General features: G+C 68.1%; 49 protein-coding genes (1 of these 49 running past the window's edge). 21 read left to right on the top strand and 28 right to left on the bottom strand.

What is annotated here, in order from left to right; genetic code table 11:
• The 4 genes from glmS to hsdR form a co-directional block, all read left to right on the top strand.
• Positions 1 to 1,349: the 3' portion of a glutamine--fructose-6-phosphate transaminase (isomerizing) gene (gene glmS / locus AC07OQ_RS16480; RefSeq protein WP_495054211.1), read on the top strand. The gene continues 514 nt to the left of window position 1, outside the view; only the last 1,349 of its 1,863 coding nucleotides appear in the window; the start codon falls outside the window, past its left edge; the stop codon is at positions 1,347 to 1,349.
• A gap of 267 nt (positions 1,350 to 1,616) precedes the next feature.
• Positions 1,617 to 3,068, top strand: a complete 1,452-nt coding sequence (locus AC07OQ_RS16475; RefSeq protein ID WP_495054210.1) for a class I SAM-dependent DNA methyltransferase — start codon at positions 1,617 to 1,619, stop codon at positions 3,066 to 3,068.
• On the top strand, positions 3,065 to 4,885 hold the full coding sequence (locus AC07OQ_RS16470; RefSeq protein ID WP_495054209.1) for a restriction endonuclease subunit S: 1,821 nt from the start codon (positions 3,065 to 3,067) through the stop codon (positions 4,883 to 4,885). The genes AC07OQ_RS16475 and AC07OQ_RS16470 overlap by 4 nt, the downstream gene beginning before the upstream one ends.
• A 54-nt stretch (positions 4,886 to 4,939) precedes the next feature.
• The gene (gene hsdR, locus AC07OQ_RS16465) at positions 4,940 to 7,285 is read left to right on the top strand and encodes an EcoAI/FtnUII family type I restriction enzme subunit R (protein ID WP_495054208.1); all 2,346 of its coding nucleotides are present in this window, start codon (positions 4,940 to 4,942) and stop codon (positions 7,283 to 7,285) included.
• Between the two features lie 483 nt (positions 7,286 to 7,768).
• Here hsdR and AC07OQ_RS16460 read toward each other — a convergent pair whose 3' ends face one another.
• From AC07OQ_RS16460 to AC07OQ_RS16440, 5 genes are all read right to left on the bottom strand, one after another.
• The gene (locus tag AC07OQ_RS16460) at positions 7,769 to 8,749 is read right to left on the bottom strand and encodes an NADPH:quinone reductase (protein ID WP_495054207.1); all 981 of its coding nucleotides are present in this window, start codon (positions 8,747 to 8,749) and stop codon (positions 7,769 to 7,771) included.
• Between the two features lie 268 nt (positions 8,750 to 9,017).
• Positions 9,018 to 9,782 (bottom strand): slipin family protein, encoded by a 765-nt coding sequence (locus AC07OQ_RS16455; protein ID WP_495054206.1) that lies wholly within the window; start codon positions 9,780 to 9,782, stop codon positions 9,018 to 9,020.
• A complete protein-coding gene (locus tag AC07OQ_RS16450) occupies positions 9,779 to 11,176 on the bottom strand; it encodes an NfeD family protein (protein WP_495054205.1) in 1,398 nt (465 codons plus the stop codon). The genes AC07OQ_RS16455 and AC07OQ_RS16450 overlap by 4 nt, the downstream gene beginning before the upstream one ends.
• A 19-nt stretch (positions 11,177 to 11,195) precedes the next feature.
• Entirely contained in the window at positions 11,196 to 11,405 is a 210-nt protein-coding gene (locus AC07OQ_RS16445; protein ID WP_495054204.1) for a dodecin, read from the bottom strand.
• Between the two features lie 144 nt (positions 11,406 to 11,549).
• Complete coding sequence (locus AC07OQ_RS16440) at positions 11,550 to 12,527, bottom strand: LysR family transcriptional regulator (RefSeq protein ID WP_495054203.1); 978 nt, start codon at positions 12,525 to 12,527, stop codon at positions 11,550 to 11,552.
• Between the two features lie 291 nt (positions 12,528 to 12,818).
• Between AC07OQ_RS16440 and AC07OQ_RS16435 the strand changes: the two genes are divergently transcribed.
• The 5 genes from AC07OQ_RS16435 to AC07OQ_RS16415 all read left to right on the top strand — a co-directional run bounded on the left by AC07OQ_RS16435 (position 12,819) and on the right by AC07OQ_RS16415 (position 17,687).
• Entirely contained in the window at positions 12,819 to 13,673 is an 855-nt protein-coding gene (locus tag AC07OQ_RS16435) for a (R)-mandelonitrile lyase (protein ID WP_495054202.1), read from the top strand.
• 43 nt (positions 13,674 to 13,716) lie between these two features.
• Positions 13,717 to 14,190, top strand: a complete 474-nt coding sequence (locus AC07OQ_RS16430) for a (2Fe-2S)-binding protein (protein ID WP_495054201.1) — start codon at positions 13,717 to 13,719, stop codon at positions 14,188 to 14,190.
• Positions 14,191 to 14,203: 13 nt separating this feature from the next.
• Complete coding sequence (locus AC07OQ_RS16425) at positions 14,204 to 16,441, top strand: xanthine dehydrogenase family protein molybdopterin-binding subunit (protein WP_495054200.1); 2,238 nt, start codon at positions 14,204 to 14,206, stop codon at positions 16,439 to 16,441.
• Positions 16,442 to 16,503: 62 nt separating this feature from the next.
• Positions 16,504 to 17,037, top strand: coding sequence for a gamma carbonic anhydrase family protein (locus AC07OQ_RS16420; protein WP_495054199.1), 534 nt, complete (start codon positions 16,504 to 16,506; stop codon positions 17,035 to 17,037).
• Between the two features lie 197 nt (positions 17,038 to 17,234).
• Positions 17,235 to 17,687 carry a universal stress protein gene (locus AC07OQ_RS16415; protein ID WP_495054198.1) on the top strand — a complete coding sequence of 151 codons (453 nt, stop codon included), beginning with the start codon at positions 17,235 to 17,237 and terminating at the stop codon, positions 17,685 to 17,687.
• 46 nt (positions 17,688 to 17,733) lie between these two features.
• On the opposite strand, the gene AC07OQ_RS16410 is transcribed toward AC07OQ_RS16415, so the two are convergent.
• The 9 genes from AC07OQ_RS16410 to AC07OQ_RS16370 are packed head-to-tail and all read right to left on the bottom strand — an operon-like array spanning position 17,734 to position 26,752.
• The gene (locus tag AC07OQ_RS16410) at positions 17,734 to 18,444 is read right to left on the bottom strand and encodes an ABC transporter ATP-binding protein (protein WP_495054197.1); all 711 of its coding nucleotides are present in this window, start codon (positions 18,442 to 18,444) and stop codon (positions 17,734 to 17,736) included.
• Positions 18,444 to 19,196 (bottom strand): ABC transporter ATP-binding protein, encoded by a 753-nt coding sequence (locus AC07OQ_RS16405; RefSeq protein WP_495054196.1) that lies wholly within the window; start codon positions 19,194 to 19,196, stop codon positions 18,444 to 18,446. The genes AC07OQ_RS16410 and AC07OQ_RS16405 overlap by 1 nt, the downstream gene beginning before the upstream one ends.
• Positions 19,193 to 20,209 (bottom strand): branched-chain amino acid ABC transporter permease, encoded by a 1,017-nt coding sequence (locus tag AC07OQ_RS16400; RefSeq protein ID WP_495054195.1) that lies wholly within the window; start codon positions 20,207 to 20,209, stop codon positions 19,193 to 19,195. The genes AC07OQ_RS16405 and AC07OQ_RS16400 overlap by 4 nt, the downstream gene beginning before the upstream one ends.
• A 13-nt stretch (positions 20,210 to 20,222) precedes the next feature.
• On the bottom strand, positions 20,223 to 21,101 hold the full coding sequence (locus AC07OQ_RS16395) for a branched-chain amino acid ABC transporter permease (RefSeq protein ID WP_495054194.1): 879 nt from the start codon (positions 21,099 to 21,101) through the stop codon (positions 20,223 to 20,225).
• 45 nt (positions 21,102 to 21,146) lie between these two features.
• Positions 21,147 to 22,301 (bottom strand): ABC transporter substrate-binding protein, encoded by a 1,155-nt coding sequence (locus AC07OQ_RS16390; RefSeq protein ID WP_495054193.1) that lies wholly within the window; start codon positions 22,299 to 22,301, stop codon positions 21,147 to 21,149.
• A gap of 20 nt (positions 22,302 to 22,321) precedes the next feature.
• Positions 22,322 to 23,116, bottom strand: coding sequence for an alpha/beta fold hydrolase (locus AC07OQ_RS16385; protein ID WP_495054192.1), 795 nt, complete (start codon positions 23,114 to 23,116; stop codon positions 22,322 to 22,324).
• Positions 23,113 to 24,714, bottom strand: a complete 1,602-nt coding sequence (locus AC07OQ_RS16380; RefSeq protein WP_495054191.1) for a benzoate-CoA ligase family protein — start codon at positions 24,712 to 24,714, stop codon at positions 23,113 to 23,115. Before AC07OQ_RS16380 ends, AC07OQ_RS16385 begins: the two co-directional genes overlap by 4 nt.
• A gap of 8 nt (positions 24,715 to 24,722) precedes the next feature.
• On the bottom strand, positions 24,723 to 26,279 hold the full coding sequence (locus AC07OQ_RS16375) for a 3,4-dehydroadipyl-CoA semialdehyde dehydrogenase (RefSeq protein ID WP_495054190.1): 1,557 nt from the start codon (positions 26,277 to 26,279) through the stop codon (positions 24,723 to 24,725).
• Positions 26,276 to 26,752, bottom strand: a complete 477-nt coding sequence (locus AC07OQ_RS16370; protein ID WP_495054249.1) for a 4-hydroxylaminobenzoate lyase — start codon at positions 26,750 to 26,752, stop codon at positions 26,276 to 26,278. Before AC07OQ_RS16370 ends, AC07OQ_RS16375 begins: the two co-directional genes overlap by 4 nt.
• Positions 26,753 to 26,857: 105 nt before the next feature.
• Here AC07OQ_RS16370 and AC07OQ_RS16365 point away from each other — a divergent pair, with 105 nt between their 5' ends.
• From AC07OQ_RS16365 to boxA, 4 genes are all read left to right on the top strand, one after another.
• Positions 26,858 to 27,811 (top strand): helix-turn-helix transcriptional regulator, encoded by a 954-nt coding sequence (locus tag AC07OQ_RS16365; protein ID WP_495054189.1) that lies wholly within the window; start codon positions 26,858 to 26,860, stop codon positions 27,809 to 27,811.
• 186 nt (positions 27,812 to 27,997) lie between these two features.
• Positions 27,998 to 29,671: a 2,3-epoxybenzoyl-CoA dihydrolase gene (gene boxC, locus AC07OQ_RS16360; protein WP_495054188.1), complete on the top strand. Its 1,674-nt coding sequence runs from the start codon at positions 27,998 to 28,000 to the stop codon at positions 29,669 to 29,671.
• Between the two features lie 38 nt (positions 29,672 to 29,709).
• The gene (gene boxB, locus AC07OQ_RS16355) at positions 29,710 to 31,137 is read left to right on the top strand and encodes a benzoyl-CoA 2,3-epoxidase subunit BoxB (protein ID WP_495054187.1); all 1,428 of its coding nucleotides are present in this window, start codon (positions 29,710 to 29,712) and stop codon (positions 31,135 to 31,137) included.
• A gap of 52 nt (positions 31,138 to 31,189) precedes the next feature.
• Positions 31,190 to 32,458 (top strand): benzoyl-CoA 2,3-epoxidase subunit BoxA, encoded by a 1,269-nt coding sequence (gene boxA, locus AC07OQ_RS16350; protein ID WP_495054186.1) that lies wholly within the window; start codon positions 31,190 to 31,192, stop codon positions 32,456 to 32,458.
• A 20-nt stretch (positions 32,459 to 32,478) separates the two neighbouring features.
• On the opposite strand, the gene AC07OQ_RS16345 is transcribed toward boxA, so the two are convergent.
• Positions 32,479 to 33,201 carry a FadR/GntR family transcriptional regulator gene (locus tag AC07OQ_RS16345; protein ID WP_495054185.1) on the bottom strand — a complete coding sequence of 241 codons (723 nt, stop codon included), beginning with the start codon at positions 33,199 to 33,201 and terminating at the stop codon, positions 32,479 to 32,481.
• A gap of 163 nt (positions 33,202 to 33,364) precedes the next feature.
• On the opposite strand from AC07OQ_RS16345, the gene AC07OQ_RS16340 reads away from it, so the two are divergent.
• The 3 genes from AC07OQ_RS16340 to AC07OQ_RS16330 all read left to right on the top strand — a co-directional run bounded on the left by AC07OQ_RS16340 (position 33,365) and on the right by AC07OQ_RS16330 (position 36,528).
• Positions 33,365 to 34,237 (top strand): fumarylacetoacetate hydrolase family protein, encoded by an 873-nt coding sequence (locus AC07OQ_RS16340; RefSeq protein WP_495054184.1) that lies wholly within the window; start codon positions 33,365 to 33,367, stop codon positions 34,235 to 34,237.
• 34 nt (positions 34,238 to 34,271) lie between these two features.
• Positions 34,272 to 35,234 carry a tripartite tricarboxylate transporter substrate binding protein gene (locus AC07OQ_RS16335; RefSeq protein WP_495054183.1) on the top strand — a complete coding sequence of 321 codons (963 nt, stop codon included), beginning with the start codon at positions 34,272 to 34,274 and terminating at the stop codon, positions 35,232 to 35,234.
• 181 nt (positions 35,235 to 35,415) lie between these two features.
• Complete coding sequence (locus AC07OQ_RS16330) at positions 35,416 to 36,528, top strand: mandelate racemase/muconate lactonizing enzyme family protein (RefSeq protein WP_495054182.1); 1,113 nt, start codon at positions 35,416 to 35,418, stop codon at positions 36,526 to 36,528.
• 14 nt (positions 36,529 to 36,542) lie between these two features.
• Here AC07OQ_RS16330 and AC07OQ_RS16325 read toward each other — a convergent pair whose 3' ends face one another.
• The 4 genes from AC07OQ_RS16325 to AC07OQ_RS16310 all read right to left on the bottom strand — a co-directional run bounded on the left by AC07OQ_RS16325 (position 36,543) and on the right by AC07OQ_RS16310 (position 40,875).
• Positions 36,543 to 38,357 carry a TRAP transporter large permease subunit gene (locus tag AC07OQ_RS16325; RefSeq protein ID WP_495054181.1) on the bottom strand — a complete coding sequence of 605 codons (1,815 nt, stop codon included), beginning with the start codon at positions 38,355 to 38,357 and terminating at the stop codon, positions 36,543 to 36,545.
• Between the two features lie 2 nt (positions 38,358 to 38,359).
• Positions 38,360 to 39,382 (bottom strand): TRAP transporter substrate-binding protein, encoded by a 1,023-nt coding sequence (locus AC07OQ_RS16320; RefSeq protein ID WP_495054180.1) that lies wholly within the window; start codon positions 39,380 to 39,382, stop codon positions 38,360 to 38,362.
• 26 nt (positions 39,383 to 39,408) lie between these two features.
• Positions 39,409 to 40,278, bottom strand: a complete 870-nt coding sequence (locus tag AC07OQ_RS16315) for a TRAP transporter TatT component family protein (protein WP_495054179.1) — start codon at positions 40,276 to 40,278, stop codon at positions 39,409 to 39,411.
• A 108-nt stretch (positions 40,279 to 40,386) separates the two neighbouring features.
• Positions 40,387 to 40,875, bottom strand: coding sequence for a hypothetical protein (locus tag AC07OQ_RS16310; RefSeq protein ID WP_495054178.1), 489 nt, complete (start codon positions 40,873 to 40,875; stop codon positions 40,387 to 40,389).
• 68 nt (positions 40,876 to 40,943) lie between these two features.
• Between AC07OQ_RS16310 and AC07OQ_RS16305 the strand changes: the two genes are divergently transcribed.
• Positions 40,944 to 42,452 carry a Ppx/GppA phosphatase family protein gene (locus tag AC07OQ_RS16305; protein ID WP_495054177.1) on the top strand — a complete coding sequence of 503 codons (1,509 nt, stop codon included), beginning with the start codon at positions 40,944 to 40,946 and terminating at the stop codon, positions 42,450 to 42,452.
• A 93-nt stretch (positions 42,453 to 42,545) separates the two neighbouring features.
• Here the strand turns inward: AC07OQ_RS16305 and AC07OQ_RS16300 are convergent, their stop codons facing one another.
• The 5 genes from AC07OQ_RS16300 to AC07OQ_RS16280 form a co-directional block, all read right to left on the bottom strand.
• Complete coding sequence (locus tag AC07OQ_RS16300; RefSeq protein WP_495054176.1) at positions 42,546 to 44,651, bottom strand: putative bifunctional diguanylate cyclase/phosphodiesterase; 2,106 nt, start codon at positions 44,649 to 44,651, stop codon at positions 42,546 to 42,548.
• Between the two features lie 350 nt (positions 44,652 to 45,001).
• Positions 45,002 to 45,724 (bottom strand): GGDEF domain-containing protein, encoded by a 723-nt coding sequence (locus tag AC07OQ_RS16295; RefSeq protein WP_495054175.1) that lies wholly within the window; start codon positions 45,722 to 45,724, stop codon positions 45,002 to 45,004.
• Between the two features lie 21 nt (positions 45,725 to 45,745).
• Complete coding sequence (locus tag AC07OQ_RS16290; RefSeq protein ID WP_495054174.1) at positions 45,746 to 46,135, bottom strand: DUF1987 domain-containing protein; 390 nt, start codon at positions 46,133 to 46,135, stop codon at positions 45,746 to 45,748.
• A 35-nt stretch (positions 46,136 to 46,170) separates the two neighbouring features.
• Positions 46,171 to 46,740, bottom strand: coding sequence for a SiaB family protein kinase (locus tag AC07OQ_RS16285; protein WP_495054173.1), 570 nt, complete (start codon positions 46,738 to 46,740; stop codon positions 46,171 to 46,173).
• 12 nt (positions 46,741 to 46,752) lie between these two features.
• Positions 46,753 to 47,985: a SpoIIE family protein phosphatase gene (locus tag AC07OQ_RS16280; RefSeq protein ID WP_495054172.1), complete on the bottom strand. Its 1,233-nt coding sequence runs from the start codon at positions 47,983 to 47,985 to the stop codon at positions 46,753 to 46,755.
• Between the two features lie 375 nt (positions 47,986 to 48,360).
• Between AC07OQ_RS16280 and AC07OQ_RS16275 the strand changes: the two genes are divergently transcribed.
• Together AC07OQ_RS16275 and AC07OQ_RS16270 are read left to right on the top strand one after the other, a co-directional pair.
• Complete coding sequence (locus tag AC07OQ_RS16275) at positions 48,361 to 48,585, top strand: hypothetical protein (RefSeq protein ID WP_495054171.1); 225 nt, start codon at positions 48,361 to 48,363, stop codon at positions 48,583 to 48,585.
• 97 nt (positions 48,586 to 48,682) lie between these two features.
• Positions 48,683 to 49,282 (top strand): 3'-5' exonuclease, encoded by a 600-nt coding sequence (locus tag AC07OQ_RS16270; protein ID WP_495054170.1) that lies wholly within the window; start codon positions 48,683 to 48,685, stop codon positions 49,280 to 49,282.
• 36 nt (positions 49,283 to 49,318) lie between these two features.
• Here AC07OQ_RS16270 and AC07OQ_RS16265 read toward each other — a convergent pair whose 3' ends face one another.
• The 3 genes from AC07OQ_RS16265 to AC07OQ_RS16255 all read right to left on the bottom strand — a co-directional run bounded on the left by AC07OQ_RS16265 (position 49,319) and on the right by AC07OQ_RS16255 (position 53,432).
• Positions 49,319 to 51,811 (bottom strand): response regulator, encoded by a 2,493-nt coding sequence (locus AC07OQ_RS16265; RefSeq protein ID WP_495054169.1) that lies wholly within the window; start codon positions 51,809 to 51,811, stop codon positions 49,319 to 49,321.
• 434 nt (positions 51,812 to 52,245) lie between these two features.
• Entirely contained in the window at positions 52,246 to 52,632 is a 387-nt protein-coding gene (locus AC07OQ_RS16260) for a nuclear transport factor 2 family protein (RefSeq protein ID WP_495054168.1), read from the bottom strand.
• Between the two features lie 53 nt (positions 52,633 to 52,685).
• Positions 52,686 to 53,432 (bottom strand): SDR family NAD(P)-dependent oxidoreductase, encoded by a 747-nt coding sequence (locus AC07OQ_RS16255; RefSeq protein ID WP_495054167.1) that lies wholly within the window; start codon positions 53,430 to 53,432, stop codon positions 52,686 to 52,688.
• Between the two features lie 136 nt (positions 53,433 to 53,568).
• Here AC07OQ_RS16255 and AC07OQ_RS16250 point away from each other — a divergent pair, with 136 nt between their 5' ends.
• Positions 53,569 to 54,510, top strand: coding sequence for a substrate binding domain-containing protein (locus AC07OQ_RS16250; protein WP_495054166.1), 942 nt, complete (start codon positions 53,569 to 53,571; stop codon positions 54,508 to 54,510).
• 294 nt (positions 54,511 to 54,804) lie between these two features.
• Complete coding sequence (locus AC07OQ_RS16245; RefSeq protein WP_495054165.1) at positions 54,805 to 55,350, top strand: H-NS histone family protein; 546 nt, start codon at positions 54,805 to 54,807, stop codon at positions 55,348 to 55,350.
• A 141-nt stretch (positions 55,351 to 55,491) separates the two neighbouring features.
• Here AC07OQ_RS16245 and AC07OQ_RS16240 read toward each other — a convergent pair whose 3' ends face one another.
• Positions 55,492 to 55,728, bottom strand: coding sequence for a hypothetical protein (locus tag AC07OQ_RS16240; protein ID WP_495054164.1), 237 nt, complete (start codon positions 55,726 to 55,728; stop codon positions 55,492 to 55,494).
• Positions 55,729 to 55,904: the final 176 nt, after the last annotated feature.

The raw sequence follows: 55,904 nt of genomic DNA, 5'->3' as shown, positions 1-55,904 counted from the left end.
GCGACGAGCCGCAGCGCGTGATCGGCGCGCGCGAGGGCTCGCCGCTGGTGCTGGGCGTGGGCGAACACGAGAACTTCCTGGCCTCCGACGCGATGGCGCTGGCCGGGGTGACCGACCAGATCGTCTATCTGGAAGAGGGCGATGTGGTGGACCTGCAGCTGGGCCGCTACTGGATCAGCCGCCGCAATGCCGAAACCGGCCGCTTCGACGCGCAGCAGCGCGAGGTCAAGACCGTGCACGCGCACAGCGGCGCGGCCGAGCTGGGCCCCTACCGCCACTACATGCAGAAGGAGATCTTCGAGCAGCCGGTGGCGATCGCCAACACGCTGGACGCGGTCACCGGCATCAGCCCGGAGCTGTTCGGCGACGGCGCCTACGGCATCTTCAAGCAGATCGACTCGGTGCTGATCCTGGCCTGCGGCACCAGCTACTACGCCGGCTCCACCGCCAAGTACTGGCTGGAGAGCATTGCCAAGATCCCTACCAGCGTCGAGATCGCCAGCGAGTACCGCTACCGCGACAGCGTGCCGAATCCGCGCACCCTGGTCGTCACGATCAGCCAGAGCGGCGAGACCGCCGACACGCTGGCGGCGCTGAAGCATGCGCGGTCCCTGGGCATGGAGCACACGCTGACCGTCTGCAATGTCTCCACCAGCGCGATGGTGCGCGAGTGCCGGCTGGCCTACATCACGCGCGCCGGCGCCGAGATCGGCGTGGCCTCCACCAAGGCCTTCACGACCCAGCTGGTGGGCCTGTTCCTGCTGACCCTGGCGCTGGCGCAGACGCGCGGCAAGCTCGACGAGGCGCAGGAGGCCGCGCACCTGAAGGCGCTGCGCCATCTGCCGGTGGCGGTGCAGGCCGTGCTGGCGTTGGAGCCGCAGGTGATTGCCTGGAGCGAGGAGTTCGCGCGCAAGGAGAACGCGCTGTTCCTGGGCCGCGGCCTGCATTACCCGATCGCGCTGGAGGGCGCGCTCAAGCTCAAGGAAATCAGCTACATCCATGCCGAGGCCTATCCGGCCGGCGAGCTGAAGCATGGCCCGCTGGCCCTGGTCACGGCCGAGATGCCGGTGGTGACGGTGGCGCCCAATGATGCGCTGCTGGAGAAGCTCAAGAGCAATATGCAGGAAGTGCGCGCACGCGGCGGCCAGCTCTATGTGTTCGCCGACAGCGACACCAGGATCGAGAGCGACGCCGGCCTGCATGTGATCCGCATGCCCGAGCATTACGGGCCCTTGAGCCCGATCCTCCATGTGGTGCCCTTGCAGCTGCTGGCGTATCACACGGCCTGCGCGCGCGGGACAGATGTCGACAAGCCGCGCAACCTCGCGAAATCGGTGACGGTGGAGTGATGGCGCTGTTGGCGGGACTTGTTGGTTGCTGACAATGAAGTTGCGAACCGAGGACGGCGGGCAAACAATAAAGTTGCGAACAGGAAGCGTGTAGCTCCTTTGACCGCTTCGTCCTTCCCATGATGCTCAAGCATGGCCCCGTCGCCAGTCAGGAGCCGCTCCCCTGTACAGTCCTGGTTTTGCCGCGCGGCTGGCATGACAGCGCGTGGGCGTTCGCCGTCTACGCATTGCAAGTACTGGGGAAGAAGATATGGACGGGCGAGGGTAATGTTTGAGCAAACCTTCAAGAACATCGACGACATCCTGCACAAGGATGCAGGTTGCACCAGCGAACTGGACTACACAGAGCAGTCGTCGTGGCTGCTGTTTCTCAAATACCTCGATGCGCTGGAGCAAGACAAGTCTGCCGAAGCCGCGCTGGAAGGTCGCGCCTACAGCTTCATTCTTGCTGAACAGTTCCGCTGGGAATCTTGGGCGGCCCCGCGCAACGCTTCGGGCGCGCTCGATCACAACGCGGCGATGTCTGGCGACGATCTTCGGGAGTTTGTCAACGGCAGGCTCTTTCCGTACTTGGCCGGCTTCAAGCAGCGCGCCAGCGGCCCGAACACCATCGAATACAAGATCGGGGAGGTCTTCGGCGAGATCAAGAACAAGGTGCAGAGCGGCTACAACCTGCGCGATGTGATCGATCTTGTGGACGAGCTGCGCTTCCGCTCGCAGACCGAGAAGCACGAGCTTTCGCACCTGTATGAAGCCAAGATCAAGAACATGGGCAACGCCGGGCGTAACGGCGGCGAGTACTACACACCGCGCCCGTTGATCCGTGCCATGATCAAGGTGCTGGACCCGCAGATCGGCGAGCGCATCTATGACGGCGCCTGTGGCTCGGCCGGCTTCCTGTGCGAGGCTTTCGACTACCTCAGCGCCAAGGCCAAGACCACGCAAGACCTGGCCACGCTGCAGACGCGTACGTTCTACGGCAAGGAGAAGAAGAGCCTCGCCTACGTCATCGCGATCATGAACATGATCCTGCATGGCATTGAAACGCCCAATGTGATTCACACCAATACCCTGGGCGAGAACATCAATGACATCCAGGAGAAGGATCGCTACGAGGTGATCCTTGCGAACCCGCCCTTCGGCGGTAAGGAGCGCAAGGAAGCACAGCAGAACTTCCCGATCAAGACAGGCGAGACGGCCTTTTTGTTCATGCAGCACTTCATTAAGTCGCTGAAGGCGGGCGGCCGTGCTGGCATCGTTATCAAGAACACGTTCCTTAGCAACATCGACAACGCCTCCACCAGCATCCGCAAGCTGCTGTTGGAAAGCTGCAATCTGCACACGGTGTTGGACATGCCCAGCGGCACATTCCAGGGTGCCGGCGTCAAAACCGTGGTGCTGTTCTTCGAGAAGGGCGCACCCACGCGCAAGGTCTGGTTTTATCAGCTGAATCCGGGCCGCAATATGGGCAAGACCAACCCGCTGAACGACGATGACATGGCCGATTTCATTGAGCGGCAGAAGACTTTTGCCGACTCGGCGCAGAGTTGGTCGGTGGATGCGGCGGGCATCGATGCGACGACTTTCGACTTGTCGGTGAAAAACCCGAACGGAGGCGATGAGGTGGCGCTGCGTAGCCCGCAGGACATTCTCGACGAGATTGCAGCACTCGACGCCGAAAGCGCGGAAGTGCTGGTGACGATTCGGGATCTGGTATGAGTGCGGGGTGGCGAACTCAGCGTCTAGGCAATCTTTGTGAGATCGTCAAAGGGCGCAAGCCGAAACTGAAGGCACAGGCGTCAGACGGTGACTTGCCGTACTTAGTCGCCAAGGTGATGCGCGGCAGCCAAGCGCCTGAGTTTGCATCTAGGAGCGATCGAAATTCGGTTTCGGTCTCAGAGGATGACACCATCATCATTTGCGACGGCTCGAACTCCGGTGAGGTATTCACTGGATTTCGAGGCATCCTGTCGTCGACTATGGGCAAGCTTGTCAAGAAAGGCGACATCGACGACGCCTATCTACGGGCATTTCTGGACTCAACTTTCGATGTGTTCAACGGTGCAAAGACCGGCGCCGCGATTCCACACCTAGACAAGGAGGCTCTGTACGCGCTGTCCTTTTCGTATCCGCCTCTAGTGGAACAGCGCCGCATCGTCGCCATCCTAGACGACGCGTTCGAGGGCATTGCTACAGCGAAGGCCAACGCCGAGAAGAACCTGCAGAACGCTCGCGAGATCTTTTCGAGTCAGCGTGAAGCCCTATTCAGCAACGGGGGCGACTGGAAAGAGGCTGTTCTTTCTGACTTGTGCGACATCAAGCACGGCTACGCATTCGAGGGCAAATTCTTCGCATCCAAAGGCGACCACGTCTTGTTGACGCCTGGCAGCTTCTTTGAATGTGGTGGTTATCGCGAGCGTGGCGAAAAGACGAAGTACTTCGTCGGTCCAATTCCCGGCGGCTACGTTCTCAGCGAGGGCGATCTGCTTGTGGCAATGACCGAGCAGGCGGCTGGGTTGCTCGGTAGCCCGTTGCTGGTGCCCGAATCCAATCGATTCCTCCACAATCAACGATTGGGTCTCGTGGCCGGCAAGGCTGGGGTGCCCTGGGTCAACGAGTTCTTTTTCCATGTCTTCAACCTCATGCGGATTCGCAAGGAAATTCATGCGACCGCGTCTGGCGTCAAAGTTAGACACACGTCGCCGAGCAAGATTGGCGGTGTCCGAGTCGCATATCCTAACGATATTGAAGAGCAGCGAGCCGTCGCTGAAAAGCTCACCGAGCTATCGTTGCAGTGCGATCAATTGGTGGACGTGTACGAACGCAAGATTGCAGCTCTGGACGAATTGAAGAAGTCCTTGCGCCACAAAGCCTTCGCCGGCCAACTGACATCCGCGAAGACCATGCCGGTCTCCGCTCTGCTGGCGCTTCCAACGACATCCCCGGAGTTCTCGGCCAACGTCATCGCTCTGGCCTACGAACGGCACAAGCGGCAGCAACGGGAAAGGACCCTCGGTCACGTCAAGGAGCAGAAGCTGCTGCATCTGGTAGAGGCCATCGCCAAGGTGGACCTGGGCCGTCACCCCATGAAGGATGCCGCTGGCCCGAATGATTTCCCGCACATGCTCAAGGCCGAAGAGTGGGCAAAGCGGAATGGCTTTTTTGAGATGGTCCAGCGCGAAGGCGGCTACGACTTCAAGAAGCTCCCGGCCTACGACCAATTGCTGGCGAAGGCGCCACAGGTGCTGGGCACGGATCTTGACCGGATCGAGTCTGTCATTGACCTGGTGATCCCAATGGACACGGTGGAGGCCGAGGTTTTGGCAACCGTGCATGCAGCATGGAACAACCTGCTGATCGATGGCGCCGAGATCACGGACGCGGCACTAATCTGGGAGGCCAGAGACGGCTGGCATACCGACAAGCTCGCCATTCCTGAGAGCAAGTTCCGGCAGGCAATTGCATTGATCCGATCCAAGGGCCTTGTGCCCGACGGAACCGGCAAATACGTGGGCGGCCAAACGTCCCTGCTATAGCGAGCCCGCGACTGCCTATCATTGCCGTGCTGCTTTTGGGAGGAAGCATCATCCATGAACGAAGCCGAAACACGCGCTGAGCATATTGACCCTGCTCTAAAGGTCGCCGGCTGGGGCGTCGTTGATGGAAGCCGAATCCTTCGTGAGCACCGCATCACAAATGGGAGGCTGCTGGGCGCTGGCAAGCGCGGCACTGCAGATGTAGCGGATTACGTGCTCGTCTACCGCAACACCAAGCTGGCAGTGATCGAGGCCAAGGCCTGGGATGTGGCCTACACCGAGGGCGTCGGGCAAGCAAAAGTCTATGCCACCAAACTGGCCGTACGCTTTACCTACGCGACCAACGGACAGGCGATCTACGGCATCGACATGGCCACTGGAGCCGAGGGTGATGAGGCGGCCTTCCCCAGCCCCGAGGAGCTGTGGGCCAAGACCTTCGCCGTGGCCAACGCCTGGCGGGACCGCTTCGCTGCCGTGCCGTTTGAAGACAAGGGCGGCACATGGCAGGGGCGCTATTACCAGGACATTGCCATCGACCGCGTGCTTGGCGCCATCGCTGGTGGGCGCGACCGCATTCTCCTGACTTTAGCAACGGGCACCGGCAAGACCTTCATCGCCTTCCAGCTGGCCTGGAAGCTGTTTCAAAGCCGCTGGAATCTGAACGACTGGAAGGAGGGCAATGCTGGCGCGCCGACGCGCCGCCCGCGCATCCTTTTCCTGGCCGACCGCAACATCCTGGCCGATCAGGCCTACAACGACTTCTCGGCCTTTGCCGAAGATGCCCTGGTGCGCATCGACCCGGACGCCATCAGGAAGAAGGGGCGTGTGCCGAAGAACGGCAACGTGTTCTTCACCATTTTCCAGACGTTCATGAGCGGCCCAGGCGATTCGCCCTACTTCGGCGACTACCCGGGTGACTTCTTCGACTTCATCGTGATCGACGAATGCCATCGCGGCGGAGCCAAGGACGAGAGTTCATGGCGAGCGATCCTGGAGTACTTTGCGCCCGCGGTGCAACTGGGGCTGACAGCCACGCCCAAGCGCACGATCAACACCGACACCTACGCCTACTTCGGCGAGCCGGTGTACCAGTACTCGCTGAAGGAAGGCATCAACGACGGCTTCCTGACGCCGTTCAAGGTGCGGCAGATCGCCACCACGCTGGATGACTACGTCTACACGCCTGACGACGAGGTAATGGCCGGCGAAGTGGAAGCGGGCAAGCGCTACGAAGAAAAGGATTTCAACCGCATCATCGAGATCAAGGAGCGAGAGGCGTATCGCGTGCAGCTGATGATGGGGATGATCGACCAGCGCGAGAAAACCATCGTCTTCTGCGCCACGCAGTTGCATGCCCTGGCCGTGCGCGACCTGATCAATCAGACCAAGACCAGCACCCAGCCGAACTACTGCGTCCGCGTGACCGCCGATGATGGTCCCCGCGGCGAGCAGGACTTGCGCGACTTCCAGGACAACGAAAAAGCCATCCCGACGATCCTGACCACCTCTCAGAAGCTTTCGACCGGCGTGAATGCCCGCAACGTGCGCAACATCGTGCTGATGCGGACGGTCAATTCGATGATCGAGTTCAAGCAGATCATTGGCCGGGGCACGCGTCTGTACGACGGCAAGGACTACTTCACGATTCTGGACTTCGTGAAGGCGCATCACCACTTCAGCGACCCGGAGTGGGATGGCGAGCCGTTGGAACCGGAGCCTCCGAAGCCGCCGCCGCAGCCACCTGGCCCGCCAGGCCCGCCATTGCCCCCACCTCCGCCTCCGCCGCCGCGGCCTGAAAAGATCAAAGTCAAACTGGCGGACGGCAAGTTCCGCCGACTCCAACACATGACGGCCACGACCTTCTGGAGTGCCGACGGCACACCGATGTCGGCAACGCAGTTCCTGGAGATCCTGTTTGGCGTCCTGCCGGAGTTCTTCAAGGACGAGGATGAGCTGCGCAAGCTCTGGAGCGCGCCGGATACTCGCAAGGCGCTGCTGACGGGGCTGGCCGACAAAGGATTCGGTCGCGACCAACTGACTGAAATGCAGAAGGTCATCGAAGCCGACAACAGCGACCTGTATGACGTGCTCGCGCATGTGTCGTATGGCACCGACCCAGTGTCACGCGCAGATCGCGCGACGGCGGCACGCGCAGCGGCCACGGCCGATCGCCTCACGGACAAGCAGCAGGCCTTTGTCGACTTCGTACTGACCCAGTACGTGAAGCAAGGGGTGGATGAGCTAGACGCCGAAAAGCTGTCGCCGCTGCTGAAGCTCAAGTACAGCGCGATTTCGGACGCCTTTGCCGAACTGGGTCAGCCGGATCAAGTTCGCCGCGTATTTGTGGAGTTTCAACGACACTTGTATGAGCGGCGCGCTGGCGCTGAGCCGTATCGCTAACCGTTGCCGTGGCCGGCCGCTCGGGCTCGAACGTACTGCATCGAGCGACCCGCCCTCCAGCAACACCTGTGCTCGCCCTTTGTTGGCAAACTGGCGAATGGGTCTTTAGCTTGCAGCTCGGCAAGTTGGAGTTCCAAAGGCAACCGCTCAACTAGCTTGCGTTCGTCGTACGTCCCTCCGTCGCAATGAATGCCCAGAAGGTCAGGCAGCGTCTCGCCTATCTCCACGCTTATGCTGGCCTGTACTGGGTAGGTCGCACGAACGCTGCGCAGGCGCCGTGACGGCTGACCGAGATGCATACCGGCCCTGCGGTCGCCATCCAGGAAATGCGCAAGCATCGCCGTGGCCCGGTGACGAATTGTGAAATGCAGCATGCCGACGAGGCCCCGTTCGACCGCGGCGCGCCTCGCCGAACCGGCCTGGCTGTGCAGCGTCGAGAAAGAAACGAGCGCTGGGCGCTTCAGGCCCAGAGGCGAGGGGCACTCACGTCACATCCACAACGACATTGCCGATCAAGCGCCCGGCCTCGACGGCCTCGTGCGCTGCGGCCACCGCGGCTAGCCCGAACCGCGCCCCGATCGCGTGCGACAGCCGTCCGCCGGCCAGCAACTGGTTCAGCCCATCGATGGCGGCACGCCGGTCTTGCGGCGCCAGGTCGTAGACCAGAAAGAAGCGCAGATTGAAGGAGTTCCACAGCAGCGTGCGAAATGGAACCGCGATATCACCGTAGGCATTCGAGCCATACGAAACCAGGCTGCCATGCGGTGCCAGTCCGCCGGCGGCCAGCAGCCGAACCGTGGTCGAAAAGTCCATGTCGACGATCGCATCCACACCGCGACCGGCGGTCAGCTGCCGAATGCGCTCGGCCATCGATTCGGTCTTGTAGCTGATCGTCGCCTCGACGCCGGCGGCCAGCGCATGCCTGGCCTTGTCCGCGGAGCCGACGGTGCCGATCACCTTCGCCCCGCCGATGACGGCGAGTTGCGCGGCATAGTGACCGACGGCGGAGGAGGCTCCGATCACGAGTACCGACCGGCCCGCGATGTCGCCCAGCAGACGTATGGCGTGAAACGCGGTCATCGCCGGAATGCCGAGACAGGCCGCCGCTGCGAAGTCGGTCGAATCGGGAAGCATCACCGCCTGGTCCTGCGGGAGCACGATGAATTCCGCGGCCGTGCCCATCGTGCGCTGCCACTGCCCGTTCCAGATCCAGACCCGTTCGCCGACGCGCCCGGGGGACACGCCTTCGCCCACGGCATCGATCACGCCGGCGCCATCGCTGTGCGGCACGATGCGTTCGCCGCCGAGCGGGCGGGCGCTTCTTGCCTTGACGTCCGAGGGGTTGACCCCCGAGGTCGCGAGCCTGACCCGAACTTCTCCCGCGGCGGGCGTTGGCGTGGGCAGTTCGCCGACCACGAGAACCTCGCGAGCCTCGCCGTTCTTCGCATACCACGTCGCGCGCATAGGGACCTCGTTTGGCTTGCGGGGTGCAGGCAGCGCCCGTTCCTGCCGGGGCTCTGGCGCAGATTACGACATCACCGAGGTCCCGGCAACGGCAGGCCCGGCCCGCCGGCGCCCGTCAATGGGCCACCCTCGGGGAGCAACGGCGGTGGTCGACGAGCTCATGCCCTGCCCATGCCCTGCGCCCGGAAGCGGCCGGAAGCGGCCGGCCGTGCATGCCGTTGCCGGCCGGAGGCCCCATCGGCATGCTCATCGCGTTGGCGCTCAAACCTCAGGGCGGCGTCTGCGCCCGGCGTTTCAGCGAGTCAAGCAGCGGCGCGACGATGTCCATCGGCAGCGGAAAAACGATGGTCGAGTTCTTGTCGGCCGCGATCACCGTCAAGGTCTCCAGGTAGCGCAGCTGGATCGCCTGAGGCTGGCGCGCCAGAATCTCGGCGGCCAGCGCCAGCTTCTCGGCGGCCTGCAGTTCGCCCTCGGCATGGATGACCTTGGCGCGCCGCTCGCGCTCGGCCTCGGCCTGGCGCGCGATCGCGCGGATCATCGACTCGTTCAGGTCGACATGCTTGATCTCGACATTGGTGACCTTGATGCCCCAGGCGTCGGTCTGGCCGTCGAGGATCTTCTGCAGGTCGAGATTCAGGCGCTCGCGCTCGGACAGCATCTCGTCGAGCGTGTGCTTGCCGAGCACGGCGCGCATGGTGGTCTGCGCGAGCTGGCTGGTCGCCGCCAGAAAATGCTCGACCTGTATCACCGCGCGCTCCGGATCGACCACACGGAAATACAGCACGGCATTGACCTTGAGCGTCACGTTGTCACGCGAGATCACGTCCTGGGCCGGCACGTCCATCACCACGATGCGCAGATCGATGCGCACCATCTGCTGGATGCCGGGGATCAGGATCACCATGCCCGGCCCCTTGACACGCCAGAAGCGCCCCAGTTGAAACACCACGCCGCGCTCGTACTCGCGCAGGATGCGCAGCGAGCTGGCCGCCAGCAGGGCCAGCAGGATGACGAAGCCGATCAACGCGATCATGTGGAGCCCTCTCCCGGTGACGCCAGCGCCGCGATCGGACTGACCTCGAGCCGCAGGCCCTCGGCGCGCGTGACGCGCACCCGCTGGCCGGCCCGCAACTGCTGGCCGGAGATGACCCTCCAGCATTCGCCGCCGACGACGGCCCAGCCCTCGCCGCCGCCGAACTCGATGACCTCGGCCGAGGCGCCGACCAGGCGTTCCGGGCCATGGGCCACCGGCCGCGCGCGCGCCTTGCCGGCCATGCGCGTGATGCCGATCACGAAGGCGGCCGAGACCAGGGCCAGGCCGGCGATCAGGGGCCGCGAAATATGGAAGCCGGGCAGGTCGCCGTCGATCAGCAGCAGCGCGCCCAGGGCGAATGCCGCGATGCCGCCCAGCCCCAGCGCGCCATAGCTGGGCACGAAGGCCTCGGCGACGAAGAAGGCGATGCCCAGCAGGATCAGGGCCATGCCGGCGTAGTTGATCGGCAGCATCTGCAGCGCCCACATGCCGACCAGCAGGCTGAGCCCGCCGATCACGCCGGGCGCGACGAAGCCCGGGTTCATGAACTCGAACAGCAGGCCGTAGATGCCCAGCATCATCAGCACCAGCGCGACGCTCGGGTCGCTGATCGCCGCGAGCAGCCGCAGGCGCCAATCCGGCTCCACCACGATGATTGGCGCCCGCGCGGTGTTCAGTTTCACGGGCGCGGCCCCCGCACCGCCGGCCACCAGCTCGCGGCCGTCGAGCTGGCGCAGCAGGTCATGGAGGTCGGCCGCGACCAGATCGATGACCTTGCGCGACAGGGCCTCGCTCGCCGCCAGGCCCGCCGACTCGCGCACCGCCTGTTCGGCCCAGGCGACATCGCGGCCGCGCAGCTGCGCCAGGCTGCGGATATAGGCGCTGGCATCATTGATGCGCTTGGCGCTCATCGTGTCGCCCTGACCGTCGGGCATCGAGGCGGCGCCCGCGGGCTGGGATGCCGGCGCCTTGGCCGGCCCCAGGGGCGGCAGGCCGATGGCGACGGGCGTCGCGGCACCGAGGTTGGTGGCCGGCGCCATCGCCGCCACATGGCTGGCATAGAGCAGATAGGTGCCGGCGCTGGCCGCGCGGGCGCCGGGCGGCCACACATACGAGGCCACCGGCGTCGGCGAGGCCAGGATGGCTTGGATGATGCTGCGCATCGCGCTGTCCAGGCCGCCGGGCGTGTCGAGCTGCAGCACGACCAGCTGGGCGCGCTCGCGCGCCGCCCGCTCGAGCACCTGCCGGATCCGATCGGCCGTGACCGGGCCGATGGCCCCCTCGATGCGCAGGACCAGCACCGGCGGGACCTCGGCGGCGGCCGCGCCGCGCGGCCCGGCACCGACGGCCAGCGCCAGCAGCAGCGCGCAAAGCCAGCCGAGGCGAAGCAGCATGGCGTGCTCCGCGAACGCCTCAGGCCTCGAGACGGAAGCCCACCTTCAGCGTGACCTGGAAGTGCGCAAGCTTCCCATCCGCCACATGGCCGCGTGTGCCGACGACCTCGAACCAGTCGATGTGGCGCAGCGTCCGGGCCGCGGTCTCGATGGCATTGCGGATCGCATCGTCGCTGCTGGTGGTGGATGAGCCCACCAACTCGACGAGCTTGTAGACATGGTCCGACATTGGGCGCTCCTCGTAGGGGGCCTGGCGGCAGATCGGGCGATGCCAAGCTGCCGGGCCGAAGACAATGCACCATCGCAATTGCAGCGTACACCCGCGCGACGCCACACGCCAGACGCCTTGTCGCGCACCACGGTGATGCGGCGTTCAGCCGGCCGAGGAGGAAGAAGCCCGGCGCCCCTTCGCTTCGGCGGCGGCAAGCTCCTTGGCGCCGAGCACGAACTCGGTACTGCCCGTCAGCCGTTCGATGGCCAGGTCGATGAAGGCCCGCACGCGTGCCGGCTGAGCCGTCCGGCTGCCCCAGTAGATGTGGAGCCCATGCTGGTCGAGCATATGCTTGACCAGCAGCGGTACCAGCCGGCCATCGCGTATCAGCGCCGCGGCCGTCACGCCGGTCAGCACGCCGATCACCTGCCCGGCCAGCACGGCCTCGATCTCCAGCTCCTCGTCGTTGGTGCTGAAGGACGGCGCCATCTCCTGATCCACCATGGCGTCGCCCACCTTGAGGTGCCAGGGCATGATCCGGCCGGTCGCCGGATGGCGGAATACGCTGCAGCGGTGATCGGCCAGATCCGCCAGCCGGGTCGGTGCCCCGTGACGCCGCAGATAGGCCGGCGATGCGCAGATGATCAGCTGCAGCGCAAACAGCCGGCGCGCCACGACGCCCTCGGCGGTCGACATGCCGACCCGGAACCCGACATCCACTCGGTCCTCGACCCAGTTGCCGATGCGGTCCTCCATCTGCACCTCGGGCCGGATCTCGGGGTAGCGCTCGCAGAACTCGGCCAGCAGCGACCAGATCACGGGCCGGAAGGTGGAGCGCGGCCCGATGATGCGCAGCGGCCCGGCGATCTCGTCCTTGACCCGGCGCACGCCCTGCAGGGCGCGCTGCAGGCCCTGCAGCGGTGGCTGCACCGATTCGAGGAACTGCCGGCCCTCCGCCGTCAGCGACATATTGCGTGTCGTGCGATGGAACAGCCGCACCCCCAGGTGCTGCTCCAGTTGGGCCAGCGCCTGGCTCGCGGCCTGCGGCGTGACGCCCTGGCTGGCCGCCGCGCGACGCAGGCTGCCCAGCTCGGCGGTCTGGATGAAGGTGGTGATGGAGCGCAGCTCGTTGATGGGCATGGCGCTTCATCTTAGGCGTCCCGGGTTGCGTATTGGCAAGTTTCAATTGCCAATCTTTCAAGGAAACAAGGGCTAGTTGATTGCGAATCTATTTTCTACAGTTCGCTCAGCCCGAGGGGTGAACGGACCGTGCAGCCGGCCGCAACCTCGCCCCACCGACCCGGAGCCGAGCCCGCTCATGTCCGCGCGACAAGCCCCCACCGCCCACCGTTCCACGCCATCGGCCGCGCTGGACATCGCCATCGCCGCGCTGCAACGGCAGCAGGCGCCCCGAGCCCCCAAGGAGATCCCATGCGAAAAACGCTCAGCGCCGTCGGCAGCGCCTTGCTGATGTCCGGCCTCGGTGCGGCCCAGGCCCAAGGCGGCGGCGCGCCCGCCGCGCAGCCGGCCATCTCCGCCACGGTGCCCAACATCACAAGCCCGGAGGAACGTCCGGCCTTCGACGGCGCGCCGGACAACTTCAGCGGCCGGGTGCGCGTCGAGATGCTGCTGTCGGCCCATGCGCCGGCGCGCGCCTCGGGCGGCTCGGTGAGCTTCCAGCCCGGCGCCCGCACGGCCTGGCACACGCATCCGCTGGGCCAGACCCTGATCGTCACGGCCGGCGTCGGCCGGGTGCAGTTCTGGGGCGGCCCGATGCGCGAGATCCGGCCCGGCGACGTGGTGTGGATTCCGCCGGGCGTCAAGCATTGGCATGGCGCCACGCCGGGCAGCTCGATGACGCATATCGCGATCGCCGAACAGCTGGACGGCCGCAGCGTCGGCTGGATGGAGCCGGTCAGCGACGCGCAGTACGGCATCCCGGCAGCAGCCACCGCCGCTCCCGCCGCGCCCACCCAGCCTTCGGCGGCCCAGCGCCTGCTGGGCGACATCGCGCCGGGCCTGGCCCAGCTGACCGACGACGTGCTGTTCGGCGATGTCTGGCGCCGCCCCGGCCTGGCCAGGCGCGATCGCAGCCTGGCCACGGTCAGCGCGCTGATCGCGCTGAACCGGCCCGACCAGCTGCGCTCGCACCTGGCGCTGGCCAGGCAGAACGGTCTGAGCGAGCAGGAGCTGGTCGAGGCCATCACCCATCTGGCCTTCTACGCCGGCTGGCCCAGCGCGGTGACCGCGGCGGGCATCGCGCGCGAGGTCTTCCGCAAGCCCTGACCCTTTTTCCTGTCCCTTCTCTCTACACCCACAGGCCATCACCATGACCCAGCTCAACGTCAACGGCCGGGAGCACCGGCTCGACGCCGATCCCGAGACCCCCATCCTCTGGGCCCTGCGCGACGGCTTGGGGCTGACCGGCACCAAGTTCGGCTGCGGCGCGGCGCTGTGCGGCGCCTGCACCGTGCACCTGGACGGCGCGGCGATCCGCTCCTGCATCACGCCGGTCTCGGCGGCCCGGGGCCGCCGGATCATCACGATCGAGGCGCTCACCGCCGGCGACGACCGGGTCGGCGCGGCCGTGCATGCCGCCTGGGTCAAGCATGACGTCGCGCAGTGCGGCTATTGCCAGAGCGGCCAGATCATGAGCGCCAGCGCCTTCCTGAGCGCGCTGCCGCGCGGCAAGCAGCCCAGCGCCGCCGAGATCGACGCCGCCATGGCCGGCAATATCTGCCGCTGCGGCACCTATGCCCGCATCCGCGCCGCCGTGGCCGACGCCGCGCGCCACCTCGCCTGAAGGAGCCGCCACCATGCTGTCCACTCCCATGTCCCATGAGATGCCGCAGGCGCTGGCGCACATCCTCGCGCGCGAACAGGAAGGCGCTGCCGGCGCCGCGCTGCCGCGCCGCAGCTTCCTGAAGCTGGCCGGCCTCGGCGGGCTCGCGCTCGGCGCGTTCCCGCTGCCGGCCGGCGCGCAGCCCGCCGCCGCCAACGCGCTCAAGCCGCTGCAGCAGCCGGCCTCCTTCGTGCATATCGCGCCCGATGGCATGGTCACCATCACCGTGAACCGGCTGGAGTTCGGCCAGGGCGTGCACACCGGGCTGCCGATGATCCTGGCCGAGGAGCTGGATGCCGACTGGAGCCGGGTACGCGCCCGCCTGGGCAGCAACGACCCGGCCTATGCCGACCCGCAGACCGGCATGCATATCACCGGCGGCTCGCGGGCCGTGCGCAGCAGCTTCACGCAATACCGCGAGCTCGGCGCCCGGGCCCGGGCGATGCTGCTGTCCGCCGCCGCGGCACGCTGGAACGTGGCGCCGGCCACCTTGCGCACCGAGGCCGGCCGGGTGCTGGGCGCCGACGGGCGCAGCCTGGGCTATGGCGAGCTGGCCGAGGCGGCGATGGCGCTGCCGGTGCCCGAGCAGGTGACGCTGAAGGACCCCAGGGACTTCCGCCTGATCGGCCGCCCGACCGGCAGGCTGGACGCGCCGGCGAAGAGCAGCGGGCGCCAGGACTTCGGCATCGACATGCGCCTGCCGGGGCAGCTGACGGCCGTCGTGGCGCGCCCGCCGGTGTTCGGCGCCCGGCTGATCGCGGTCGACGCCGCGCAGGCCCGTGCGGTGAAGGGCGTGCGGGCCGTGCTGCGCGTGCCGCTGGACCGCGGCGCCGAGGGCGTGGCCGTGGTGGCCGACGGCTACTGGCCGGCGCGCCAGGGCCGCGACGCCCTAAAGCTGCAATGGAACACCGAGGCGGTGGAGAAGGTGGACAGCACGCGCCAGCTGGCCCAGTACCGGGCAATGGCCGGCCAGGCGGGAGCGCGCCAGTTCGACGCCGACATGGCGCCGCTGGAGGGCGCGCCGCACCGCATCGAGGCCGAGTTCCAGTTTCCCTATCTGGCCCACGCACCGATGGAGCCGCTCAACTGCACGGTCCGCATCGCCCGGGACGGCGCCGAGCTGTGGCTCGGCACGCAGTTCCCGGGGCTGGACGGCGTGGCCGCGGCGCGCGTGCTGGGGCTGAGGCCGGAGCAGGTCAGGGTGAACGTGCAGATGGCCGGCGGCGGCTTCGGCCGGCGCGGCGTCGGCACCAATGACTATGTGGTCGAGGCCTGCGAAATCGCCAAGGCCGCGCGCGCGGCCGGGCTGGACGCGCCGCTGCGCACCCTGTGGAGCCGCGAGGACGACATCCGCGGTGGCTACTACCGCCCGATGCACCTGCACCGCGCGCGCATCGGCTTCGATGCCGGCGGCCGGGTGCTGGCCTGGGACCATGTGATCGTCGGCCAGTCCATCACGACCGGCACCCTGTTCGAGAGCGCGATGGTGAGGAACGGCATCGACCGCAGCACGGTCGAGGGCATGCGCGAGCCCTATCCGCTGCCGATGCGCCTGACCGTGCACCACCCCAGGCTCAATGTGCCGGTGCTCTGGTGGCGCAGCGTGGGCTCGACGCACACCGCCTTCGCGATGGAGACCTTGATCGACGAGATCGCCCGCACGACCCAACAGGATCCGGTGGCCTACCGGCTGCGCCTGCTCGGCGACCAGCATCCCCGCCACCGCAGCGCGCTGCTGCTGGCGGTCGAGCGCAGCGGCTATGGCAAGACGCCGCTGCCGCGCGGGCGCGCCTGGGGCGTGGCCATGCACGAGTCCTTCGGTTCGGTCGTCGCCTATGTCGTCGAGGCCTCGCTGCGGGACGGCCGGCCGGTGCTGAACCGCGTGACCGCCGGCGTGCATTGCAATCTGGCGGTGAACCCGCGCTCGGTGGAGGCCCAGGTGCAGGGCGCGGCGCTGATGGGCCTGTCGATGTGCCTGCCCGGGGCCGCGATCACGCTGAAGGACGGCGTGGTGGAGCAGAGCAACTTCGGCGACTTCGCGCCGCCGCGCATCACCGACATGCCGGAGATCGCCGTGCACATCGTGCCCAGCGCCGAGCCGCCGACCGGCATGGGCGAACCGGGCCTGCCGCCGCTGGCGCCGGCCTTCGCGAACGCCGTCGCCCGGCTGACCGGCAAGCCGCAGCGCAAGCTGCCGTTCGAGCCGGCCTGAGCGTGGGGGCGCATGGCATTGAGGAGACAATGCGCCGATAGCCGCTTCGCTCGTCGCCGACCATGCCCTTGACTTCCTACCTCGCTGCCCACCCTCGGCTCTCCGAAAGCACCTATGTGCACGCCTCGGCGCAGGTGATCGGCGAGGTCCAGATCGGGCGCGACAGCTCCGTGTGGTGCAACGCGGTGCTGCGCGGCGATGTGAACCGCATCGTGATCGGCGCTTGCAGCAACATCCAGGACTTCGCGATGGGGCATGTCTCGCACCGGCATCCGCGCCAGCCCGAAGGGTCGCCGTTGATCATCGGCGACTACGTCACCGTGGGCCACTCGGCCATCCTGCATGGTTGCAGGATCGGCAACGAATGCCTGATCGGGATGGGAACGATCGTCATGGATGACGTCGTGATCGGCGATCGGGTGATGGTCGGCGCGGGCAGCCTGGTGCCGCCCGGCAAGGTGCTGGAGAGCGGTTGGCTCTATGTCGGCCGGCCGGCGCTGCCCGTGCGGGCGCTCAATGCCGATGAACTGGCGTATCTCAAATACTCGGCCGAGCATTACGTGCGGGTGAAGGCCAATTACATGGATCAGGGGTGAGCCGGCGCTTGGCAAGGCGGCGCTGGAAGTTCAGAATCGAAACGGCTATTCGACGGTCGGCATCGTGAGATGCCAGGCGCGGGCGGTCACTGGAAACGGAGCGCGCATAGCCCAAGCGGCCGGATCGCGGGTAGCTCGGCAGCCACCCTGGCTGCGGCACATGGTGGCTGGTGTCCAACAAGACCCCGGAGCTCATCATGTTCAAGCATATTCTGCTCCCTACCGATGGATCACCGTTGTCGGAGTTCGCGATTGCCAAGGGCTTGGCATTTGCGAGAACCCATGGTGCAAAGGCCACCGGCGTATATGTCACGCCGAAATTTCATCTGTTGACCTATCGTGCCGACGATATCGAGGAGTCGCGTCAGCAGCATGAGGTCGACGCGAAGAAACATGCCGACCAGTATCTGACAAGCTTGGCTCGGGCCGCGGAGGCTGCGGGGGTGCCTTGCGACACGGTTGCCGTGACCGGTGACCACCCTTACGAGGGGATCATCGCCACGGCGCAGGAGCGCCACTGCGATCTGATCGTCATGGCCTCGCATGGCCGCAAAGGGCTGCAGGCCATGCTTCTCGGCAGCGAAACCAACAAGGTGCTGACCCACACTCAATTGCCGGTGCTGGTGCTCCGACCGGAACTCGGCGCATGAGTCGCGGCGCGTGCGGCCAGGGCCGCTCGCTGCCGGGCGCGTGGCGCTACACGCCCAGGCAGGAGGCCAGGCGCGAGTCCTTGGCAACCTCCGCCGCCGAGCCTCGCAACACCACCTGGCCTTTCAGCAGCACCAGGGCCTGGTCGCTGCGCTCCAGCACCCGGCGGTAGTCGCGGTCGACGATCAGGGTCGCGATGCCGCTGCGCTTGATCTCGCCGATCACGCGCCAGATGTCCTGCACGATCAGCGGCGCCAGGCCTTCGGTGGCCTCGTCGAGAATGATCAGGTCCGGATGCGTCATCAGGGCGCGCCCGATCGACAGCATCTGCTGTTCACCGCCGGAGAGCTGGCCGCCGAGGTGCCCGAGGCGCTCGGAAAGGCGCGGAAAGGTCTGCATCACCCGATCGAAGCCCCAGTCCTGCCGGCCGCTGCGGGACGGGCGCGCCGCCATCACCAGGTTCTCGCGCACCGTCAGATTGGTGAACACGCCGCGGCCCTCGGGCACATAGGCGACGCCCATCCGGGCCATCTCGTGGGGCCGGGCGCGGGACATGTCCCGGCCCTGCAGGCTGATCCGGCCCTGGCGGCTGGCCACATGGCCCAGCAGGCTGCGTATCAGGGTGCTCTTGCCCATCCCGTTGCGGCCCAGCAGACCCAGGGTCTCGCCCTTGCGGATGCTGAGGTCGATGCCGTGCAGCACATGGGAGCTGCCATACCAGGCCCGCAGGCCCTCCGCGTCCAGCAGTGCCGCATCCATCAATGCTCCCCCAGGTAGGCCGCGCGCACGCCGGGGTCCGCCCGCACCTCGGCAGGCGTGCCGCAGGCGATGACGCTGCCGTTGACCATCACGGTGATCCGGTCCGCGATCCTGAACACCGCGTCCATGTCGTGCTCGACCAGCAGGATGGCGTGATCGGCCTTCAAGGCGGCCAGCAGTTGCAGCATGCGCTCGGTCTCCTCCGCCCCCATGCCGGCGAGCGGCTCGTCCAGCAGCAGGACCCGGGGTGCGGTGGCCAGGCACATCGCGATCTCCAGCTGCCGCTTCTGGCCGTGACTCAGCAGGCCGGCGGGGCGTCCCAGCAGCGCGGACAGCCCGGCGCGCGCCGCGGCATCGCGGGCCTTGCCCATGACGGGGCCGTCGCGGTGGGCGCTGCGCCACCAGGCCCAGGGTGCCTGGCGGCGCGCCTGGGCGGACAGCCGGCAGTTCTCCAGCACGCTGAACTCCGGATAGATGGTGTTGCGCTGGTAGCTGCGGCCCAGCCCGGCGCGGGCGCGGCGCGGCTGGGCCCAGGCGGAGACATCCCGGCCCAGCAACTCGACGCTGCCCGACGTGGGCGGGAACTCGCCCGACAGCAGGTTGATCAGGGTGCTCTTGCCCGCGCCATTGGTGCCGATCACTGCATGCACCTGGCCGCGCGCCAGCTCCAATGAGACCTCGTTGACCGCGACCAGGCCGCCCCAGCGGCGCGTCAGGGCCCGAGCCCGCAGCAGGATCTCGGTCTTGCTCATGCCTGGCGCTCCTGCCTGGGCAGGGTGGCTTCGTGCGAGCTCGTGGCGGCGATGGGGCGCCGTGCGGCCCGCTGGCGCCATTGCGCCGGGACGCCGACGATGCCCCTGGGCATCAGGGCCACGCTGGCAATGATCACGAGGCCCAGGCCCAGGTGCCAATGCTTGGCGAAGGCGCCGAACAAGGCCTCGCTCCTGAACAGCTCCTGCAGCAGGGCGAAGGCGAAGGCGCCGATCAAGGCGCCGCGCAGATGCCCGAGGCCGCCGAGGATGATCATGATCAGGAGCGCGCCGCTCAGGTGCCAGCTCAGCAGCTCCGGGTTGACGAAGCCGTCCTTGACCGCGAACAGGAATCCCGCCCAGCCGGCCAAGCCGCCCGACAGCGTGAATGCGGCCAGCTTGTAGGGATAGGTCGAGAAGCCGGCCGCGCGCATGCGCTGCTCGTTGACACGGATGCCGGCCAGCGCGCGGCCGAAGTTCGAGCGCAACACCAGGGCCAGCAGGCCGAACATCGCGAGCAGGCTGAACCAGGCGAAGAAGTAGATATGTCCCGCGCGCTCGAGGTCGAGCCAGCCGCCCAGCGTCGGCTTGGCATGGAGATAGATGCCGTCGGTGCCGCCGCCCAGCGGCGTGTCATGGGCCACGTAGTAGGCCATCTGCGCGAAGGCCAGCGTGACCATGATGAAGTACACGCCCTGGGTGCGCAGCGAGAGCGCGCCCACCACAAGGGCATAGAGCCCCGCCAGCACGATGGCCGCGGGCAGGACCAGCAGCAGCGCGGCGGGCTCGCCGCCGGCGGGCGAGAGCCGCACCGCCGCATAGGCGCCGATGCCGAAGAAGGCGGCCTGGCCGAAGCACACCAGGCCGGTGCTGCCCACCAGGAGTTCCAGGCTCAGGGCGAGCATCGCGTAGATCATGATCTTGGTGACCAGGTCCATGGCATAGCCGCCGGACACCAGGGGCAGCAGGGCCAGCAGGGCAAAGGCGAGCAGGACAAAAGAAACTCGGCCGTTCATCACGTCGTTCTCCTCAGGCCTTGAACAGACCGGACGGCTTCCAGAGCAGGATCATCGCCATCAGCACATAGACCAGCACGCCGGCCGCCTGGGGCAGCCAGACCTTGCCGAAGGTATCGACCACGCCGATCAGCAGGGCGGCCAGCAGGGCGCCGCGCACCGAGCCGATGCCCCCGATGACGACGACGACGAAGCAGATGATCAGCACCTGGGCGCCCATGCCCGGATAGACGCTGGAGATCGGGGCGGCCACCATGCCCGCGAAGGCGGCCAAGGCCACGCCGGCGGCAAAGACGAGACGGAACAGGCGCTTGATGTCCAGCCCGAGGCTCTGCACCATCTCGCGGTTGTTGCTGCCGGCGCGGATCATCATGCCGAGCCTGGTGCGGGTGAAGACCCACCACATGCCAAGCGCCAGCGCCAGGCAGACGCCGCTGACGAAGAGCCGGTAGACCGGGTAGGTCATCAGCTCGCCCAGCGGCAGGGTGGCCGAGAGCAGCGGCGGGGCGGCCACGCCATGGACCTCGTCGCCGACCAGCAGGCTGCGCAGTTCCTCGAACACCAGGATCAGCCCGTAGGTCATCAGCACCTGCTGCAGATGCTCGCGTTCATAGAGGAAGCTGAAGAAGGCCCATTCCAGCGCATAGCCCAGCGCCACCGCCAGCGCCGTGCCTATCAGCAGGGTCGTGAAGAAACCGCCGCCCAGGGTCTGCGCCACCCAGGGTGCCAAGGCATAGGCCATATAGGCACCGATCATGTAGAAGCTGCCGTGCGCCAGATTGATCACGCCCATGATGCCGAAGATCAGGGTCAGGCCGGAGGCCACGAGGAACAGCAGCAGGCCGTACTGCAGGGCGTTGAGGCACTGGATGAGAAAGGTCGCGAGATCCATGGGGCGGTTTCCTTGGCGGGCGCTGCCGGCCGGCAGCGCGCTGGCTTACATGCGGCAGCCGCGGCCGGGGTCGGCAAGGGCCTTGCTGGCCACGCCGACCGACCTGTTCTCCTTCGCGCCCACCTGACGCAGGTAGATGTCCTGCACCGGGTTGTGGCTGCGCGAGAGCGTGAAGGGGCCGCGCGGGCTGTCGATGCGTGCCGCGCGCAGCGCCTGCGCAAAGCCCTGGACGTTCTTGCTGTCGCCCTTGACCGCGGTCAGGCCGATGGCCAGCATCTGGGCCGCGTCATAGCCCTGGATGGCGTAGACATCGGGTTGCAGCTTGAAGGTCTTGGCATAGGCAAGCCGGAAGCCGCTGTCGCGCGGCGTGGCCAGGCCGTCGGCATAGTGCAGCGTGGTCAGCAGGCCGTCGGCATCGGCGCCCTGGGCCTCCAGCGTGCCGTCGGTGACGAAGCCGGCGCCGTACAGCGGGATGGACTTCTTCAGACCCGCCGCCGCATAGTCCTTGACGAACTTCACGGCACCGGCACCCGCGAAGAAGGTGTAGACCGCATCGGGCTTGGCGGCCGCGATCTCGGTCAGCAGCGCCTGGAACTCGACATTGGGGAAGGGCAGGGACAGCTCCTTGAGCACCTGGCCGCCGCCCTTCTCGAAGGACTCCTTGAAGCCCTGCACCGACTCGTCGCCCGCCGCGTACTTCCAGGTGATCGTGACCACCCTCTTCAGCCCCTTCTTGGCCATGACCTCGCCCATCGCATAGCCCGGCTGCCAGTTGGTGAAACTGGAGCGGAAGATATTGGGCGCGCACATCGGTCCGGTGACGGCGGCGGCGCCGGCATTCGGAACGATCAGCAGGGTGCCCGATTCCTTGGCGGCCTTGGCCATGGCCATCGCGACGCCGCTGTGCACGGTGCCGATCAGCACATCGACGTTGTCGCGCTTGATCAGCTTGTTGACGTTGTCGGTGGCCTTGGAGGGGTCGGATTCGTCATCGACGCGCACGAACTCGACCTCGCGGCCGGCTATTTTTCCGCTCTGCTCGTCGACATAGAGCCTGAAGCCGTTCTCGATGGCCGTGCCCAGCTGGGCGAAGGTGCCGGTGGCGGGCAGCATCAGGCCCACCTTCAGCTTGCTCTGGGCCCAGCTGGGCATGGCGGCCAGGGTCAGGGCGACCAGGGCGGGGAGGGCAATGTGCTGCATGGATGTCTCCTGTTTGTCGCTCAGGCCGGGCCGAGCTGTTGTTGCATGAAAAAGTCTGCGCAGGCGGCCAGCAGGGCCTCGGGCCGGTCCCGATGCGGGGAATGGCCACAGGCCGGCAGTTCCAGCAGCCGGGTCTGCGGTGCGGCGGCGGCGATGCCGCGGATCTGCTCCAGCGTGCCGTACTCGTCGTCCAGCCCCTGGACCGCCAGCACCGGGCAGCGGATGGCCGCGATCTCGTCGCGGATGTTCCAGTCGCGGAAGGCCGGGTCGAGCCAGATGCGGTTCCAGCCCCAGAAGGCCGAGTCCGGGTCGTCGTGGTAGCGCGCCAGGCGCTGGCGCAGATCGGCGTCGAGATAGGCCTGCCGCGCCTTCTCGATGCTGCCGACCGACAAGTCCTCGACCAGGATGTGGGGTGCCAGCACGATGACCCCGGCGCTCGCTTGCCGGCCCGCGTAGAGCAGGGCGATCGATGCGCCGTCGCTGTGGCCCAGCAGCCAGACCGGCCGCGCCACACCGAGCGCGCCGAGCAGGGCGGGCAGGACCTCGTGGGCCTGCCGGTGCATGAAATCCGGGCCCCAGACCTCCTCGGGCGCGCGCGCGGTGGAGCGCCCGTAGCCGGGGCGCGAATACACCAGGCCGCGCACGCCCAGCGCCGCGCACAGCCGGGCCGGGAAGTCCTTCCACATCGCCAGCGAGCCCAGCCCCTCGTGCAGGAACACCATCAGCGGTGCCTCGGCGGCCGCGGGGTTGACCCAGGCGTATTCGATCTGCACCTCGCGTCCGCGCCAGTTCAGCGCCAATCGTGCGCCGCTCATGCTGTCCGGGCCTCCAGCTCGCGCAGTCTGAAGCGCTGGATCTTGCCGGTGGCCGTCTTCGGCAGCTCGGGGATGAAGACGATCTGGCGCGGGTACTTGTAGGGCGCCAGCTTGTCCTTGACGAAGGCCTTCAACTCGTCGGCGCTGACCTCCCGGCCGGAGACCAGCACGACAAAGGCCTTGGTCTTGGTGAGGCCCGCCGCGTCCGGCGTGCCGATGACCGCGGCCTCCAGCACCGCCGGGTGCTGGACCAGCGTGGCCTCGACCTCGAAGGGGCTGACATAGATGCCGCTGACCTTCAGCATGTCGTCGCTGCGCCCGCCGTAGGTGTAGCTGCCGTCGGGGTTGCGCAGGTACTTGTCGCCGCTCTTGGTCCAGCCGCCCTGGAAGGTCTCGCGGCTCTTGGCGCGGTTGCCCCAGTACATCAGTGCCGCGCTGGGGCCGGCGATGTAGAGGTCGCCGGGCTCGCCGTCCGGCACGGCCTGCCCCTCGTCGCCGCGCAGCTCGACCCGGTAGCCGGGCACCGGCCAGCCGGTCGTGCCGTAGCGGACCGCCTCCGGGCGGTTTGACAGGAAGATGTGCAGCATCTCGGTCGAGCCGATGCCGTCGATGATGTCCACGCCGAAATGGCCGCGGAAGCGCTCGCCCAGATCGGCGGGCAGGGCCTCGCCGGCGCTGGAGACCAGGCGCAGCGTCAGCTGCGCCGCCGCGGGCAGCTGCGGCGAGGCCAGCATGCCCGCGAAGCCCGTCGGCGCGCCGAAGAACACCGTCGGCCAGACGCCGCCGATTTCGCCCAGCAGACGCTTGAAGCAGGCGTCGGGCGTGGGCCGTTCGGCCATCAGCAGGGTGGTCGCGCCGACGCTCATCGGGAAGCTCAGCGCATTGCCCAGGCCATAGGCGAAGAACAGCTTCGCCGCGGAGAAGCAGACATCGTCCTCGCGCAGGCCGAGCACCCGCTTGCCATACAGCTCCGCGGTCCAGTAGGGATTGGCATGCGAATGCACCGTGCCCTTGGGGCGGCCGGTCGAGCCGGAGGAGTAGAGCCAGAAGCCGGGATCATCGGCATGGGTGGCGGCGGCCTGCTGCAGCGGTGCATGGGCGGCCAGGAAGGCGCCGAACTCCAGTTCGCCGAAGCCCAGCGGAGCGGCCGGCCGGGAGACGACGACGCGCTGGACCTCGTGGTCGCATTGGCTCAGCGCGGCCTTCAGCACCGGCAGGAGCGCGCCGGAGGCGAGCACCGCCTGGGCCCGGGAATGCTCCAGCATGTAGGCATAGTCATCGGCGGTCAGCAGGGTGTTGACCGCCACCGGCACGGCGCCGGCGAACATGCAGCCCAGGAAGGCCACCGGCCAGTCCAGGCCGTCCTGCATCAGCAGCAGCACCCGTTCCTCGCGCTTGACGCCCAGGGCGCGCAGCCCGGCGGCCAGGCGCCGCACGCGCTCGTCCAGCTCGCCATAGCGCAGGGTGCCCGCGTCGTCGATGAAGGCGGGCTTGTCCCGCCGGGCCAGGTTCTGCCGCAGCAGATGCTCGGCAAAGTTGAAGACATCGGGCAGCGCGGGCAGGTCGGCCGGACGCTCGATCGCAGCGGGGCTCATCATGGGTCTCCTCAGAGCTTGGCCAGCACGGCGGGGCCGGCCTGGATGGCGCTGCGGCGGTGGTAGAAGTTCAGGGCGCGCAGGCCGCCGAGCTCCTCGCCGCCGCCGGCGCGGCCGGGGCCGCCGTGCAGCGATTGAGGCATCACATTGCCGTGCCCGCTATGGACCCGGCTCACCTCCGGGCTGACGACATGCACGCGCCCATGGTGGGGGGCCAGGGCGATCGCGGCCCCCGCCAGCGCGGCCGTGTCGTCGCCGTAGAGCGAGGCGACCAGCGAGCCCTGGCCGCGTCGGATCTGCGCGAGCGCGCCCGGCATGTCCCGATAGGGCAGCAGGCTGGCGACCGGGCCGAACACCTCGATGTCATGAACCAGCCGGGCAGACTCGACCGCGGCGGCGTCGGGCAGGCCCAGCAGCGTCGGCCCGATGCAGCAGGCGATGGCCGGATCGGCATCCACCAAGGGCGCGCGGCCGCCATCCACCAGGGTTTGCGCCTCGCCCTGCAGTCGCTCGAGGCCCGCGCGGACCGAGCGCAGCTGCGCTCGGCTCACCAGGGCCCCCATGCGCACGCTCGCGTTCCTGGGGTTGCCCACGCTGCAGCGCGCCAGCCGCGCGCCGACGGCCTCGGCCACCGCGCCGTAGACCGCCTCGGGGACGAAGGCGCGCCGGATGGCGGTGCATTTCTGGCCCGACTTGACGGTCATCTCGCGCACCAGCTCCTCGACGAACAGCTCGAAGGCCGGGTCTCCCGGCGCCTGGCCGGGCAGCAGCAGGGCGCTGTTGATGCTGTCCGCCTCGATGTTCGCGCGCACCGAGTGGCGGGCGATGGCCGCATGGGCACGGATCGTCGCGGCGGTCTCGGCCGAGCCGGTGAAGGACAGCACATCGAAGGGCCGCAGCGCATCCAGCAGGCCGGCGGCACTGCCGCAGACCACGCTCAGCGCGCCGGGCGGCAGCACGCCGGCATCGATCACGTCCCTGACCATGCGCTGCGTCAGCCAGGCCGTGGCCGTGGCCGGCTTCACGACCACCGGCACGCCCGACAGCAGCGCCGGCGCCGCCTTTTCCCACAGGCCCCAGGCCGGGAAGTTGAACGCATTGATGAACAGGGCCAGGCCCGCGACCGGGGTCTGGACATGCAGGCTCTGGAAGGCCGCATCCCTGGCCAGCGCGACGGCTTCGCCATCAAGCAGTCGATGGGTGTCCGGCAAGCCGGCACCCAGCTTGGCAAAGGTCGACAGGGTGTAGATCGCGCCATCGATGTCGACGGCGGAATCGGTCCTGACCGTGCCGCTGTTGGCCTGGGCGATCTCGTAGTAGTCGTCCCGGTGCCGCTGCAGCACGCCGACGATGGCCGCCAGCAGCTCGCCGCGCTGCCGGTAGCTCAGGGCCTTGAGGGCCGCCCCGCCCTGCTCGCGGGCATGGCGGAAACCGGCGCACAGGTCGAGGCCGGTGGCGTCGACCCGGGCCAGCGCCGTGCCGAGCACGGGGTCGTGCAGGACCGTGCCCGCGCCGCTGCCGGCGATCCAGCGGCCGCCCAGATGGTTGAGAAGCAGCTCCGCGGTCATGCTGTGAACTCGATCCGGCCTTGCGGCAACAGGTAGAGAACCAGGGCGCGCCCCTGGGTCACGGTCGGGGCATGGGTGCTGCCGGGCCCGTAGACCAGCCAGCCGGCGCCCTGGCCATCGAAGCGGGCCTCGGGCGTCAGCGGCATCACCAGGTCGATCTCGCCTTCCGGATGCAGGTGCCGCGGTCCGACAATGCGGTCCATGTCGACGACATCGACGGAGAAGCCCTGCAGATCGTCTTGCGGCCCGAAAATGCGTCCGTAGCGGATGCCGCCGCCCTCGCGCTGGCAAAGCCAACCGGCCCGGACGCCGTCGGTGCAGGCACCGAAGAGCGAGCGGAACATCGGGGAGTCGGCGCCATGCTCGGCATTTAGCCAGGCGGCCAGGGCGGCGCCGGGCGGCTGTCCGGCCTGCCTTTGTGCGATCTGGGCGGTCAGCGCCACCAGCCGACCGCGAAACTCTTGCACCGTCATTTGCTGTCTCCGGGTGGCCGTCCTGGCCTTGATGTGCCGCAAGCTTGCGGTCGGGGCTATCATGCATTATTGTGCGTATCGGCAATTTAGAACCCGCTCAAATTCATGTCAAGCAAAATAATGCCTGTTGCCGGGTTAGCCCCTAGCATTGAAGATCACGAGGCGCCGGCGGGCAGCGGCGCCGGCGAGAAGAACCCGTTTCTCGTTCATTTGGGCGAGCGTGTGCGCGCGCTGCGCTCGCGCCGCGGGCTGACGCGCAAGGCGCTGGCTCAGGCCGCGGACGTCAGCGAACGGCATCTGGCCAATCTGGAATACGGGGTCGGCAATGCCTCCATCCTGATCCTGCAGCAGGTGGCGCTGGCGCTGCAGTGCACGATGGCCGAGTTGATCGGCGATGTCACGACCCTCAGTCCGGAATGGCTGCTGCTGCGGGAGCTGCTGGACGGGCGCGACGAGGCGACGCTGCGGCGCGTGCGCATCGCGGTGGGCGAATTGCTCGGCACCGGGGGCTCGCAGGGCGAGCGGGGGCAGCCGCGCAGCCTGCGCGTCGCCCTGGTGGGCTTGCGGGGGGCGGGAAAATCCACCCTCGGCGCCATGCTGGCCGAGGCCCTGGACTTCCCCTTCATCGAGCTGAGCCGGGAGATCGAGAAGTTCGCCGGCTGCAGCGTGGGCGAGATCCAGGGGCTTTACGGCCAGGCGGCCTACCGGCGCTACGAGCGCCGGGCGCTCGAGGAGGCGATCCAGATCTATCCCGAGGCCGTGATCGCGACGCCCGGTGGCATCGTCTCCGATCCGGCGACCTTCAATCTCTTGCTGGCGCATTGTTCGACCGTCTGGCTGCAGGCCGAGCCGGAGGAGCATATGCAACGCGTCGCGGCACAGGGCGATATGCGGCCGATGGCGGCCAGCAGGGAGGCCATGGACGATCTGCGCGCCATCCTGGCGGGGCGGGCCGCCTTCTATGCCAAGGCCGAGATCCATCTGAACACCAGCGCCCAGGCCCTGCCGGAGACCTTCGATCTCTTGTGTGCCCAGGTCAAGGAACTGATCCGGGTCTGAGGCGACCGGGCTCGAGAAGCTCGGGGCCGGCGGGGAACCGCCGGCCCTTTTTGCATCAGGGCACCAAGGGAAAACGATAGGAATTTAAATGCATTATGTTGCTTGAGATTTATCGACACGCGCACGATACTGCATTGCATCCGGCAGCCAAGCGCTGCATTTTGATGCATGTTCAAGGAGTGTGCCGTGAGCGATCTCTCAGCCGTCAATGCGCCCCGGGTTGACTACCAAACCCACCCGAGCCGCTACAGGCATTGGAAGTTGAGCTTCGAAGGGGCGGTGGCGACGCTGGCCGCCGACTTCGACGAGGGAGGGGGGCTGCGCCCCGGCTACAAGCTCAAGCTCAACAGCTATGACCTGGGTGTGGACATCGAGCTGAACGATGCGATCCAGCGCATCCGCTTCGAGCATCCGGAAATCCGCACCGTCGTTGTCACCAGCGCCAAGGAAAAGGTGTTCTGCTCCGGCGCCAACATCTTCATGCTGGGCGTCTCCAGCCATGCCTGGAAGGTGAACTTCTGCAAGTTCACCAACGAAACGCGCAACGGACTGGAGGACTCCTCCAAGCACTCGGGCCTGAAGTTCCTGGCGGCCGTCAACGGCGCCTGCGCCGGCGGCGGCTATGAACTCGCCCTGGCCTGCGACGAGATCATCCTGGTGGACGACCGCAGCTCGGCGGTCAGCCTGCCCGAGGTGCCGCTGCTGGGCGTGCTGCCCGGGACCGGCGGCCTGACCCGGGTGACCGACAAGCGCCATGTGCGGCACGACCTGGCCGATCTGTTCTGCACCAGTGTCGAGGGGGTGCGCGGGCAGAAGGCCAAGGACTGGCGGCTGGTCGATGCGATCGCCAAGCCGGCGGTCTTCGCGCAGAGGGTGCAGGAGCGCGCGCTGGAACTGGCCGGGCAGAGCGATCGGCCGGCCGGCGCCAAGGGGGTGGCGCTGACGCCGCTGCAACGCGAGATCGAGGCCGACGCGCTGCGCTATGCGCATGTCCGGGTCGAGATCGCTCGCGGCCGCCGCACGGCCGCGTTCACCGTGCATGCGCCCGGCGGCCCGCAGCCCACCGACATCGCCGGCATCGAGGCGCTGGGCGCCGCCTGGTATCCGCTGGCCCTGGCGCGCGAACTGGAGGATGCGATCCTGCATATGCGCACCAACGAGCTGGAGATCGGCTGCTGGCTGATCAAGACCGCCGGCGACGCCGATGCGGTGCTGGCCATGGATGGCCTGCTGCTGGCGCAGCAGGGGCATTGGCTGGTGCGCGAGACCCTGGGCCTGCTGCGTCGCACCCTGAGCCGGCTGGATGTGTCCTCGCGCAGCCTGTTCGCCCTGGTGGAGCAGGGCTCCTGCTTCGCCGGCAGCTTTCTTGAACTGGCCCTGGCCTGCGATCGCATCTATCACCTGGCCCTGCCGGATGACGAGCATGGGGCGCCCAAGCTGATCGTGGCCGAGCTCAACTTTGGCGCCTTCCCCATGGCCACCGGCCAGAGCCGCCTGGGCCGGCGCTTCTACGACGAGCGGCCGGCATTGGATGCCGTGCGCGCCAGGGCCGGCCAGCCGCTGGATGCCGATGCCGCGATGGGCCTGGGTCTGGTCACCTCGAATCCCGACGACATCGACTGGGCCGACGAGCTGCGCATCGCCATCGAGGAGCGTGTCGCCATGTCGCCCGACGCCCTGACCGGCATGGAGGCCAATCTGCGCTTCAACGGGCCCGAGAACCTGTTCACCCGCGTGTTCGGCCGCCTGAGCGCCTGGCAGAACTGGATCTTCCAGCGCCCCAACGCCGTCGGCGAGAAGGGCGCGCTGAAGGTCTACGGCAAGGGCGACAAGGCCCTGTTCGACTGGCACCGCGTCTAAGCCCACAAGTTCGACTCGAAAGTCACGGAGACCTGCGCATGTCCACGATCAACTACAGCGAAAAAATACCCAACAACGTCAACCTGTCCGAGGACCGCACGCTGCAGCGTGCGCTCGAGCAGTGGCAGCCCAACTTCATCAACTGGTGGGACGATGTCGGCCCGGAGGGCTCGACCGACCACGAGGTCTACCTGCGCACCGCGATCAGCGTCGACCCGCAGGGCTGGGCCCAGTTCGGCCATGTCAGGATGCGCGACTATCGCTGGGGCATCTTCCTGAATCCCGGCAATGCCGATCGCGAGATCCACTTCGGCGACCACAAGGGCGAGAAGGCCTGGACCGACGTGCCCGGCGAGCACCGCGCGAATCTGCGCCGCATCATCGTCACGCAGGGCGACACCGAGCCGGCCTCGGTCGAGCAGCAGCGCCACCTGGGCCTGACCGCGCCGTCGATGTATGACCTGCGCAATCTGTTCCAGATCAATGTCGAGGAAGGTCGCCATCTGTGGGCCATGGTCTACCTGCTGCACCGCCACTTCGGCCGCGACGGCCGCGAGGAGGCCGAGGCGCTGCTGGACCGCCGCTCGGGTGACGAGAACAATCCGCGCATCCTCGGGGCCTTCAACGAGGCCACGCCGGACTGGCTGGCCTTCTTCATGTTCACCTACTTCACCGATCGCGATGGCAAGTTCCAGCTCTCGGCCCTGGCCGAGAGTGCCTTCGACCCGCTGGCCCGCACGACCAAGTTCATGCTGACCGAGGAGGCGCACCACATGTTCGTCGGCGAGAGCGGCGTCTCGCGCGTGGTGCAGCGCACCTGCCAGGTGATGAGCGAGCTGAAGACCGACGACGTGGGCAGGCTGCGCGCCGCCGGCGTGATCGACCTGCCGACCTTGCAGCGCTATCTGAACTTCCACTACAGCGTCACCATCGATCTGTTCGGCGCCGACCAGAGCAGCAATGCCGCCACCTTCTACAGCGCCGGCCTGAAAGGGCGCTACGAGGAAGGCAAGCGTGACGACGACCACCTCCTGAAGGGTCAGAGCTACAAGGTGTTGGAGGTCGCGAACGGCCAGTTGGTCGAGAAGGAGGTGCCGATGCTCAATGCGCTGAACGAGGTGCTGCGCGACGACTTCATCAGGGACTCGGTGGCCGGCGTCGGCCGCTGGAACAAGGTGATCGAGAAGGCTGGCATCCCGACCCGCCTGGTCGTGCCGCACAAGGCCTTCCACCGCAATATCGGCGCGCTGGCCGGCATCAAGATGTCGCCCGATGGGCGCGTGGTCGGCGAGGGCGAATGGCAGGCCAGGAAGGGCGAGTGGCTGCCCACCGACGAGGACCGCGCCTTCGTGGCCAGCCTGATGGGCCGCGTGGTCGAGCCGGGCAGGTTTGCGAACTGGATCGCGCCGCCGGTGATGGGCATCAACCGCCAGCCGGTGGACTTCGAGTACGTCCGTTTCAACTGAGCCCGGCCCGAGGGCGGCACTTCGGGCCGCCCCGCGAACAAGGAGACGCTGCATGGACATGAAGGAAGCGATCCTCATCAAGCAGCACCTGATCGATCCCGAGATCTGCATCCGCTGCAATACCTGCGAGGCCAGCTGCCCGGTGGGGGCGATCACGCACGACTCGCGCAACTATGTTGTCGACGCCGCGAGGTGCAATCTGTGCATGGACTGCGTGCCGCCATGCCCCACGGGCAGCATCGACAACTGGCGCACCATGCCCAAGGCCCTGGCCTACAGCGTCGAGGCCCAGCTGGGCTGGGACATGCTGCCCGACGAACTGAGCGCTGAGCAGCTCGGCGCGGCGGGGGTGCCCGGGCCGGCGCCCGCGATGCTGGCCGCTGGCACGCAGCCGGACCGGGCCGGCGGCGCGCTCAAGGTCGCGCAATACGGTGCCAGCGTGCCGCCCTGGTCGGCCGCCCATGCCTACAGCAATCTCTATGGCCCCAAGGCCGCGGAGAAATGCGTCGCTGCCACCGTGGTCGGCAATGTGCGGGTGACCGGGGTCGGCACCGATTACGACACGCACCATATCGTGCTGGACTTCGGCGGCATGCCGTTTCCGGTCCTCGAGGGGCAGAGCATCGGCATCATCCCGCCCGGCGCGGATGCCCAGGGGCGGCCGCACCACCCGCGGCAATACTCGATCGCCAGTCCGCGCAACGGCGAGCGGCCCGGCTACAACAATCTGTCGCTGACCATCAAGCGCGTGCTGGAGGACCATGAGGGCAGGCCCGTGCGCGGCGTGGCCAGCAACTATATGTGCGATCTCGCGATCGGCGCGAAGGTGCAGGTCATCGGCCCGTTCGGCAGCAGCTTCCTGATGCCCAACCACCCGCGCAGCCACATCGTGATGATCTGCACCGGCACCGGCTCGGCGCCGATGCGGGCGATGACCGAGTGGCGGCGACGCCTGCGCGCGTCCGGCAAGTTCGAAGGCGGCAGGTTGATGTTGTTCTTCGGTTCGCGCACCCCCCAGGAACTGCCTTACTTTGGCCCCCTGCAAAAGCTGCCCAAGGATTTCATCGATATCAATCTGGCCTTCAGCAGGATTGCGAATCGGCCCAAACGCTATGTGCAGGACCTGATGCGCGAGCGGGCCGCCGACCTGGCTGCGCTGCTGCAGGATCCTCAGGCGCATTTCTACGTCTGTGGCCTGAAGTCGATGGAGGAGGGTGTGGTGATGGCCCTGCGCGACATCGCCCAGCAGGCGGGGCTGGACTGGGACGGCATCGGTGCCGGGCTGAGGCGCGAGGGCCGCCTGCAGCTGGAGACCTACTGACGCCGCCTGCGCCGCCGGCATCAATAGCCCAGCAGGTTGCGCCGCACATGCGTCAGGTGCTCGCGTGCCGCCTGCACGGCGCGCGCGACGTCGCGGTCCTTGAGCGCGGCCACCAGGGCACGGTGCTCGCCCTGGTAGGCCAGGCGGCGCTCGGGCGTGACCGTCCTGCGCTTGAGCGCGCCCCAGTCGCCCTGCGAGCGCACATGGTTCATCAAACGGAACACGCTCGAGACGAAATTGTTGTGCGCGGCATCGGCGATCACCTCGTGCAGCTGGCCGTCCCAATGCTCGAACTCCTCCAGCGTGGTGGCCGCCTCGGCCCGCGCGCAGCAATGCTCCATGCGCTGCAGATCGGCCGGCGTCGCGCGCCGGATCACCATGTCGATGATCGCCGGCTCGAAGGTCATCCGCGCTTCCATCAGCTCGGTCGGACTGGTCATGGCCGCCGGGTTGTCGGCCGCCAAGCCGGCCAGGGCCGCGGCCGCGCGCTCGGCGACATAGGTGCCGCTGCCGACCGTCTGCGTGATCAGCGACAGGTCCTTCAGCTCGCCGAGCACGCGCCGGACCGTCGAGCGGCCGAGGGCGTATTCGGCGCACAGCGCGCGCTCGGTCGGCAGCCGGTCGCCGGGGCGCAACCGGCCGTTGTGAAGCTGCGCGAGCAGCGCCTCGCGCAGGCGAAACGCGGCACCGCCGGCGTTCGGGTGGGTGCTGTCGGCTTGCGCGGTGGATCGTTTGGCGGGCATGGTGGGCATGCTAACCAATCGTGATCAATTGCGACCAATCAGCGCCATTGGCTAGGGAAAACTCGAATCATTACCGGGTGAATTGGTTGCAGATTGGTTCTTCCTGAGCATCGGTCGCGGGCCTAGCATGCAGGCTCGAATCGACTTCACCCAGCCTCCTGCCATGCGCCTTGCCTGCTTTGAAGACCGCGGTCGCCAACGTGTCGGCCTTGTTGCCGATGACCTCCAATCCGTCGCGCCGCTGGCGCTCGGCGACGCCGAGGCCGCACTCGGCGTGCTGCCCCTGGTGGAACGCCTCGGCCGTGGCGAGCCCCTGCCCGAGCGCGACGGCGCGCCGCTGCCCATCGCCTCGCTGCGCCTGCTGGCGCCGCTGCCGCGGCCGCGCCGCAATCTGTTCTGCGTGGGCCGCAACTACCACGCCCATGCCGCCGAGCTGAAGGGCTCGGTGTTCAAGGACGACAACAAGCCGGTGGACCAATGGCCCATCGTGTTCACCAAGGTGCCCGAATGCGTGGTGGGCCCGCGGGACGAGATCCGCCTGCCCGGCGCGCAGATCACCGAGCAGATCGACTACGAGGCCGAGCTGGCCGTGGTGATCGGCCGCGGCGGCAAGAACATAGCGCGGGCCGACGCGATGGCCCATGTGTTCGGCTACACCATCGTCAACGACGTCACCGCGCGCGACGTGCAGATGCGCCACGCGCAATGGGACCTGGGCAAGTCCTTCGACACCTTCTGCCCGATGGGGCCCTGGATCGTCACGGCCGATGCCTTCGACGGCCTGCACACCCGCGTGCGCTGCTGGGTCAACGACGAGCTGCGCCAGGACGGGCCCACCGAGCAGATGATCTTCGACATCCCCACGCTGATCGAGACGATCTCGCGCGGCATCACGCTCTACCCGGGCGACATCATCGCCACCGGCACGCCGGCGGGCGTGGGCATGGGCCTCACGCCGCCGCGCTGGCTGCGCAGCGGCGACCGCGTGCGCGTCGAGATCGACGGCCTGGGCGCGCTCGAGAACCGCGTGGCCTGACCCCCTCGAACAGAAAAACATCAGGAGACCAAGCATGCGAGCGAAGCGATTCGCGGCCGCGCTGGCGGCCCTTGCCTGCGTGCTGGCCGCGCAGGCCCAGTACCCCGAGCGGCCGATCACGATGATCGTGCCCTTCCCGCCCGGCGGCGTGGCCGACACCGTGGCCCGGCCGGTGGCCGAGGCCCTGAGCCGGGAGCTGAGGCAGCCGGTCGTGATCGAGAACAAGGGCGGTGCCGGCGGCGCCCTGGGCATCGGCCAGGCGGCGCGCGCGCCGGCCGATGGCTATACCCTGCTGCTCAGCCTCAGCTCGATCTCCATCCTGCCCGAGGCCGACAAGGTGCTTGCGCGCAAGCCGCAATATCAGCTGGCGCAGTTCCTGCCGCTGGCGCGCCTCACTGCCGATCCCACGGTGCTGGTGGTGCGCGGCGATGCGCCCTGGCGCACGGTGGAGGAGTTCGTGGCCGATGCCAAGCGCAGGCCCGGGGCCTACAACTACGGCAGCTCCGGCAATTACGGCACCATGCATGTGCCGATGGAGACGTTCAAGAACGCGGCCGGCTTCCACATGACCCATATTCCCTTTACCGGCGCCGGCCCGGCCGTCACCGCGCTGCTCGGCGGCCAGGTCGACGCGCTCGCGACCGGTCCGTCGACGGTGCTGCAGCACATCAAGGCCGGCAAGCTGCGCGCGCTGGCGCATTGGGGCGACAAGCCGCTGGTCACGCTGCCGGAGCTGCCGAGCCTGCAGCAAAAGGGCTGGAAGGTGCAGTTCGCGCAATGGTCGGGCGTGTTCGTGCCGGCCGGCACGCCCGAGGGCACGGAGCGCCAGCTGCGCGAGGCATTGCGCCGGGTCGCCGCGGACGCCGGCGTGCAGCAGACCGTGCTGCGCGCGGGCAGTCCGATCGAGTACCTGGATGCGCCGGCCTTTGCCGCCTACTGGCAGCAGGATGCGAAGGCGATGACCGAGGCCGTCCAGAAGATCGGCCGTCTCGAGTGATGTGAGAGTGACATGAGGGCCTGCGGGGCCGCCGGGCCGTCCGGGGGCCGCGTCGCGCAGGGGCGGCCCGCCGGCGTAGGCCTTGGAGGCCTTATTGGCCCTACCGATCTCCGGGAGCGAGTTGCTCGACGGCCCAAAGCCGGTCAGCATCGGCCTCGGACAGCATCGAGGAGACGCGGCCATGAAGATCACCCGCATCGAGATCCACCTCATCCGTGTGCCCTTCGACATGGGGGCGGCGCCGAAGGCCTTTGCCGGGATGAGCTGGACCTCGGTCGATTCCCTGTTCGTGCGCGTTTGCACCGACGCGGGCGTCGAGGGCTGGGGGGAGGGCTGGGGGCATGTCGCCTGCCCGACCACCAGTGCGGCCCTGGCGACGCTGGTCGGCCCCGCGTTCATCGGGCGCGATGTCGGCGACAGATCGGGATTGATGCTGGAGATGGGGCACCGTTTCCATATCCATGGTCGAACCGGCCCGGTGGCCTATGCGCTTTCCGCCATCGAGATCGCCTTGTGGGACATCGCGGGCAAGCTGGCGTCGCTGCCGATCGCGGCGCTGCTGGGCGCTGCGCCGCGCGAGCTGACCGCCTATGCCAGCCTGCTGCGCTACGCGGAGCCGGAGCTGGTCACGGCGGCCATCGAGCGCGCCCTGGCACAGGGGTTTCGCCACCTCAAGCTGCACGAGGTGCGGCTGGACACGGTGCGTGCGGCCCGCGCCGCCTGTGGCGAGGCGGTGTGGCTCGCGCTTGACACCAACTGCCCGTGGAGCGTGTCGGAGTCGATTGCAAGCGCTCGCGCGCTCGAGGCGCTGCGCCTGGCCTGGCTGGAGGAACCGGTGTGGCCCCCGGAGGACTACGCCGGTTTGGCGCGCGTGCGCGCCGCGACGACGCTCCCCATTGCCGCCGGAGAGAACGTGGCCTCCGTGCAGGAAATGGCCGCGATGCTGCGGGCGGGGGCGGTCGACATCTGCCAGCCCAGCGTCATCAAGTTCGGCGGCATCGACGCGGTGGCCCAGGCCGCGATCCTGGCGCGTACGCATGGCGTCGACTATGTGCCGCATTGCTTCTACTTCGGCCCGGGCTTCCTGGCCTCGCTTCACCTCGCCGCTGCCTTCGCGCCGGACGTCGCCTTCGAGCTCTTCTTCGGCGATCTGGAGGCCAGCCCCTATCACGACGCGGTGCGCGCTCGCGAGGGACGCCTGTCGGTGCCGCCCGGGCCCGGCCTGGGACTCGAACCGGACCTGGATGTGATCGCCCGCTACCGGCTCGGTCCTCCGGTCGTGATCGAGAACTGAGGGCCAGCCCTGGCCTAATGCCGCAACAGCGCCGGCAGGCCGGTCGACAGCGGCGGCCACAGGGCGATGATCAGGGTACCGGCGAAGATCGCTAGCAGCGCCGGCAGCACGGAGCGCGCCACATAGCGGATCGGCTTGCCGAACATGGCCGACGCGAAATAGATGTTCATGCCGGCCGGCGGGCAGAGGAAGCCGGCCTCCATCGCGGCCAGGAAGATGATGCCGAAGTGCAGGGGGTCCAGGCCGTAGCTGTGCGCCAGCGGCAGCAGCAGGGGCACCAGCACCGCGATGGCCGCGAAGATCTCCATCAGCGCGGCGGCGACGAACAGGAAGGCGCATAGCGCCAGCAGGAACAGATGCCTGTCGGGGATCGCGGCCTGCACCCAGTCCACCGCCCGCTCGGGAATGCCGGCGTCGACCATGAAGTTGGTCAGCGCCAGGGCCATGCCCAGGATCAGCATCACGCCGCCGATCACCTGGGCGCATTCGGCCAGGCAGCGCGCCAGCAGCCGCCAGCCCAGCTCGCGGTGCACCAGGCCCTGGGTGAACAGGGCGTAGGCGGCGGTCAGTGCGGCGCTCTCGGTGGGCGTGGCCAGGCCGCTGACCAGGGCGCCGATGGCCACCAGCGGAGCCGCGATCTCCCATTTGGCGGTCCAGGCAGCGGCCATGGCGCGGCGCGGATCGGGCGGCGCGGCGGGCCCGGCCGCGCGGCCGCCGGTGCGCCGCAGGAAACCGCCCAGCAGCAGCAGGCAGGCCACCATCACGGCGGCCGGCAGCAGCCCGGCCAGGAACATGGCCTCGATCGGCACGCGCGCGATCACCGCGTACATGATCAGCGGCACCGAGGGCGCCAGCAGCACGCCCAGCGCGCTGGCGCTGGTCACCATCCCGATGCCGCGCTGCTCGGGATAGCCGGCCCGGCTCAGCAGGGGCAGCAGCAGACCGCCCAGCGCCAGGATCGTGACGCCGCTGCCGCCGGTGAAGGCGGTGAAGGCCGAGCACAGCAGCGCCGCGGCCAGCACCGTGCCGCGCTGTCCGCCGCCGAACAGCTGCACGAACAGCTCACCCAGTCGCGTGGCGGCGCCAGTGCGGGCGAACACCAGACCGGCCAGCGTGAACAGGGGCAGGGCCGGCAGCGAGGGATTGACCGTGATCTGGTAATGCGAGAGCGCGATCGAGGCCAGCGGCAGCCCCTCGCTCCAGAACAATGCCAGCGCCAGGCCGCCCAGCGCGGCGAACACCGGCGCACCCGTCAGCAGCAGGGCCAGCAGCAGGAGCAGGGCCGGGGCCAGCGGCAAGACCCGACCCTCGCCGTAGGTGGCGGCCAGCCAGCCGGCCAACGGCAGCAGCAGGGCGGCCAGGGCCCGCAGCGGCAGCGGCCGCGCGGCCTGGGTGCCCAGCCGCAGGCCCAGCAGCGCGAAGCCCAGCGGCAGGCTCAACTGCACCCACCAGATGGGCAGCCCATAGGCTAGCGGCTGGCCGCCCAGGCGTTCGGCCTCCACCAGCTGCCAGCCGGCGCGCGCCAGCATGCCGCACAGCAGGGCCGCGCCGCCCTTGGCGAAGGCGCGCACGCGGGCCTGGGTCGCGGCGCTGCCGAGATGGTCGAGGCTGCTGCCCAGACTGCTGAGATGGCCGCGGCGCTCGGCCGCGATGGCGCCGAACATGGCCAGCACCAGGCCCAGGTGCTGCACCAGCACCGCGGCGTTCTCCACGCCGCGGCCCAGCAGCGGGCGGGCCGCCATCTCCAACAGCGGCAGGGCCAGCATCAGGGCCAGCGCCAGCACGCCCGGCAGATTGTCCAGGCGCGCCAGCAGGGCGAGCGGCGCCACCCTCACTTGCCCCGCGCGGCGCGGTAGGCCTTCAGGTGCAGAAAGACCTCGTCGAAGGTTTCGGCCGGCACCATGCTGCCGCGGATGCGCGGGTAGAGCTTCTCGGCCAGCTCCGTCCATTCGCGCCATTGCTCGGGGCTGGGCGTGTTGACGCTCAGGCCGCGCTTCTTCATCGCGGCCACCGCCTCGTCGACCTCCTGGCGCGCCTTGGCGCGCATCTGCAGGCCGGCCCTGTCGCCGGCCAGGCGCAGCGCCTGCTGGGCCGCGGGCGACATCTCGTCCCAGGCCTTCTTGCTGACCACCAGGGCGCCGACGATCGGGGCCCAGTTGATGTCCAGCATGTTCGAGGCCGTGCCGTAGACCTGGCTGGCCAGCGCGAAATAGGGCGTGGCGGGCACGACATTGATCATGCCGGTCTGCAGCGAGGGCAGCACGTCGGCCGTCTCCAGCGGCACCGGCGTGTAGCCCAGGCTCTTCATGATGGCCTGCTGCTCGGGCTCCGAGCCCCAGGCGAAGAACTTCATGCGCTTGAAGTCCTCGGGCCGGAAGGCGGCCTCCTTGGAGAAGAAGCGCACCCAGCCGGCGTCGCCCCAGCCCAGCACGACGAAGCCGCGCTCCAGGAAGCGCTTCTCCATCGCGGGGCGTAGCTTCTCGCGCACATGGTCGACCTCGTCCCAGCTGCGGAACAGCAGCGGCAGGTTCTGCAGCGCGGCGATGCTGGGCTCGATCTCGCGCAGCCCCACGACCGACATCAGCGCGCCCTGCAGCTGGCCGATGCGCATGCGCCGCGCCAGCTCGGCCTCGCCGCCCTGGCTGCCGTCGGTGAACACGACGAACTTGGCGTTGGCGCCCTGCGCGGCGCGCCAGGACTCGCCCAGTTCCATCAGCTGCTGGTGGTAGAGCGAGTTCCTGGGCACCACGGTACCGATGCGCAGCTGCACGGTCTGGGCCCGGACCAGGGGGCTCAGGCCGAGGCCGATCAACAGGGCCAGGCCGAGCCGGCGGGACAAGCGGGTCTTGATCATGGGGATCCGGTGAACAGGGGAGGGGCTCAGAAACGGTCGTCGGCGCTGTCCAGCAGCCATTGGGCGCGCTCGCGCATCAGCTGGTTGGCGAGGTCCGGGCGTGCCCTGCCGGCCCGCAGGGCCTGCTGCAGCAGGCGCTCGAAGGCGGGGCGGTCGCCGTCCGCCAGGGCCTCGGCGCGCGCCACGTAGACGCCGGCATTGCGGCCCGCGCCGAAGGCCTCGGCCTGGTCGAAGAAGCGCTCGGCCTCGCGCCGGCTGCCTCCGGGGCGGGAGGCCTCGAACGTGCCCATCAGGCCGGCCAGCGCGCCTTCGCCATGACCGGGCTCGCGCTCCCAGGCCAGGCGGGCCAGGCGCACGGCCAGCGGCAGGTCGGCCACGACATCGGGCAGGTCCTTGGACAGCGAGATATGGGCGCCCCAGGAGGCGGCCGCCCAATAGGCCAGGCCGATCTGGTCGCCGTCCAGGCGTGGCGGCACGGCGCCATCGGCAAGGGAACGGGCAAAGCCGGGATGGCGCTGTTCCAGGGCGTTCATCGCGTGCCGGTGCGCGCGCAGGTACAGGCGCGCGGCGCGCTGGCGCAGGCGCAGGGCCGCGGCCGCGTCGCGGCCTTCCAGGCGCTCGGCCTCGAAGGCCACGAACGCGAAAGCGTATTGCGTGAACCCGCTCGCCACGGCCTCGCTCAGCGCCACATGGCCGGGCGTCTGGCGCAGCAGCGACTCGGAGAATTTCAGATAGAAGGCGCCGGCCTCGCGGGCCAGCACGAGGTCGTCTTCCTGGGCCTGCCCCTGGGCGGCCAGTTCATCGGCCATCCGGTTGAGCAGCAGATGGCGCGGGGAGCAGGCGCTCAGCAGCGCCAGCAGGGATAGCAGAGACAGGAGAGCGAGGTGGCGCCGCACGGACAGGCTGTCATGGCTTCGTCGGTGAAGCCGCCAGTCTAGGTCGGCCAGATGAAGCCGCGGTGACAGGCCGGGCGCGGCGCGCGCCCGGCTCCGGCCTTGCTCGGCTTACTCGCCCTTCTTGGACTTGGGGCGGCCGGTCTTGATGGTCGGCACGTTCTTCAGCGCCTGCTGAAAGGCGGCATTGCTCAGGCCGGCCAGCAGCTTGATGCCCGCACGCAGCAGCTCGCTCTTCTTGACCGGATGGGAAAAGGACAGGGCGCGCTGCTTCAGTTCGCCGAGCACCGCGTATTCGTCGGAGGGCATCGTGAAGCTGTCGCGCACCAGCTTGATCTTGGCCGGCTTGGCCGCAGCGGCCTTGAGGGAGGGCTTGACGGGCGCCTTGACGGGGACTTTGGCGGGGGCCTTGGCAGGGGCCTTGGCGGGGACTCGGGCGGCGACCTTGGAGGCGGCGGCCGGCTTGCTGCCGGTCTTGCGCGCCGCGGTCGCGCGGCGTGCGGTGGGCTTGGGGATGGGTTGGCTGACGGGCTTGTCGGCGGGCTTGGCCACCGAGGGCGTCGCGCCGTTCGAGCTCAGGTCTGCGGCGGGAGAGTTCATGTCATTTTTCTTTCATATGTAAACCGTATATTCAGTTTACACAATTTCCGTAGCGCCGCCTCGCCGACATGTCCGACCCCATGCGCTCGTCCCCCGCCTCGCTGGCAGCCATCGATCTGGGCTCCAACAGCTTCCGGCTGGAGCTGGGCCAGGTGCTGCACGGCAGGTATCGGCGGCAGCATTGCCGCAAGGAGATGGTGGGCCTGGGCGCAGGATTGGACTCCCGGGGCCTGTTGTCGCGCGAGGCGGCCGACCGCGGCCTGCGCTGCCTGCGCGAGTTCTCGGCGGAGCTGGCCGAACTGCGACCGGCGCGGGTGCGCGTGGTCGCCACCCAGACCCTGCGCGACGCGCGCAACCGCGCTGAATTCCTGCACCGGGCCGAGGCCACGCTGGGCCTGCCCGTGGAGGTCATCTCGGGCCATGAGGAGGCGCGGCTGATCTATGCCGGCGTCGCCTTCCTGCAGCCGTCGGCGCGCCGCCGTCTGGTGATCGACATCGGCGGACGCTCCACCGAAATGATCCTGGGGCAGGAGCGAACGCCCGCCGCGACGGCGTCCTTCCGCGTCGGCAGCGCCAGCCTGTCGCAGCAGTTCTTCCCGGAGGGCCGCATGAGCGCCGCGGGCTTCCGCGCGGCCCAGTTGGCGGTCGGCGATCTGCTCGGGGAGGCGCTGGCCCCCTTCGCCGCCGCGCGTTGGGAGGAGGCCCTGGGAGCCTCGGGCACGGCCGGCATGCTCTCGGCCGTCCTGCGCGCCAATGGCATCACCGACGGTGCACTGACGCCGGCGGGCCTGCGCTGGCTGATCGAGCGCTGCATCGCGGCGGGCCGGGTGGAGCGGCTGAGCCTGCCCGGGCTGAAGGCGCAACGCCGCGCGCTGCTGCCCGGCGGACTGGCCATCCTCTATACCCTGGCCGTGCATTGCGATATTCGCAGCCTGCACCCGGCCAGGGGGGCGCTGCGCCAGGGCGTGATTGTCGATCTGCATGAGCGCGAACCGGCCGGTGCCGGCGCCCCCGTGGCGGGCGGCGAGGTGGCCGCGGTGCGGGTCCTGCAGCGGCGCTTCAAGGTCGACCTCGAGCAGTCGAAGCGGGTGGCCGCCGCGGCGCTGATGCTGCACGGCCAGTTGCGGCCGGATGCCTCGGCCTCGGCGAGTCGCGAGCTGGCCGGGGCCGCCGCATTGCACGAGGCCGGCCGGCTGGTGTCGCTGCGCGACCATCATCGGCACAGCGCCTATCTGCTGAGCCATGCGAGCGTGGCCGGGCTCGGCCAGGACCAGCAGCGCCGGCTCGGGCATCTGGTGCTGGGGCAGCGCGGCGGGCTGCGCAAGCTGGGGGCGGCCCTGAACGACGACGCCTTTGCCGCGCAGCTGCTGTGCCTGCGGATGGCCGTGATCTGCTGCGACGGGCGCGGCGCCGAGATGATGCCCGGGACGCCCCGGCTGAGCGCCAGCGGCCGCACGGTGCGGGTGGCCTTGCCGCGCGGCTGGGCCGATCGGCACATGCGGACCGTGCAACTGCTGCGCAAGGAGGCCGCGACCTGGTCGCGCGACGGGACCCTGAGCGTGGAGCTTACGGACTGAGCCCGCGCGGTGCGGCATTGCGGATGCCCTGGGCCGCGGCGGATGGCGGGGCGCCATCGACATGGCCCCGCCAGCCCCGTCAGCCTCGGCCGCTCACGCGCCGACGCTGCCGCCGACCTTGTATGACCGGCGCCAGAGCTCGAACGACGCAACCGCCATGGGCTTGGCCAGCAGATAGCCTTGCACGAGGTCGCAACCCGCCTGCCGCAGCACGGCGAGCTCGGCCTCGTTCTCCACGCCCTCTGCCGTGACCGTCAGTCCGAGGCTGTGGCCGAGGGTGACGATGGACGCCAGCAGATCCTGGCGCCGCGCATCCGCATTGACGCCGTCGACAAAGCTCCGGTCGATCTTGAGTTCGTCGACGGGCAGGCGCTGCAGATAGGCCAGCGAAGACTGCCCCGTGCCGAAGTCGTCGATCGACAGCCCCACGCCCAGCCCGTGCAGGGAATGCAGGACCTTGATCGGGTCGGAGCCGCTGGCCATCAGGCCGGTCTCGGTCAGTTCCAGTTGCAGCAGGTGGGCGGGAATCCGGGCGTCGGACAGCAGCCGCGCGACGCGCTCGGTCAGGGTTTCATCCTGCAGGTCCAGGGTTGAGACATTCACCGCGATCGGGATGGCGATCCCGCGCGCCTGCCAGTCGGCCAAGGTGAGTACCGCGCGCTCCAGCATCCAGCGGGTGACCTGGCGGATCCGGCCCGTGTCCTCGGCGAAGGGCACGAACTCTCCGGGCGCCAGCCAGCCGCGTGTGGGGTGCTGCCATCGCACCAGCGCCTCGACGCCCATCAGCTCGCCGGTCGAGGCGGACATCTTCGGCTGCAGGAACTGCCGCAGCTGGCCGCTCGTGATCGCGTCCTGCAGATCGGACAGCAGGCTCAGGTGGAGCTGCCGCGACGCTTCGAGGTTGGGGTTGTAGAGTGCCACCGGCTGGCGTTGGCGCTTGGCCTCGAACATGGCCTGCTCGGCGCGGCGCAGCAGCACCTCGGTATCCCGCGCATGTTCGGGGAACAGGGCCATGCCCACGGAGACCGACAGATCAAGCATCTGCCCCTGCCAGCTGAGCTTGTGCTCGACGGCCTCCTGTATCTGGTCCGCCGCGTCGCCGGCTTCGGCCGCCGTGCGCAGCGGCACCAGCACGGCAAAGGTGCCGCCGGCCAGACGCCCGAAACAGGCGCGCTGGCCGAACAGCGAGCTCAGCTTGCCGGCCGCGCCCACCAGCACCGCATCGCCGGCATCGAAGCCCAGCACGCTGTTGACGATCTTGAGCCGGTCGACGTCCAGGCACAGCTGGACGGCGATCGGAAACTCGTCGGACAGTCCGCTCAGCAGCGCATTGCCCTCGGTGATGAATCGGTCGCGTTCCGGCAGGCCGGTCAGGATGTCCGTGTGGGCCATGCGGACGAGTTGGTGCTCGCGATCGCCGATGGCCTCGGCCATCGAATTCAGCGCGCGCGAGACCTGCGCGACCTCGTCCTGGCTGTCGACGGCGATGCGATGTCCGTACTGGCCCTGGGCGAAGCGGCCGGCACCGGTCTGGGCGCGCAGCAGCGGGCGCACGATGCTGCGCGTGACCCAGGTGGCCAGCAGCCCGCCGAGGCTCAGTGCACCGAGGCACAGCAGCACGACGGCATGGCTGTCCCGTGAGATGTGCGAGCGCAGGGCCTCGGCCTGCTGGATGGCGCTCAGCTGTTCGGCGCCGGCCAGCTGGCGTATCGACTCCATCAACAGGCTCAGCGCCTCCTCGGTCTCGGCACCCAGCATGCCGCGCGCGACCTCGGGCCGATCGGCTTCAATCAGCGCCACGTTGACGGCGTAGCGTTCGCGGTAGCGCTTCAAGCGCTGCTCGACGTTGAACAGGGCCTGGCGTCTCTCGCCGACGGGCAGCCGCTGATCGAGCAGGGCCATGGCCGCATCCAAATGCCTGTTGGCGACATCAATCTCGGCGTAGGCCAAGAGGCGCTGCTCCCGCGGCGCGCCGATCAGGATCAGCAGCTTGCGGGCCGCATCCTCGGCATTCGCGCCGACCTCGTCAACAATCTCGCGGGTCTCGTTCTGTTCGACCACAAGCCGGGTGAAGGCGTCGGACAGCTCGTTCAGGCGCTTCACGGTCAGCGCCGCGAGCAGGAGCTGCAGGCCCAGCAGGGCGGCGAAGGCCAGGCGCAGGCGCGGGCCTATGCGGAAATGCGGGAAGCTCGGGCGCATGGCGTGATGGTGGTGGCGTGCGCGTCGCCGGAAGCCCCGCAGGGTGCGGGCGCGGTCCGAACGGTCTGCAGACGGATCGGGCCTGACCTCGGGTCGATGGGGGCGAGCATGAAAAATCGTGTTGAAAGGGCGATCACGGGCATGGAGGCGCCGGACGGTCATCGGGCCGCAGGCTCCCCGGCCGTGCTGCCCGATATTGTCATTTTTTGAGGGTGCGGTAACAGCCGCGTGACAGTCCTGCGCAAGTCATGCCGGAGCGTGAAATGCGTCATGCCCCGAGCTCACGAAAGGTGACGGAACCGCCGGTCGCCGCGCATCGCGCGCATGCCCCCCGGGAGTTGGGCCGCCCTTCAATCCCGCAGCTGATCCGCGCCGACCACGCGGTTGCGCCCCGCACGCTTGGCCGCATAGAGCGCATCGTCGGCCCGCCGATAGGCGATATCGAAGCTGCTGCTCATGGGCAGCCAGCTGACGCCGAAGCTGGCCGTCACGGCGCGCCGATCGGGCAGCTGGAACGAGTGCTTCGCCAGCGCCTCCCGCAGGCGCTCGGCCAGCAGCAGGGCATGTTCGCTCGAGTGGCCCGGCAGCAGGACGGTGAACTCCTCGCCTCCGACGCGGCCCACCTCGGCCTGCTCGGGAACGACCGCTCTCAGGCAGGCGACGACGCCGCAGATCACCTGGTCGCCTGCCGGATGCCCAAAGCTGTCGTTCACGCCCTTGAAGTGATCGATGTCCAGCACGATCAGCGCCAGGCTGCTGGCCGTGAGCATGCGGTCGGCGCGCTCGATGACGGCGGCCCGGTTCAGCACGCCCGTCAGCGAATCATGGGTGGCGCGGTACTCCAGCTCCGCCGCCAGTTCATGCAGGCGCTGGTTGAGCTGATTCATCTCCAGCTCTTCCCGATCGCTGCGGCGCACCAGGCGACGCGTCTCCCGCAGCAGGCGCTCGTAGGCGGAGATCAGTTCGCCCAGGGCTTCGCGCTGCTGCTGCGGGCCGGCCCCCGCATCGTCATGGACGGCCCGCGCGGCCGCGAGCGCCAGGTTCTCGAGGTGGAAGAGGTCGGGTGGGGACATCGAGGCGGTCGGGAGAGGCGCTCAGGCCGATTTGACGGGCTGGTTGACAAAGGCGATGTCGGGGAAATCGTCGCTGAGTTCCTGGCCGAATTCGAGGATGGTGTCGTCGTCCTCGTCGTGGAACCAGTGGATGGACACCTCGTTGCCGGCCACCACGGCCTCGTTGAAGGCCTCGATGATGTTGAACAGCATCTTGGTGCTGGAGCTGTTGAAGTAGGCCAGGGCGATATTGACCGTGATCTGCTGTCCGGCACATCCGGCCAGATAGGCGCGGAGCTGCTTGATGATGTCGCTGTAGAAGGCCGCGGCATTCTCCGGATAGGACTCGCCGCGCAGGCTGAGCAGGTGCCGATCGAACTTGAAGTCGACCTCGGGCGAGCTGGGGGTCGGGGCGATGTGCAGGTTTTCCATCGTTGTTCTGCGTTGTTCTGTTTTCGGTGTGGCGCTCAGATGGAGGCCTTCAGATAGAACACGGCGGTGCCCTGGACGTCTTGCAAGGGCTGGAACTCGAAGTCCAGCGGCTCGCTCGCGTCGCGCGCCATGGTCAGAAAGCCCATGCCCGCACCCTTGCTGCCTTCGGGCGCCTCGGCGCGCAGCGTGTCCTTGTAGGCCTGCTTGATCTCGTCCAGCGTCATGCTGCGCAGCTGCTCGAGCTTGTGGCGCAGGTCCTCCGCCCGTGCGGCCTCGATCGGGTTGGCGCACATCAGCAGGTATTGCCCATCGCGTTCGCTGATGCAGACGGATCCGTGGCGCAGCTCCCGGTCGTCGTGACTGAGCGGGGTCAGCGCGTCGGCCGAGTAGTGGATGATGTTCTGCGCCATCTCGACGAAGGAGGAGAAGAGCTTGCGGCGGGTGGGGCCCTTGGCACCGCTGATCTCCAGCTGCAGCTTCACGGCCTCGGCCATGGCCGCGACGATGTTCTGGGAGAAGTAGCCCACGTAGTAGAAGATCACCCGATTCTGCCGGGCCAGCTCGAGGAATGCCCCGTACTCATGAACAATGGGAGTGGACGACATGGCGGGGAACTCCTAGGCGCGAAAGCAGAAAAAGGTCAGATCGTCGCGGCGGTGATGGATGTCCTGCCAGGCTTGCAGCTCCCGCTGCATGGCACGATTCAGCGCGGCCGCCGGCAGGTCGCGGTGGGCCAGGATGACGTCCCGGACGCGGCGCTTGCCGAAGGCGATGGCCTTGGGCCCGCCGATCTGATCGATGAGGCCGTCCGTGGTGACGAAGACCAGGCTGCCGGGCTGCAGCGCCACCTTGCGGTTTTGCCAGGCGAAGTCGAGCTCGCTGTCCACATAGCCGACGCCCTTGCGTTCGCCGTCCACCATTTCAACGCCGGACTGGCCGGGGTGCAGCACGAAGAGTGCGGTCTTGGCGCCAGCAAAGCAAAGCTCGCGCGACGCCGTGTCAAACCAGAAGCAGGCGGCGTCCATGCCATCGTCCGAGCCGGGCGTCTCGTCTTGCCCATCGAGCTGGCCCAGCATCTGCTTGATGCTTCGGTTGACGCTGGACAGCAGGCCGGCCGGATCGCGCGGGCCATGCTGCTCGATGGCTTTGCTCAGCGTGATCGAGGCGATCAAGGTCATGAAGGCGCCGGGCACGCCATGGCCGGTGCAGTCGGCCACGGTGGCGAACCAGCCATCGCTCATGGCCATGAACTGGTAGAAGTCGCCGCCGACGACATCGCGGGGCTCCCAGACCAGGTCGGCGTCCTGGCGGGTCTGGCTCAGCGCCTCGCGCGAGGTGCGCAGCATCGAGCGCTGGATGACGCTGGCGTACTCGATGCTGTGCATGATCTGGCGGTTGCGCGCGGCCTGCATCTCGGCCACCACCCGCATCAGCTGCAGCCCGTGCCCCACCCCGGCGAACAGGCCGTCACGGGTGATGATGAAGCCGTCGGAGAGCGCCTTCTCGCCGTACTCCACCGTCTTGAAGGTCAGTTCCTCGATCCCCATGCCGGCGTCGACGACCAGCGGCTCCTTGTCCATGAAGGCGATGCAGCTCTTGCGGTTGTAGAGCTCCCTGTGAAAGGGCTTGCTCATTTGCGAGAGGAAGATGCTGCGGTTGATCAGGCCGACGGCCTGCCCGCCGTCGACGACCGGGAGGCTGGCCAGGTCGCGGTGCTTGGCAAACACCTCCATGACATCGTCGTTGTTGTGATCCGTGGATACCGACGGCACGTTGATGCACATATCGGCAGCGCTGGGCTGTCGGAAGCGAGGGCGACAGTCGTGCAGGTATCCGGAGGCGTCGGGCATGGTTCTGGGTGGGCTGGTTGCTTCGTTGCTCCCGCTGCTGCTCCGCAACTCGATGGCTTGTCGGCGCCAGAGATGGGAGGAATGCCTGTGGCGGCTGGCGGCAGGAAAGCAATCCGGCCAAGCACAAGAGCGCTCGGTCAGAAATGCGCGAATCTAGCGCCGCAATATGGCAGGCAAATGACCTCCGTCATGCGGCGGCCGTTTAAGCCAGAAACAGCGGGTAAACCCTGAATATGAACCTGCTGCAACGCCACATAAGCTTCGAGCAGCTTGCGGCAGCCCCCTCTCTCACCCTCGCCGCTTGGCCGGAGCGACCGCGGCCCGCCCGGGCGCTTCGGCAATGCTTGTGCAAGGTCATGCAGTAGGAGATCAGCCATGAGTTCGATCGCAATGTCCATGTTCCTGGACTCGGAGCTGGGCGCCGTCATCGACCTGCCTCACGCGGGTTGCGCTCTTGAGCATCCGCTGGTGTTCGACAGCGCGGCGCGGGAGTTCCACGCGCTGGCCGCGAGCGGCAAGGTGGAAATCCTGCACCAGCATGTCGCCGAGTCCGGCGCCGAGCCGCTGATTGACGAGTTGCGCTTTCGGCGTCTGCGATGACGCCCGCAGGGGCGGCAAGGAGGATGGGCGGCCCCGCATGGAAGACGGGCGGGGGATGCCCCGCCGGGGTCGGCGGTGGCGCAGGCATACTGCGGCGATGGATCGACCCCAAGCGCTTGAGCGGCCCACGAGCGAACAGATTGCGGCCCTGCCCGCGTACCAGGCCTTGCCGCCCAGCCATATCCATGTGCTCAGGAATGCCGCGCAGCTCGAGTTCGCCGAGCGCGAGCTGCGCCTGGCGGGCCATGTCGGATTCGACACCGAGAGCAAGCCCGTCTTCGTGTCCGGTGCGCCGCGGACCGGACCCGATGTCGTGCAGTTCGCCACGCTGGAGCATGCCTTCATCGTCCAGACCGCCACCCCGGGTGTGGCCGCCTTTCTCGCGGCCATGGTCGAGTCCGAGGAGATCGTCAAGGTCGGATTCGGGCTGGCGTCGGACCGGCCTCAGCTCTATAGCAAGCTCGGCCTGCGGCTTGGCAAGTCGATCGACCTGTCGCACATGGTCCGCCGGCTTGGCTTCAAGCAAGCCGTGGGACTGAAGGCCGCGGTGGCGATTGTGCTCGGACAACGCCTGCCGAAGTCCAGGAAGGCCACCACCTCCAACTGGGCCAGTCCGAGGCTCAGTCCGCAGCAGCTGCAGTACGCGGCCAACGATGCGCACGCATCACTGCTGATCTACAAGGCCTTGAGCGCCTAGCTGGCCCTTGGCGGCGCTCCGCACTTGTCGCGGGCCTCAAGCCTGCGCGTCGAGCGGCTCATCCCCGCGTCGCGGAGCGACCCAGGTCAGCAGGGTCGCGACGAGCTGCTTGGGGTCGATCGGCTTGCTGACATGGACATTCATGCCGGCGGCCAGGCAGTCCTGTTCGTCGCGCTCCATCGCTCCGGCGGTCATGGCGATGATGGGCAGTTGAGCCAGGCCGGGCAAGGTGCGGATCAGTCGCGTGGCGCTGAGCCCATCCAGCTCCGGCATCTGCATGTCCATCAGCACGACGTCGAACTCGTCGCTCTTCAGCAGGTCGACGGCCTCCACGCCGTTGTTGGCCACCGTCACCTGCAGCCGCACCATCTCGAGGAAGGCGCAGGCCACCTGCTGATTGACGGGGTTGTCCTCCACCAGCAGCACCCGCGCGCCATGCAAGGGGGCCATGGCCGCAGCCAGGTCCTGCATCTCGCTGCTCGGCGATGAGGCCCGGCGCGGATTGGTCCCATGCTGCAAATGCATGACGGCATCGAACAGCCTCGACGGGGTCACCGGCTTGATCAGCATGCTCGTACCGGGCAGGCCCGAGACCTCCTGGACAACGCGATCGCTGGCATGGAGGCTGCTCAGGGCGATCGCGGCCAAGGGTTTGCCGCTGCGCTCCATGGTGATCTGCTGTGCCAGCGCCAGGAACTCCGCACCGGCCGTCTTCCAGTCGAGCAGCAGCAGTTCGTAGGGATGCTGCGCCTCGGCCTGGCGCAGCCTGTACAGCGCCTCGTCGGCAAACGAAGCCACGCTGACCTGGAAGCGCCAGCTCTGCAGGATCTGCTGCAGTATCAGGCGCTCGGTGGGCTGGGCATCCAGCACCAAGGTCCGCATGCCGCGAAGGCGGTGCAGGTCGATGCGCTCGATGCCGGGCCCGGCCCTGCGGAAGCCGCAGCTGAAGGAGAAATGGGAGCCCTGACCCGGCGTGCTTGTCACCTGGATCCGGCCCTCCATCAGTTCGACCAGGCGCTTGCAGATCGCCAGCCCCAGGCCGGTGCCGCCATAGCGGCGCGAGATCGACGCATCGGCCTGCGTGAACACCTGGAACAGTCGATCGATTTGCTCCGGGCTCATGCCGATCCCCGTGTCGCGGACGCCGATGAGCAGACGCACGTCGTCGGCGGCGGCGGACTGCAGCCTGGCGCTGATCACGATCTCGCCGCGCGAGGTGAACTTGATCGCGTTGCCGACCAGGTTGTTGAGCACCTGAGTCAGTCTCAGCCCGTCGCCGAGCAGGCGCTCGGGGATCTGCTCGTCGATCTCGAAGAGCAGGTCCAGGCCGGCCTCCTCGATGCGCGCGGAGAACAGCTGGCCGACGTTTTCGATGATCTCCTCGGGGCTGAATTCCTCGGCCTCCAAGGTGACCCGACCCGCTTCGATCTTCGAGTAATCCAGGATGTCATTGAGCAAGACCAGCAAGGCCTTGGACGAGGTTTGCACCTTGCCGAGGTAGTCGCGCTGCTTGTCGTCGAGGCGGGTTTCCAGGGTCAGGTTGGTCAGGCCGATGATCGCGTTCATCGGCGTGCGGATCTCGTGGCTCATATTGGCCAGGAACAGGCTCTTGGAGGCGCTGGCGGCCTGGGCCTCGTCCCTGGCCGTCGCCAGCGCCGCGCTCTGAAGGCGATCGGACTCGTAGGCCTGGAACAGCCGCGCATACAGCAGGCTGTTCTCCAGCAGCAACTCCATCAGCACGAGGGAGCAGGCCAGCAGGCCGAAGATGCGGCCGGCGTAGAACCCCAGGTCGTAGCGTCCGGCATTGAGCAGGGCGGACAGCGCGATGTCGAACAGCCAGACCACGCTGACCACCATCAGCCAGAGATCGAGGATGGTCCAGGGGCGCTGGCGCCACAGCGCTGCCAAGGCCAGCAGGCTGAACATCCAGACGCTGCCCACCGTGACGCGCATCGCCGGCGAGTAGGCGTTGCCGATCATGATGGACGGCAGCAGCGCCTGCCCCGCGGTCGCCAGCAGGATCAGCGCGGTACACAGCAGCAGCGTGGCCGCGGGCCATGCCCAGGCCGGCACGGCCGCCGCTCGCGGTTTCTTCAGCAGCACATAGCCCAGCACGAACAAGGGAAAGCCGCTGTGCCACAGCATGTAGAGCCAGGCCGTGCTTTGCGGGCCCGCGCCCAGCAGGCCCGTCGCGCTGAACAGGCCCGGAAAGGTCAGCGCATGGGCGCTGGCCATGACGGCCGTGAACAGATAGCCGCAACCCAGCACCAGCAGGGCTTGCAGGCGAAGGATGCGGTACTGGCCGAACAGCAGGACGGCCGTGATCAGGTCGGTGACGACCAGCGCGGATTCGTAGATCGGAATGAAGGCCGGGAGCGGCGCCAGCTTCCGGGTGGCGAACGGGGCCAGCGCGACAAAGACCGCGGCGCAGACCAGCATGACGATGCCGACGCGACGCCGCTCGCCCGCGCCCGCCGGTTGATTCAGTAGAAACGCCAGCCCGTCATCCGGCGCCTGCTCGACAGGCACGGACCTCGGGCCACCATCACGGGCCAGGCTCGCTCCATCCACATCGTCTCCCTATGCGCCGTCTCAGGCGCCCCGATGTTTGATGCCGCGATGGTCGTTCATGTTGTCGGGCAATGCAATCGGCGCATGCTTCCCGATCCATTCGTGACAGGCCCGGGGATGCGGTCGGGGCCTTGGGAGCGACCGGGTGCGCCGCGCGCGCGAAGGAGGCGAAGGCGCCCCACCCATCGCGCTCGACGGCCGGGGCGCGGTTGGAGGCCCCGCCCCTCAGGGGGCCGCCACCGGGATGGCGGCGCTCAGGCGTGCGTCGAGCTCGTCCGCGCTCATGGGCGCCTCGCACGCGTGGCTGAATGATCCCGACCAACGCGGACCACGGCACCACATGATTCATCTCCCCGAGCAAGATCTCCCTGCGTGTCTTCTTGTGGACCGGGTCAAAGCCGACGTTCGATGGCGTCATGACCGACGTGGGTGTAGAGCTTGTTGACGATGGACCATTGCCCGTCCTGCTTGAGCAGGCTGAGCTGGTTGAGGTAGTTGAAGCCGAGCATGTCGCAGCGCACGGTCGCCAGGGCGATAGCGCCGTGGATCTGCAAGGCCTGCACCGTCATCCTTTGCGCCTCGCCGTCCTGCATGGGGCTGCGGCGCGATGCGACGATCTGGAGATAGGACTCCATATCGCGCAGCAAGACCTGGCCCCCGACCTCGCCGCACAGGCGGGCCTGGGGGTGGAACACGCTGCGCAGCAGCTCCGCGTTGCCGCGGTACAGGCCGTCGAAATAGCGCTGCAGCAGGTCCAGCAGTTGTTCGCGGTCGATCATGATCCGGGCTCCCCGGTCGGTGAGTCCGGCCGTGCATGCCGGCCGGGCCAGGCTCACCACTTGCCCGCGCTCATGCCGCCATCGACGGGCAGCACGACGCCGGTGGTGAAGCCGGCGCGGCTCAGGTAGAGCACGGCATCGGTGATGTCCGAGGTATGGCCGATGCGGCCGCTGGGCTGCAGCGTCTTCAGGAATTCGCGGATGTCGGGGTTGTGCAGCGGCGTGTCGATGATGCCGGGCGCCACCGTGCTGACCTTGATGTTGTGCGGTGCCAGTTCCAGGGCCAGCGCGCGCGTGGCGCTGTTGATGCCGCCCTTGACCAGGACCGGCAGCAGCGCGGGCACCGCCGCGTTGGGCTGCAGGGCCACGCTGGCGCTGATGTTGATGATGTAGCCGCCCGACTGCTGCCGGATCAACTGCCGGCTGGCGGCCTGGGCCGCGAAGAAGAAGCCCTTCAGGTTGGTGTCGACCAGATCGTTCAGCTCCTCGACCGTGTAGTCCACGAAGGGGCGGGGGGTGAAGATGCCGGCGTTGTTGATCAGCACGTCGATCCGGCCGAAGCGCGCCACGGCGCTTTCGATCAGGCGCGTGGCGGTGGCCGGTTCGCCGATGTCGCCGGCCACGCCGTGAAAGCGCTCCGGCTGGCCCAGTTGCGCCGCCGCCTGCTGCAGGCGCGCCTCGCTGCGCGCATTGCCGACGACCCGGTCGCCTTCCCGGAGAAAGGCCTCGGCCAAGGCCAGGCCGATGCCGCTGGAGGCGCCGGTGATGACGACCGTGCGGTGTGCTTGCTGATTGTCCATGGAGGGCTCCGATGCGAGGTTGAGGTCGGAACAAGGCCCGGCTCCTGGCCCCGGCCTCTGTTGAACCCAACTCTATTTACTTACCTGCGGGTAATAAATACGATCTCGGCCAATTGAGTTATTACACGGTGTACGTTTGAACCGCCAATTTGACGATCTGATGCTCGGAAGCATCGAGCTGTTCTGCATCGCGGCGGAGCGGGGCGGCTTCACGGCCGCGGCGACCGCAGCGGGGGTGACGCCGGCGGCGGTCAGCCGCTCGGTGGCGCGCCTGGAGGAGCGCCTGGGCGTGCGCCTGTTCTTGCGGACCACGCGGCAGATCCGCCTCAGCGAGGCCGGCCAGGCCTATTACGAGCAGTGCCGCCAGGCGCTGAGCCAGCTGATCGAGGCCGAACGCGAGGCCAGCGGCCAACAGGCGACGCCCAGCGGTCTGCTGCGCATCAGCGCGCCGACCACCTATGGCCATTACCGGCTGCTGCCCCTGCTGCCCGCGTTCCGTGCGCGCTACCCCGACATCCGGGTCGAGGTGCATGTCAGCAACCGCAACATCGATTTCGCCGCCGAGGGTTACGACCTGGCGGTGCGCGTGCGCGCGCCGGGCGACTCCACCCTGATCGCGCGGCACCTGGAGGACGCCGATCTCGTCGTGGTGGCCTCGCCCGACTACCTGCGCCGCTACGGCGTGCCGCAGACACCCGAGGAACTGAGCGCCCACGACTGCATCCAGTTCGAACTGCCCAGCAGCGGCCGCACCATTCCCTGGCTGTTCCGGCAGCAGGGGCATGACACCGAGTGGCCGACCGCGGGTGGTTATGCCTGCTCGGACGATGTGCTGGCCGGTGTCACCTTGGCCCGCCATGGCGCCGGGGTGTTCCAGGCCTACCGCTTCGTCGTCGAGCAGGACCTGCGCGAGGGCCGGCTGGTGGAACTAATGGCGCCCTTTGGCGGATGCTCGCGGCCCTACAACCTGCTCTATCCCCAGCTGCGTTTCGTGCCGCTGCGCGTGCGGACCTTTGTGGACTTCCTGCTGAGTCAGCGCAGCGGTGGCGGGGCGGTGCCGGCAAGACCCGTGGCTTGATCGACGGATGCCTGCGAGAAACTTGCTGGCGCGGTTTCTGCTGCGCCATTGCAGGGTTTGCCTTCGGCGAACAGCGTGCTTATCGAGCTGCTCGACAGAACCGATGCCTGTGTTCGGGCGAACTGCTTGTGGCGCAAACTCGAATCTAACGACGCTGTTTGCAAACCCTAAGTCGCGGAGATAACTAAGTCGCCTTGATCGCGAGTAAGTGCTTCGAGCATGGCGCAGGTGTTATGGTGCTGGACGCGGCATGGCCGCAGGGTGTGTCAAGATCAATTAACAGGAGCGCACACAATGGCGAAGCCCTTCTCCCGCATCATGGGTCAGATCGAACGACTGCAACAACAGGCCGCGGAAATCCAGACGGGAATCATCGATCGGATCAGGAAGGAAATCGCCGAATACGGCCTGACGCCGGAGCAACTGTTCGCTGCCGCAGGTCCGCGCCGCAGCATGGGCAAGAAACCCCGTAAGTCGGCCAAGGCCAAATATGCGGATGGCACCGGCAATACCTGGGGCGGCATGGGCAAGCGCCCGGACTGGCTGCGTCAGGCCTTGGCGGCCGGCCAGGCGCTGGAGGAATTCCTGGTTGGCAAGCCTGCCAAGACCGCACCCGCCAAGAAAGCCGTCCGCAAGAAGCCGGCGGTCAAAAGTGCCGCGGCCGCCAAGCCCGCCAAGCCCGTCAAGGTGGGCGCGAAAACCGCAGCGAAGAAGCCTGCGGCAAAGGGGGCTGCGGCGGCGAAAAAGCCGAAGCCGGTGGCCGCCAAGAAGGTCACGACACGCAAGCCGCGCCAAGCCAGGGCCGCCGCGATGCCCGAAGCGGGTGCCTCCGCGAATTGATGCCGTTGCGGAGGCTCACCCTCATCCGGTGGGCCTCATGCGCTTGTGAAGACCGACGCGCGGTGACCGCCTCGCCAGCCTCGGCTATCCCTGCGCACCGGCACCCGCGGGGCCGAGCCGTACCGGCTCATGCCCATCACCTCAGCCGCGCCGCGCGGCCTGCTTGGCGGTGGTGTTCAGCGCCATCTGCGTGCTGCTGCGGCCCTCGATCACCACGCGCGGCAGCTGCACCACCACCTGCTGCGCGGCCGGCTGCTGGGCCTTGCCGGTGATCACGACGCGAGGCAGCTGCTCGAGCTTCGGCGCGGCCTGCGCGATCAGCGGGGTGGCCACGGCGAAGATGACGGCGGCGGCGGCTTGGATCAGGGTGAAGTTCATGGCGGGCTCCGGGGGGCGTTGCTGACAGCGCGGATGGCGGTGTCGATGGGGTCAGTATCGAAGTCCGCCCCGCCTCCGGCCAGCCGCCGGCGACGAACTGCAGGATCCGTCGACCGAGCTGTCCTGAGCGGCGCCGAACCGGATCGGCCCCGGGGAGATCAGCGCCACCATCTCGC

The organism is Roseateles sp. GW821-FHT09B06 (genome assembly GCF_059418245.1).
The sequence above is the reverse complement of the archived record's forward strand: the minus strand, read 5'-3'. Positions and strand labels throughout refer to the sequence as shown.

What these genes read in the sequence shown, in the direction of transcription:
- AC07OQ_RS16395 (WP_495054194.1), bottom strand. Translation starts at nt 21,101, where the DNA reads ATGGATCTCGCGACCTTTCTCATCCAGTGCCTCAACGCCCTGCAGTAC.
- AC07OQ_RS16285 (WP_495054173.1), bottom strand. Translation starts at nt 46,740, where the DNA reads ATGTCGTCCACTCCCATTGTTCATGAGTACGGGGCATTCCTCGAGCTG.
- AC07OQ_RS16275 (WP_495054171.1), top strand. Translation starts at nt 48,361, where the DNA reads ATGAGTTCGATCGCAATGTCCATGTTCCTGGACTCGGAGCTGGGCGCC.
- AC07OQ_RS16400 (WP_495054195.1), bottom strand. Translation starts at nt 20,209, where the DNA reads ATGAACGGCCGAGTTTCTTTTGTCCTGCTCGCCTTTGCCCTGCTGGCC.
- hsdR (WP_495054208.1), top strand. Translation starts at nt 4,940, where the DNA reads ATGAACGAAGCCGAAACACGCGCTGAGCATATTGACCCTGCTCTAAAG.
- AC07OQ_RS16240 (WP_495054164.1), bottom strand. Translation starts at nt 55,728, where the DNA reads ATGAACTTCACCCTGATCCAAGCCGCCGCCGCCGTCATCTTCGCCGTG.
- AC07OQ_RS16450 (WP_495054205.1), bottom strand. Translation starts at nt 11,176, where the DNA reads ATGCTGCTTCGCCTCGGCTGGCTTTGCGCGCTGCTGCTGGCGCTGGCC.
- AC07OQ_RS16295 (WP_495054175.1), bottom strand. Translation starts at nt 45,724, where the DNA reads ATGTCCCCACCCGACCTCTTCCACCTCGAGAACCTGGCGCTCGCGGCC.
- AC07OQ_RS16375 (WP_495054190.1), bottom strand. Translation starts at nt 26,279, where the DNA reads ATGACCGCGGAGCTGCTTCTCAACCATCTGGGCGGCCGCTGGATCGCC.
- AC07OQ_RS16470 (WP_495054209.1), top strand. Translation starts at nt 3,065, where the DNA reads ATGAGTGCGGGGTGGCGAACTCAGCGTCTAGGCAATCTTTGTGAGATC.
- AC07OQ_RS16405 (WP_495054196.1), bottom strand. Translation starts at nt 19,196, where the DNA reads ATGAGCAAGACCGAGATCCTGCTGCGGGCTCGGGCCCTGACGCGCCGC.
- boxB (WP_495054187.1), top strand. Translation starts at nt 29,710, where the DNA reads ATGTCCACGATCAACTACAGCGAAAAAATACCCAACAACGTCAACCTG.
- AC07OQ_RS16445 (WP_495054204.1), bottom strand. Translation starts at nt 11,405, where the DNA reads ATGTCGGACCATGTCTACAAGCTCGTCGAGTTGGTGGGCTCATCCACC.
- AC07OQ_RS16420 (WP_495054199.1), top strand. Translation starts at nt 16,504, where the DNA reads ATGCCCTTGACTTCCTACCTCGCTGCCCACCCTCGGCTCTCCGAAAGC.
- AC07OQ_RS16370 (WP_495054249.1), bottom strand. Translation starts at nt 26,752, where the DNA reads ATGACGGTGCAAGAGTTTCGCGGTCGGCTGGTGGCGCTGACCGCCCAG.
- AC07OQ_RS16410 (WP_495054197.1), bottom strand. Translation starts at nt 18,444, where the DNA reads ATGGATGCGGCACTGCTGGACGCGGAGGGCCTGCGGGCCTGGTATGGC.
- boxA (WP_495054186.1), top strand. Translation starts at nt 31,190, where the DNA reads ATGGACATGAAGGAAGCGATCCTCATCAAGCAGCACCTGATCGATCCC.
- AC07OQ_RS16330 (WP_495054182.1), top strand. Translation starts at nt 35,416, where the DNA reads ATGAAGATCACCCGCATCGAGATCCACCTCATCCGTGTGCCCTTCGAC.
- AC07OQ_RS16460 (WP_495054207.1), bottom strand. Translation starts at nt 8,749, where the DNA reads ATGCGCGCGACGTGGTATGCGAAGAACGGCGAGGCTCGCGAGGTTCTC.
- AC07OQ_RS16415 (WP_495054198.1), top strand. Translation starts at nt 17,235, where the DNA reads ATGTTCAAGCATATTCTGCTCCCTACCGATGGATCACCGTTGTCGGAG.
- AC07OQ_RS16305 (WP_495054177.1), top strand. Translation starts at nt 40,944, where the DNA reads ATGTCCGACCCCATGCGCTCGTCCCCCGCCTCGCTGGCAGCCATCGAT.
- AC07OQ_RS16335 (WP_495054183.1), top strand. Translation starts at nt 34,272, where the DNA reads ATGCGAGCGAAGCGATTCGCGGCCGCGCTGGCGGCCCTTGCCTGCGTG.
- AC07OQ_RS16475 (WP_495054210.1), top strand. Translation starts at nt 1,617, where the DNA reads ATGTTTGAGCAAACCTTCAAGAACATCGACGACATCCTGCACAAGGAT.
- AC07OQ_RS16345 (WP_495054185.1), bottom strand. Translation starts at nt 33,201, where the DNA reads ATGCCCGCCAAACGATCCACCGCGCAAGCCGACAGCACCCACCCGAAC.
- AC07OQ_RS16245 (WP_495054165.1), top strand. Translation starts at nt 54,805, where the DNA reads ATGGCGAAGCCCTTCTCCCGCATCATGGGTCAGATCGAACGACTGCAA.
- AC07OQ_RS16300 (WP_495054176.1), bottom strand. Translation starts at nt 44,651, where the DNA reads ATGCGCCCGAGCTTCCCGCATTTCCGCATAGGCCCGCGCCTGCGCCTG.
- AC07OQ_RS16380 (WP_495054191.1), bottom strand. Translation starts at nt 24,714, where the DNA reads ATGATGAGCCCCGCTGCGATCGAGCGTCCGGCCGACCTGCCCGCGCTG.
- AC07OQ_RS16435 (WP_495054202.1), top strand. Translation starts at nt 12,819, where the DNA reads ATGCGAAAAACGCTCAGCGCCGTCGGCAGCGCCTTGCTGATGTCCGGC.
- AC07OQ_RS16455 (WP_495054206.1), bottom strand. Translation starts at nt 9,782, where the DNA reads ATGATCGCGTTGATCGGCTTCGTCATCCTGCTGGCCCTGCTGGCGGCC.
- AC07OQ_RS16390 (WP_495054193.1), bottom strand. Translation starts at nt 22,301, where the DNA reads ATGCAGCACATTGCCCTCCCCGCCCTGGTCGCCCTGACCCTGGCCGCC.
- AC07OQ_RS16310 (WP_495054178.1), bottom strand. Translation starts at nt 40,875, where the DNA reads ATGAACTCTCCCGCCGCAGACCTGAGCTCGAACGGCGCGACGCCCTCG.
- AC07OQ_RS16260 (WP_495054168.1), bottom strand. Translation starts at nt 52,632, where the DNA reads ATGATCGACCGCGAACAACTGCTGGACCTGCTGCAGCGCTATTTCGAC.
- AC07OQ_RS16280 (WP_495054172.1), bottom strand. Translation starts at nt 47,985, where the DNA reads ATGCCCGACGCCTCCGGATACCTGCACGACTGTCGCCCTCGCTTCCGA.
- AC07OQ_RS16290 (WP_495054174.1), bottom strand. Translation starts at nt 46,135, where the DNA reads ATGGAAAACCTGCACATCGCCCCGACCCCCAGCTCGCCCGAGGTCGAC.
- AC07OQ_RS16425 (WP_495054200.1), top strand. Translation starts at nt 14,204, where the DNA reads ATGCTGTCCACTCCCATGTCCCATGAGATGCCGCAGGCGCTGGCGCAC.
- AC07OQ_RS16270 (WP_495054170.1), top strand. Translation starts at nt 48,683, where the DNA reads ATGGATCGACCCCAAGCGCTTGAGCGGCCCACGAGCGAACAGATTGCG.
- AC07OQ_RS16385 (WP_495054192.1), bottom strand. Translation starts at nt 23,116, where the DNA reads ATGAGCGGCGCACGATTGGCGCTGAACTGGCGCGGACGCGAGGTGCAG.
- AC07OQ_RS16320 (WP_495054180.1), bottom strand. Translation starts at nt 39,382, where the DNA reads ATGATCAAGACCCGCTTGTCCCGCCGGCTCGGCCTGGCCCTGTTGATC.
- AC07OQ_RS16340 (WP_495054184.1), top strand. Translation starts at nt 33,365, where the DNA reads ATGCGCCTTGCCTGCTTTGAAGACCGCGGTCGCCAACGTGTCGGCCTT.
- AC07OQ_RS16430 (WP_495054201.1), top strand. Translation starts at nt 13,717, where the DNA reads ATGACCCAGCTCAACGTCAACGGCCGGGAGCACCGGCTCGACGCCGAT.
- AC07OQ_RS16365 (WP_495054189.1), top strand. Translation starts at nt 26,858, where the DNA reads ATGTCAAGCAAAATAATGCCTGTTGCCGGGTTAGCCCCTAGCATTGAA.
- AC07OQ_RS16255 (WP_495054167.1), bottom strand. Translation starts at nt 53,432, where the DNA reads ATGGACAATCAGCAAGCACACCGCACGGTCGTCATCACCGGCGCCTCC.
- AC07OQ_RS16440 (WP_495054203.1), bottom strand. Translation starts at nt 12,527, where the DNA reads ATGCCCATCAACGAGCTGCGCTCCATCACCACCTTCATCCAGACCGCC.